The sequence below is a fragment of the Pseudomonas sp. MLB6B genome (genome assembly GCF_054508135.1).
In genome coordinates, this window is sequence record NZ_CP199313.1 from 3,240,667 (window position 1) to 3,298,337 (window position 57,671).

47 protein-coding genes (2 of these 47 only partly in view) are annotated in these 57,671 nt (G+C 65.2%); 23 read left to right on the forward strand and 24 right to left on the reverse strand.

Translation table 11 applies throughout. The features are described from left to right. Both cysS and ACSMEV_RS14295 read right to left on the reverse strand, forming a co-directional pair. Positions 1–506, reverse strand: the beginning of a protein-coding gene (gene cysS, locus ACSMEV_RS14290; protein ID WP_459205737.1) for a cysteine--tRNA ligase. 877 nt of this gene lie to the left of the window's left edge; the window shows 506 of its 1,383 coding nt (coding positions 1–506); its start codon is at positions 504–506; its stop codon lies off the left edge, out of view. Between the two features lie 9 nt (positions 507–515). After that, a complete protein-coding gene (locus ACSMEV_RS14295; protein WP_459205738.1) occupies positions 516–2,219 on the reverse strand; it encodes a glutamine--tRNA ligase/YqeY domain fusion protein in 1,704 nt (567 codons plus the stop codon). A 232-nt stretch (positions 2,220–2,451) separates the two neighbouring features. Here ACSMEV_RS14295 and ACSMEV_RS14300 point away from each other — a divergent pair, with 232 nt between their 5' ends. Then, entirely contained in the window at positions 2,452–2,952 is a 501-nt protein-coding gene (locus tag ACSMEV_RS14300) for a peptidylprolyl isomerase (protein WP_459205739.1), read from the forward strand. Continuing rightward, positions 2,949–3,692: a UDP-2,3-diacylglucosamine diphosphatase gene (lpxH, locus tag ACSMEV_RS14305; RefSeq protein ID WP_459205740.1), complete on the forward strand. Its 744-nt coding sequence runs from the start codon at positions 2,949–2,951 to the stop codon at positions 3,690–3,692. Before ACSMEV_RS14300 ends, lpxH begins: the two co-directional genes overlap by 4 nt. On the opposite strand, the gene pvdQ is transcribed toward lpxH, so the two are convergent. Beyond that, positions 3,689–5,995, reverse strand: coding sequence for a bifunctional acylase PvdQ (gene pvdQ, locus ACSMEV_RS14310; protein ID WP_459205741.1), 2,307 nt, complete (start codon positions 5,993–5,995; stop codon positions 3,689–3,691). The two genes, lpxH and pvdQ, sit on opposite strands and share 4 nt — an antisense overlap. Positions 5,996–6,203: 208 nt before the next feature. Between pvdQ and ACSMEV_RS14315 the strand changes: the two genes are divergently transcribed. Beyond that, on the forward strand, positions 6,204–6,569 hold the full coding sequence (locus ACSMEV_RS14315) for a fe2+ zn2+ uptake regulation protein (protein ID WP_459205742.1): 366 nt from the start codon (positions 6,204–6,206) through the stop codon (positions 6,567–6,569). A 36-nt stretch (positions 6,570–6,605) separates the two neighbouring features. Here the strand turns inward: ACSMEV_RS14315 and ACSMEV_RS14320 are convergent, their stop codons facing one another. Next, complete coding sequence (locus ACSMEV_RS14320) at positions 6,606–6,797, reverse strand: hypothetical protein (RefSeq protein WP_313741115.1); 192 nt, start codon at positions 6,795–6,797, stop codon at positions 6,606–6,608. A 368-nt stretch (positions 6,798–7,165) separates the two neighbouring features. Here ACSMEV_RS14320 and ACSMEV_RS14325 point away from each other — a divergent pair, with 368 nt between their 5' ends. Then, on the forward strand, positions 7,166–7,534 hold the full coding sequence (locus ACSMEV_RS14325; protein ID WP_459205743.1) for a transcriptional regulator: 369 nt from the start codon (positions 7,166–7,168) through the stop codon (positions 7,532–7,534). A 129-nt stretch (positions 7,535–7,663) separates the two neighbouring features. Here ACSMEV_RS14325 and ACSMEV_RS14330 read toward each other — a convergent pair whose 3' ends face one another. From ACSMEV_RS14330 to ACSMEV_RS14340, 3 genes are read right to left on the reverse strand one after another with little or no spacing between them, the layout of a single operon-like run. Continuing rightward, positions 7,664–11,320 carry a translocation/assembly module TamB domain-containing protein gene (locus ACSMEV_RS14330; protein ID WP_459208353.1) on the reverse strand — a complete coding sequence of 1,219 codons (3,657 nt, stop codon included), beginning with the start codon at positions 11,318–11,320 and terminating at the stop codon, positions 7,664–7,666. 26 nt (positions 11,321–11,346) lie between these two features. Beyond that, entirely contained in the window at positions 11,347–13,089 is a 1,743-nt protein-coding gene (locus tag ACSMEV_RS14335) for an autotransporter assembly complex protein TamA (protein WP_459205744.1), read from the reverse strand. Between the two features lie 51 nt (positions 13,090–13,140). Continuing rightward, positions 13,141–13,785, reverse strand: a complete 645-nt coding sequence (locus tag ACSMEV_RS14340) for an N-acetyltransferase (RefSeq protein WP_459205745.1) — start codon at positions 13,783–13,785, stop codon at positions 13,141–13,143. Positions 13,786–13,923: 138 nt separating this feature from the next. On the opposite strand from ACSMEV_RS14340, the gene xthA reads away from it, so the two are divergent. Then, positions 13,924–14,739: an exodeoxyribonuclease III gene (xthA, locus tag ACSMEV_RS14345; protein WP_459205746.1), complete on the forward strand. Its 816-nt coding sequence runs from the start codon at positions 13,924–13,926 to the stop codon at positions 14,737–14,739. 103 nt (positions 14,740–14,842) lie between these two features. On the opposite strand, the gene sodC is transcribed toward xthA, so the two are convergent. From sodC to ACSMEV_RS14360, 3 genes are all read right to left on the reverse strand, one after another. Next, a complete protein-coding gene (sodC, locus tag ACSMEV_RS14350) occupies positions 14,843–15,364 on the reverse strand; it encodes a superoxide dismutase [Cu-Zn] SodC (RefSeq protein ID WP_459205747.1) in 522 nt (173 codons plus the stop codon). A 153-nt stretch (positions 15,365–15,517) separates the two neighbouring features. Next, positions 15,518–16,465, reverse strand: coding sequence for a FecR domain-containing protein (locus ACSMEV_RS14355; RefSeq protein ID WP_459205748.1), 948 nt, complete (start codon positions 16,463–16,465; stop codon positions 15,518–15,520). Continuing rightward, positions 16,462–16,977: a sigma-70 family RNA polymerase sigma factor gene (locus ACSMEV_RS14360; protein ID WP_459205749.1), complete on the reverse strand. Its 516-nt coding sequence runs from the start codon at positions 16,975–16,977 to the stop codon at positions 16,462–16,464. Before ACSMEV_RS14360 ends, ACSMEV_RS14355 begins: the two co-directional genes overlap by 4 nt. A gap of 330 nt (positions 16,978–17,307) precedes the next feature. Here ACSMEV_RS14360 and ACSMEV_RS14365 point away from each other — a divergent pair, with 330 nt between their 5' ends. The 3 genes from ACSMEV_RS14365 to ACSMEV_RS14375 all read left to right on the forward strand — a co-directional run bounded on the left by ACSMEV_RS14365 (position 17,308) and on the right by ACSMEV_RS14375 (position 20,342). After that, on the forward strand, positions 17,308–18,885 hold the full coding sequence (locus ACSMEV_RS14365) for an ABC-F family ATP-binding cassette domain-containing protein (RefSeq protein WP_459205750.1): 1,578 nt from the start codon (positions 17,308–17,310) through the stop codon (positions 18,883–18,885). A 159-nt stretch (positions 18,886–19,044) separates the two neighbouring features. After that, on the forward strand, positions 19,045–19,494 hold the full coding sequence (gene aroQ, locus ACSMEV_RS14370) for a type II 3-dehydroquinate dehydratase (protein ID WP_459205751.1): 450 nt from the start codon (positions 19,045–19,047) through the stop codon (positions 19,492–19,494). Positions 19,495–19,499: 5 nt separating this feature from the next. Further along, positions 19,500–20,342, forward strand: a complete 843-nt coding sequence (locus ACSMEV_RS14375) for a shikimate dehydrogenase (protein WP_459208354.1) — start codon at positions 19,500–19,502, stop codon at positions 20,340–20,342. Positions 20,343–20,383: 41 nt separating this feature from the next. Here the strand turns inward: ACSMEV_RS14375 and ACSMEV_RS14380 are convergent, their stop codons facing one another. Both ACSMEV_RS14380 and quiC read right to left on the reverse strand, forming a co-directional pair. After that, positions 20,384–21,055, reverse strand: a complete 672-nt coding sequence (locus tag ACSMEV_RS14380; RefSeq protein ID WP_459205752.1) for a TetR/AcrR family transcriptional regulator — start codon at positions 21,053–21,055, stop codon at positions 20,384–20,386. A 109-nt stretch (positions 21,056–21,164) separates the two neighbouring features. Beyond that, positions 21,165–23,072 (reverse strand): 3-dehydroshikimate dehydratase QuiC, encoded by a 1,908-nt coding sequence (quiC, locus tag ACSMEV_RS14385; protein WP_459205753.1) that lies wholly within the window; start codon positions 23,070–23,072, stop codon positions 21,165–21,167. Between the two features lie 508 nt (positions 23,073–23,580). On the opposite strand from quiC, the gene ACSMEV_RS14390 reads away from it, so the two are divergent. Further along, positions 23,581–24,954 carry an MFS transporter gene (locus ACSMEV_RS14390; RefSeq protein ID WP_459205754.1) on the forward strand — a complete coding sequence of 458 codons (1,374 nt, stop codon included), beginning with the start codon at positions 23,581–23,583 and terminating at the stop codon, positions 24,952–24,954. Between the two features lie 76 nt (positions 24,955–25,030). On the opposite strand, the gene ACSMEV_RS14395 is transcribed toward ACSMEV_RS14390, so the two are convergent. From ACSMEV_RS14395 to ACSMEV_RS14415, 5 genes are all read right to left on the reverse strand, one after another. Beyond that, positions 25,031–25,909, reverse strand: a complete 879-nt coding sequence (locus tag ACSMEV_RS14395) for a DMT family transporter (RefSeq protein ID WP_459205755.1) — start codon at positions 25,907–25,909, stop codon at positions 25,031–25,033. A 454-nt stretch (positions 25,910–26,363) separates the two neighbouring features. Continuing rightward, positions 26,364–28,850, reverse strand: a complete 2,487-nt coding sequence (locus ACSMEV_RS14400) for a sensor domain-containing protein (RefSeq protein ID WP_459205756.1) — start codon at positions 28,848–28,850, stop codon at positions 26,364–26,366. 127 nt (positions 28,851–28,977) lie between these two features. Then, positions 28,978–29,451 carry a GNAT family N-acetyltransferase gene (locus tag ACSMEV_RS14405; protein WP_459205757.1) on the reverse strand — a complete coding sequence of 158 codons (474 nt, stop codon included), beginning with the start codon at positions 29,449–29,451 and terminating at the stop codon, positions 28,978–28,980. A 99-nt stretch (positions 29,452–29,550) separates the two neighbouring features. Next, positions 29,551–30,303, reverse strand: coding sequence for an anti-sigma factor family protein (locus tag ACSMEV_RS14410; RefSeq protein WP_459205758.1), 753 nt, complete (start codon positions 30,301–30,303; stop codon positions 29,551–29,553). Continuing rightward, positions 30,300–30,821 carry a sigma-70 family RNA polymerase sigma factor gene (locus ACSMEV_RS14415; RefSeq protein ID WP_459205759.1) on the reverse strand — a complete coding sequence of 174 codons (522 nt, stop codon included), beginning with the start codon at positions 30,819–30,821 and terminating at the stop codon, positions 30,300–30,302. The genes ACSMEV_RS14410 and ACSMEV_RS14415 overlap by 4 nt, the downstream gene beginning before the upstream one ends. Before the next feature lie 126 nt (positions 30,822–30,947). Between ACSMEV_RS14415 and ACSMEV_RS14420 the strand changes: the two genes are divergently transcribed. The 7 genes from ACSMEV_RS14420 to ACSMEV_RS14450 all read left to right on the forward strand — a co-directional run bounded on the left by ACSMEV_RS14420 (position 30,948) and on the right by ACSMEV_RS14450 (position 41,498). Next, a complete protein-coding gene (locus tag ACSMEV_RS14420; protein WP_459205760.1) occupies positions 30,948–31,994 on the forward strand; it encodes a catalase family peroxidase in 1,047 nt (348 codons plus the stop codon). Next, entirely contained in the window at positions 31,991–32,524 is a 534-nt protein-coding gene (locus ACSMEV_RS14425; protein ID WP_459205761.1) for a cytochrome b, read from the forward strand. Before ACSMEV_RS14420 ends, ACSMEV_RS14425 begins: the two co-directional genes overlap by 4 nt. Before the next feature lie 145 nt (positions 32,525–32,669). Further along, the gene (locus tag ACSMEV_RS14430) at positions 32,670–33,215 is read left to right on the forward strand and encodes a cupin domain-containing protein (protein WP_296268180.1); all 546 of its coding nucleotides are present in this window, start codon (positions 32,670–32,672) and stop codon (positions 33,213–33,215) included. Further along, complete coding sequence (locus ACSMEV_RS14435) at positions 33,190–33,510, forward strand: DUF7693 family protein (RefSeq protein WP_459205762.1); 321 nt, start codon at positions 33,190–33,192, stop codon at positions 33,508–33,510. The genes ACSMEV_RS14430 and ACSMEV_RS14435 overlap by 26 nt, the downstream gene beginning before the upstream one ends. A 151-nt stretch (positions 33,511–33,661) precedes the next feature. Beyond that, positions 33,662–38,527, forward strand: a complete 4,866-nt coding sequence (locus tag ACSMEV_RS14440; protein ID WP_459205763.1) for an NEL-type E3 ubiquitin ligase domain-containing protein — start codon at positions 33,662–33,664, stop codon at positions 38,525–38,527. Positions 38,528–38,808: 281 nt separating this feature from the next. Then, on the forward strand, positions 38,809–40,518 hold the full coding sequence (locus tag ACSMEV_RS14445; RefSeq protein WP_459205764.1) for an amidase: 1,710 nt from the start codon (positions 38,809–38,811) through the stop codon (positions 40,516–40,518). 56 nt (positions 40,519–40,574) lie between these two features. After that, positions 40,575–41,498: a pyridoxal-phosphate dependent enzyme gene (locus tag ACSMEV_RS14450; protein WP_459205765.1), complete on the forward strand. Its 924-nt coding sequence runs from the start codon at positions 40,575–40,577 to the stop codon at positions 41,496–41,498. An 8-nt stretch (positions 41,499–41,506) separates the two neighbouring features. Here ACSMEV_RS14450 and ACSMEV_RS14455 read toward each other — a convergent pair whose 3' ends face one another. Beyond that, positions 41,507–42,025, reverse strand: a complete 519-nt coding sequence (locus ACSMEV_RS14455; RefSeq protein WP_459205766.1) for a GNAT family N-acetyltransferase — start codon at positions 42,023–42,025, stop codon at positions 41,507–41,509. Between the two features lie 118 nt (positions 42,026–42,143). Between ACSMEV_RS14455 and ACSMEV_RS14460 the strand changes: the two genes are divergently transcribed. Next, positions 42,144–42,635, forward strand: coding sequence for a hypothetical protein (locus ACSMEV_RS14460; protein ID WP_459205767.1), 492 nt, complete (start codon positions 42,144–42,146; stop codon positions 42,633–42,635). 131 nt (positions 42,636–42,766) lie between these two features. Here the strand turns inward: ACSMEV_RS14460 and ACSMEV_RS14465 are convergent, their stop codons facing one another. Continuing rightward, positions 42,767–43,222: an NUDIX hydrolase gene (locus ACSMEV_RS14465; RefSeq protein WP_459205768.1), complete on the reverse strand. Its 456-nt coding sequence runs from the start codon at positions 43,220–43,222 to the stop codon at positions 42,767–42,769. 166 nt (positions 43,223–43,388) lie between these two features. Between ACSMEV_RS14465 and ACSMEV_RS14470 the strand changes: the two genes are divergently transcribed. Then, positions 43,389–44,414 (forward strand): apurinic/apyrimidinic endonuclease family protein, encoded by a 1,026-nt coding sequence (locus ACSMEV_RS14470; protein ID WP_459205769.1) that lies wholly within the window; start codon positions 43,389–43,391, stop codon positions 44,412–44,414. Between the two features lie 41 nt (positions 44,415–44,455). After that, positions 44,456–44,923, forward strand: a complete 468-nt coding sequence (locus tag ACSMEV_RS14475; protein WP_459205770.1) for a hypothetical protein — start codon at positions 44,456–44,458, stop codon at positions 44,921–44,923. A gap of 54 nt (positions 44,924–44,977) precedes the next feature. Here ACSMEV_RS14475 and ACSMEV_RS14480 read toward each other — a convergent pair whose 3' ends face one another. Both ACSMEV_RS14480 and ACSMEV_RS14485 read right to left on the reverse strand, forming a co-directional pair. Beyond that, positions 44,978–46,297: an LLM class flavin-dependent oxidoreductase gene (locus tag ACSMEV_RS14480; protein ID WP_459205771.1), complete on the reverse strand. Its 1,320-nt coding sequence runs from the start codon at positions 46,295–46,297 to the stop codon at positions 44,978–44,980. Then, positions 46,294–47,277 (reverse strand): ABC transporter substrate-binding protein, encoded by a 984-nt coding sequence (locus ACSMEV_RS14485; protein WP_459205772.1) that lies wholly within the window; start codon positions 47,275–47,277, stop codon positions 46,294–46,296. The genes ACSMEV_RS14480 and ACSMEV_RS14485 overlap by 4 nt, the downstream gene beginning before the upstream one ends. A gap of 288 nt (positions 47,278–47,565) precedes the next feature. On the opposite strand from ACSMEV_RS14485, the gene ACSMEV_RS14490 reads away from it, so the two are divergent. Continuing rightward, positions 47,566–48,174: a cysteine dioxygenase family protein gene (locus ACSMEV_RS14490; protein WP_459205773.1), complete on the forward strand. Its 609-nt coding sequence runs from the start codon at positions 47,566–47,568 to the stop codon at positions 48,172–48,174. Next, positions 48,171–49,754, forward strand: a complete 1,584-nt coding sequence (locus tag ACSMEV_RS14495; protein WP_459205774.1) for a rhodanese homology domain-containing protein — start codon at positions 48,171–48,173, stop codon at positions 49,752–49,754. Before ACSMEV_RS14490 ends, ACSMEV_RS14495 begins: the two co-directional genes overlap by 4 nt. A 421-nt stretch (positions 49,755–50,175) precedes the next feature. Here ACSMEV_RS14495 and pgm read toward each other — a convergent pair whose 3' ends face one another. From pgm to ACSMEV_RS14510, 3 genes are all read right to left on the reverse strand, one after another. Continuing rightward, positions 50,176–51,813, reverse strand: a complete 1,638-nt coding sequence (pgm, locus tag ACSMEV_RS14500) for a phosphoglucomutase (alpha-D-glucose-1,6-bisphosphate-dependent) (protein ID WP_459205775.1) — start codon at positions 51,811–51,813, stop codon at positions 50,176–50,178. Positions 51,814–51,896: 83 nt separating this feature from the next. Further along, entirely contained in the window at positions 51,897–54,158 is a 2,262-nt protein-coding gene (locus ACSMEV_RS14505; protein WP_459205776.1) for a helicase C-terminal domain-containing protein, read from the reverse strand. Beyond that, positions 54,155–55,807 carry a VRR-NUC domain-containing protein gene (locus ACSMEV_RS14510; RefSeq protein WP_459205777.1) on the reverse strand — a complete coding sequence of 551 codons (1,653 nt, stop codon included), beginning with the start codon at positions 55,805–55,807 and terminating at the stop codon, positions 54,155–54,157. Before ACSMEV_RS14510 ends, ACSMEV_RS14505 begins: the two co-directional genes overlap by 4 nt. A gap of 356 nt (positions 55,808–56,163) precedes the next feature. On the opposite strand from ACSMEV_RS14510, the gene ACSMEV_RS14515 reads away from it, so the two are divergent. Next, positions 56,164–56,721: a DUF1523 family protein gene (locus ACSMEV_RS14515; protein ID WP_459205778.1), complete on the forward strand. Its 558-nt coding sequence runs from the start codon at positions 56,164–56,166 to the stop codon at positions 56,719–56,721. A gap of 88 nt (positions 56,722–56,809) precedes the next feature. Continuing rightward, positions 56,810–57,671, forward strand: the 5' portion of a protein-coding gene (locus tag ACSMEV_RS14520; RefSeq protein WP_459205779.1) for a VWA domain-containing protein. The gene runs 395 nt beyond the window's last position; 862 of the gene's 1,257 nt are visible here — the first part of the coding sequence; the start codon lies at positions 56,810–56,812; the stop codon falls past the right edge of the window.

Here is a 57,671-nt window from a genome sequence, read left to right on the forward strand (position 1 = left end):
ATGCGTGCGCCGATGCGCAGGTCCTCGACCTTGCGCCGCGACAGCTTGCCGTAGCCGACGAACTTGCCGACGCGGTAGTACACGTCACCGTTGCCCGGTGCATAGGCATAGCCCTTGTCGATCAGGGTCTGGATCATCGCGTGCATGCCGGGGATATGGTCGGTGGCACGCGGCTCCTGGTCCGGCGGCAGGATGTTGAGACGGCGTTCGTCCTCGTGCATGGCGTCGATCATGCGCGCGGTCAGCTCATCGAAACGCTCGCCGTTCTGGTTGGCGCGGTTGATGATCTTGTCGTCGATGTCGGTGATGTTGCGCACGTAGGTCAGCGCGTAGCCGCTCTTGCGCAGCCAGCGCGTGACCAGGTCGAAGGCCACCATGCTGCGGCCGTGGCCCAGGTGGCAGTAGTCGTACACGGTCATGCCGCACACGTACATGCGCACATTGTTGCCGTCGAGCGGTTTGAAGACTTCTTTCTGCTTGCTCAGGGTGTTGTAGACGGTAAGCACGACGGTTCCTCAGCTGCCCCAGGAGTCACGCAGGGTGACGGTGCGGTTGAACACGGGACGGCCCTGCTGGCTGTCCTTGAGGTCGGCGCAGAAATAACCTTCGCGCTCGAACTGGAAGCGATCTTCGGGCTGGGCCTGGGCCAGCGACGGCTCGGCACGGCAACCGCTGAGCACTTGCAGCGAGTCGGGGTTGATGTTGTCGAGGAAGGTGCCGCCGTCTTCGGTCTTTTCAGGATTGGCCGAGCGGAACAGGCGGTCGTACAGGCGCACTTCGCACTCGACGCTGGCCGCGGCCGGCACCCAATGGATCACGCCCTTGACCTTGCGCCCTTCGGGGTTCTTGCCGAGGGTGTCCGGGTCGTACGAGCAGCGCAGCTCGACGATGTTGCCGTCGGCATCCTTGATCGCTTCGTCGGCGCGGATCACGTAGCTGCCGCGCAGACGCACTTCACCGGCCGGTTCCAGGCGCTTGTAGCCCTTGGGCGGGGTTTCCATGTAGTCGTCCCGATCGATGTACAGCTCGCGGGCGAATGGCAGCGTGCGCACGCCCATGTCTTCCTTGGGGTGGCGCGCCAGCTCCAGTTGCTCGACCTGGCCCTCGGGGTAGTTGGTGATGACCACCTTCAGCGGGCGCAGCACGCACATGGCGCGCGGTGCGGTGCGGTCGAGGTCGTCGCGGATGCTGAACTCGAGCATCGACATGTCGACCACGCCATCGGAGCGGTTGGTGCCGATCATGTCGCAGAAGTTGCGGATCGACGCCGGGGTGAAGCCGCGGCGGCGGTAGCCCGACAGCGTCGACATGCGCGGGTCGTCCCAGCCCTCGACGTGCTTTTCGTCGACCAGCTGCTTGAGCTTGCGCTTGGAGGTGATGGTGTAGTTCAGGTTCAGGCGGCTGAACTCGTACTGGCGCGGGCGCGCCGGCACCGGCAGGTTCTCCAGGAACCAATCGTACAGCGGGCGATGGCCTTCGAACTCCAGGGTGCAGATGGAGTGTGTGATGCCTTCGATGGCATCGGACTGGCCATGGGTGAAGTCGTAGTTAGGGTAGATGCACCAGGCGTCGCCCGTCTGGTGATGGTGCGCATGGCGAATGCGATAGAGGATCGGGTCGCGCAGGTTCATGTTCGGCGAGGCCATGTCGATCTTGGCGCGCAGCACGCGCTCGCCATCCTTGAACTCACCGGCCTTCATGCGCGCGAACAGGTCGAGGTTCTCCTCGACGCTGCGCTCGCGGAACGGGCTGTTCTTGCCCGGCTCGACCAGGTTGCCGCGGTACTCCTTGGCTTGTTCGGGGGTCAAGTCGCAGACATAGGCCTTGCCACGCTTGATCAGTTCGACTGCCCACTCGTGCAGCTGGCCGAAGTAGTCGGAGGCATAGCGCACCTTGCCGGCCCATTCGAAGCCCAGCCACTTGACGTCGCGCTGGATGGCGTCGATGTATTCCTGGTCTTCCTTGGCCGGGTTGGTATCGTCGAAGCGCAGGTGGCACGCGCCGCCGAACTCCTCGGCCAGGCCGAAGTTGACGCAGATCGACTTGGCGTGGCCGATGTGCAGGTAACCGTTGGGCTCTGGCGGGAAACGGGTGACGATGCTGGCGTGCTTGCCGGCGTCCAGATCGGCCTGGACGATGGGCCGCAGGAAGTTCGCTGGGGCTACGGGAGCGCCTTTGGCGGCAGCGTTGGGCGCGTGGTCGGCGGTGGGCTTGCTCATAGGATCCTTGAATGCACGTGTCGGGCCGGGTAGGCCGATCGAATCAAAACGCCTATCATAGCCGATGCAGTCAAGGGGCTGACAGCCGAACACGGCAATCCCGTGTGATTTGTCTCGGTCAGGCCCAGGCGCGGCACCTTCGATGTGTCGCGCAGGTCCCATCCCTCGTCAGGTAAGCGCATGCGCCTGGCGCAGCGCCCATTTCCACATGCCTCAAAAAGCGAGTTCCCGCATGTCCAAAGTCAAACTGAGCACCAACCACGGCGACATCGTCCTGCAACTGAACGCCGAGAAAGCCCCGCAGACCGTCGAGAACTTCGTGCAGTACGTCAAGGAAGGCCACTTCGACGGCACCATCTTCCACCGCGTGATCAAAGGTTTCATGATCCAGGGCGGCGGCTTCTCGGCTGACATGAGCCAGAAGAAAACCCGCGCCAGCATCCAGAACGAAGCCGACAACGGCTTGAAGAACCAGAAGTACAGCATCGCCATGGCCCGCACCATGGACCCGCACTCGGCCTCCGCGCAGTTCTTCATCAACGCCTCCGACAACGACTTCCTCAACCACAGCGGCAAGAACACCCAAGGCTGGGGTTACGCAGTGTTCGGCGAAGTGATCGAAGGCCGTGAAGTGGTAGACGCCATCGAGAAGGTTGCCACCGGTTCCGCCGCTGGCCACCAGGACGTACCGAAAGACGCGGTCGTGATCGAGAAAGCCGAGATCGTTGAGTGATACTGCTGATCTCCGATCTGCACTTGCAAGAACAACGCCCGGACATCACTCGGGCGTTTCTCGATCTGCTCTCGGGCCGTGCGCGGCAGGCCGAGGCGCTGTACATCCTGGGCGACTTCTTCGAAGCCTGGATCGGCGACGACGCCATGACGCCTTTCCAGCGCTCGATCTGTCTAGCCCTGCGCCAACTGAGCGACAGCGGCACCCAGGTGCTGCTGATGCACGGCAACCGCGACTTCCTCATCGGCAAGGCTTTCTGCAAGGCCGCCGGCTGCACCCTGTTGCCCGATCCATGCGTGGTGGAACTGGGCGGCGAACCGGTGCTGCTGATGCACGGCGATACCCTGTGCACGCAAGACGTGGCCTACATGAAACTGCGCCGCTACCTGCGCAACCCGCTGACGCTCTGGCTGTTGCGTCACCTGCCGCTGTCCACCCGGCACAAGCTGGCGCGCAAGCTGCGCAGCGAAAGCCGTGCGCAAACGCGCATGAAAGCCAGCGACATCGTCGACGTCACCCTCGACGAAGTACCGCGGCAGATGGCGGCCCATGGCGTGCGTACGCTGATCCATGGCCACACCCATCGCCCGGCGGTCCATGAGCTGCTGGTCGAAGGCCAGCCGGCACGGCGCATCGTGCTGGGCGACTGGGACCGCAGCGGCTGGGTGCTGCAAGCCGACGAACACGGCCTGCAGCTGGACAGCTTCCCTATCGAGCAGCCGCCTGCGGACCGCGCCTAGCGCGTCCGTTGGGCCTCGTCGGCCTCACTGATGCTATAGACCCGGTACTGGGGATCGGCTTCGATCTGCGCTTGGCTGAACGGCAGTGGCGCCAACTGGCGCGCGGCGAAGGCGCGGGTCTGGTCGTCGTAATGCGGCGAAGCCGATTCGCTGGACAACGAGAACGCCAGCAACCCCTGGGCCTGCGGCCCTTGCGCGGTGAAGCTCACCACCTGCAAGTAGCTCGTGCCGCTCACCACCCGCCGCTTACCCGGCGCCACCGGCACGCTGACCATCGAGTTGTACACCCCAAGGGCCTGCGGCCCTCCCGCCACCGGGGTGCCCGCGGCAGACTGCTGGATTTGCCCCCACTGCGCGTTGTCGGCGATACCCGCCTCGCGAACCTTTTGCAACGATGCCAACGCCGCCTCGCGCAAATGGGTGCGTACCGCCGCCTGCTCGACTGCCAGACCGCGCGGCGTGTGCTGCGGATCGGCAGGGTCGAATGGCACCCGCCACAGTTCAGGATGGTTGGTGAGATCGGCGAACAGGTTCTGGAAGTGGATCCAGCCCAACCCGCTGTCAAGGTCGGCCTTGCCGTCCCAGGCTTGCAGGCTGGCACACAGGGCCGCTAAATCGCTCTGCACGGTGGCGCACCACTGTTGCAGATCGGGGCGCAGCAATTGCGCCAGGTACACCTCGTCGTCCAGGACCAGGTCGCGCAACGCAGCGGCGTCGAGCTTGCCCTGCCCTTTCAGGCGTTCGAGCGCAAAGCGGCTGCGCAGGCCCAGCGGATGTTCGGCGCGGCTGACCACAGGCGAGAAGCCAGTCAGCGGTTGCGCGGGATTGGCCATCCAGGCCGAATCGTTCGAGTGCTGCACGAAATCGCGCCGTTGCAGGCTGGGCAGTTGCTGGGCCGGGAAAATGCCCGGCTGTGCTGCCTGCGCGTCGATCTTCCATGCGCAGGCCTGGCGCGAGCCGTCGAGCACCACCAGTGGCTGACCGGCCGCCGCCGGGTCGCTGCACGTGGCCAGCAGCGCTTGGTCGACATAGGGCACCACCGACTGATTCAGGTACAACGCCTCGCCGCCAGCGTCCACCGCCAGGGTGTTGACCCATGGGATGCCTTGGGTTTCACCGATAGAGCGTTTCAGCGCGCCCAAGCTGTCGGCACGGTTGATCTGGTACCACTGTTGCAGCACTCGCGTATTGGCCAGGTTGGCATCGCGCAGGCTATAGGCGTGCTGGCCGTCCCAGTCCAGGCGCCCAGGCCATTGCACGATGGGCCCGAAGACGGAGCTGTAGACTTCGCGGCGTACTGGGTTGAGCCGGCCCTGCTCGTCTTTGACGGCGACGGTCAACGTCTGGCGCTGCAAAGGTCGAGACACACCGTCGAGCAGGTAACGGGTCGGGTCCTTGGGGTCGAGCTGCAAGCGGTAGAGGGTGAAGTGTTTGGAGCTGTCGACGGTGTGCGTCCAGGCCAGGTGTGGGTTGAAGCCGATGTTGATCAGCGGCAGTCCGGGCAATGCAGCGCCCATGACGTCGAGCTGGCCGGCGATGGTCAGGTGCATCTGATAGAAACGCAACCCGCCTATCCAGGGGAAGTGCGGATTGGCCAGCAGCAACCCGCGACCGTTCGCCGAGCGCTGCGCGCCGACCGCGATGGCGTTGCTGCCACGCTCGCTGGCGAAGCGTTGCTGGCGCGCCAGGGCGCTGGCGAAATGCGAAGCGGCGGGCGCCTTGGCCAGGCCGGGGGGCGTGGCGCCGGCCAGCGCTTCGGCGAACTGCCCGACACCGCCTTCGGCGAGCAGGCGGCGGGTCAGCTTTATCAGGTCGCGACTGGTGATAGGCCGCACGCTCGCGCCGTCGCCACATTCACTAGGCAGGCCTTGGACGCGGCGTTCGGCGAGCACACGGTTGTAACCACTGGCGTAGCCTTCGAGCAAGGCGCGCACGGCTGCGGGTTGCGCCTGCAGGAACTCGTCGACCGCGGCTGGCGTATTGAGCCAAGTGAAAAACAGATCGCTGTCGAGGTTGTTACGCCGATCGACGGTCGTGCCTTGGCTGCCGTGATAGCGCGACCGCTCGCCGCTCACGGTCAGCACCTCGTCGGCCAGAAGGCACAGGTTGTCCTGACCATAGGCGTAACCGATGCCATAGCCCAGGCCCCGCTCGTCCTTGGCCAGGATATGCGGCACGTCGAATGTGGTGCGACGAATCTGCGCGCTGGCCTCGAGAGGCGCGGCATGGGCTTGGGCAGCGACGGCGGCGAGGACGACGGCTGACAGACTGAGGCACGCCAGCGGGCGCGAACGTGTGGTCACAAGTGCTCCTGATCGATTCGAGGGTCATCACGATCAAACGAAGCGAAGGACGCAGAAATTTACTTGGGGAAGGTGCAGGCGTGAAGACGGTATCGCACCGCTCCGGCACATTTTTTTTTACCTTGGGTGCAGTTTTTGCGTTCTCGTTCGTCTTACTTCATTGAGGCGCACACATTTGGGATCGAAAACGAAAGGGAGCATTCTGCACATGTACAACCCGATACCGCGTGCTGGACAAAACAAGCCGGTGAGCATAGGCCCAGCCGGCACGGCGCAGGCCGCCCAGGATCGCCTGGGCAACGAACAGATCCGCGAATTGCTGCGCGTCTATGGCTTGCGTACCAGCCTGATCCGGCTGAAGGTGATCGACGCCTTGCATATGGCCGACAAGCAAAGCCGCCGTATCGGTGTGCGTGGCGTACATGCACAGTTGGAGCAACTGGACATTCCGTTGTCGTTCCTGAGTGTGCGTGAGGTGCTCAAGCGCTTGTGTGTGGAAGGCGTGCTCACCTTGGGCGACGACAAGTGCTACAGCCTCAACCCACCCGCATTGGCGGTACTCGAAAAGCGATAACGGTCGTTATGGCCGGGCGCAATGACCGGCCTTGAATCAGCGCTGCCTGACTTTGCGGCGCAGAATCCCGTTGATCACCACGACCACGACTGCAATGGCGATAGCCAGGTATTGGAAGGTTTGCTCGCTGATGGTGCCCTGCTTCTGCAAGTGGGACAGGCCCAGCATCAGGCACAACATGACCACAAGAATCAGGATCGAGTATTTCAGGCGCTGCATGTGTGTCATCGAAAAAATTCCAGGTGCATCGAGTGAAAGGGAGATTGGACGTGGCGCGCATCATACCGCGCCGGCGCGGACGCTGCCTTGTCGAATGGATTCGTTCCGTCGCTCGAGGGTGGCATCAGGCATTTGAATTTGAACTGACATCCCACCCCGACAAATCGGGCTTAGCGGGCCTGCTAAGCGAATCTTCTTACGTCTGCGCACTATGATGCCTGCGAACTTGGCCCCTTAATGACTACGAGAGGCGGCCCGATTGTCGCCTAGCGACCCCTCAGATGCTGTTCGACAATTCGCCCAGGTTCCGGGGTATTTCAGCGCGTCGCCACGTGCCGAATGCCTACCGCGCCCACCCCAATCTGAGGATCTCACCCATGGATATGCCCGATCTGTCCCACATCGATACCCATCAACTTCCCGAGTCACTGCAGTCGCTCATCGAGTGCATCGGCATCGAAAATGCCTACAAACTGACCCAAGCCTATGGCGGTCGGCCCAAGTACATCCCCAAACACCGCGAACGTACCCGCCTGATCGACGTACTGCCCGTCGATGCGCTGGATTCGCTGATCAAGCGCTTCTCCGGAATGGCCCTGGAAATCCCCAAGGTGGATCATTTCCAGCGACAGATTCGCAACCTGCAAATCCTGCAAGAAAGTGCCAATGGCTGTTCGCGTAGCTTGTTGGCTGACAAATACGGCCTGAGTCTGCGACAGATCGGCAACATTCGCCGTCAGCACTGATCCCTTCCCTACTGGATATGCTCCAGCCATGAGCCAGACCTACAGCCAGGATGCCGCAGGCCCTGCCCACAGCACCCTGGCCCTAGCGAGCCGCTCGAAACGCTTTACAGTCGCAACGCTCCGGCAACCTCAGAAATCCCTCTTGTAAAAGATGTCCAGCGAACTGGCCACGCCACTTGCGGCCTCCACGTATACCTTCTTGCTCAGCTTGTAACGCAGCGCGATGGTATTGGCCGGCTCGAACACGCCTACTCCATAACGTAGGCTCAAACGCTCGCTGAGATTGCCACTGGCCACCACGCTGGTGGTGTTGCCGCTGCCTTCGGTATCGAGCTGGAAGTCCTCGATGCCCAACCGCGTGGCCAAGTCGCCGGTCACGCCTGCGCTGCCGGCCAGACCCAGCCCCAGCGCGGCCTGGGCGAGCATGTTGTTGTCTTCGCCGGTATTGCCCAATGGCCGCCCAAGCACCAGATACGAGAGCGCTTGCTCCTGGCTCATGGCCGGCTCGGCGAACACCGTAGCGGTCGGCTGTTCGGCGTTGCCGGTCAGACGGATTCCTGCGGTGACGTCGTCGACCTGGCGGATCGCTTCGATGTCCAGATAGGGCTGGGCGATGGGCCCGGCGAACAACAGCCGCGCGCGGCGTATGGTCAGGCGTTGGCCATAGGCGCGATAGCGTCCGTCGGCCAGGTTGAGTTCGCCGCGTGTATCCATGTTGTCGCCGATGTGCACCCGCCCCTTGAGGTTGGCGGTGAGGCCGAAGCCGCTGAACGCCAGCTTTTCCTGACCCACCTCGACGTCGATGTCCATCGCCATCGCCATGGGCGGTTTGCCTTCGGCCGTCTGCTCGCCCACGATCACCGTGTCATCCGACACCTTGACCGTCGAGGGCGGCAATTGGCGGATGGTGATGTCACCTTTGGGAACCTGGACCTTGCCAACGATCGCCAGTTTGTCGTCGATCAGGCGGATGTTCAGATCGGGCGCCACGTCCAAGGTGGCATAGGGCTCGACGGTGACCGGCAACTGCTGGCCCTGCACGCGCACATCGACGCCCAGCGCCTGGCCCCAGGTGATCTGCCCACCGATCTGGCCACGCCCCGTTTCGCCACTGCGCCAACGGCCATCGAGCTGTACCTGCTCACCGGCGATCGCAGCCTGGATCGACAAGTCCTGCAAGCTCAGAGGCAATTCCGGGCCGCTGACTTCGCCGCCGCTGAGCGTGACGTTACCGTTCACCAGGGGCGCGAGCAGCGTACCGGAGATCCGGCCACTGCCATTGAGTTGCCCGGCCAGGCGCTCGACCATCGGTGCGAAGGGTCTGGCCACGGCCACATCCAGCCCGCGCAAATCGAAATCGCCAGACAACGGCTTGCTCGTGGCGACCGGATCGATACGAGCGTTGAGGGTCAGCGCGCCCAGGCGGTTGCCTTGGAACGTCAGCCGGGTATCGACCTGCCGCGGGGCCAAGGTGCTGTCCACACGCAGGGTTTGGTAGGGGAAATCGATCCAGCGGTCGTTGTCGCGCAGACTCAAGGTACCGCCGCTGGCGTCCACGCGCACGGTGCCCTTGGGACCGCCGGTCGGCACGTCGAGATTGACGTCGGCATTGAGCAAGCCCTTCCAGGCGAAGTCCTTGGGTAGCCACTGCGCCAGGCTTTCCAATGGGAATTGCTTGAGGTGGTAGCGAATGCGCGGATCGGGCGCCAGGCGCTGATCGTCGCCACACAAGCTGGCCTGCCCGGAGCGCCAGCAGTGGGCGCCCAGGTCCAGTTGCCCGCTGGCGAGCCGTTTCACGCTGGCCGGCCCTTGCAGGCGCCAGTCCTGGCCACCGGCCTGTACCCGACCACTGGCCAGGCGGCCACGCCAGTCGCCTTTGGCCAGCGCGCCGTCGAGCGCCAGGTCGAGTTTGAGCTGCGGGCCATCGAGTCCCAGGGTGACGGCCTGCTGGGTGCTGGTGCCCTTGCCATTGGCGACCAGGTTGCCCAGCGCCGTGTCGCCGGCCTGGATCTGCGTGGCCTTGAGGTCGATTACGGCGCGCTGGTTCTTGTCCAGATTGGCGGCCAGGTCCAGGCGTTGGACGCGGTTGGCGTCCTGCGCCAACCCCATGCCCAGCAGCTTCAACGACCCCTGCGGGGCGTCGAGGGTGCCGGCCACATCCAGTCGTCCGTTGGCCTGGCCTTGCAGACCAGGCCAGAGCTGGCCCAAGCGCGGCAGGTCGAGGTCGATGCGGCCGGCCAGACGCCGTTCCAGGCTACCGCTGCCTTTGATCGAGTTTGCGCCCAACTGGATGGCCAGCGCACCCAGCGTCCAGCGCTCGCCAGCCCCTTGGGCATCGACCTTGAGCATGGCCGGCTGCCCGCGCAGGCGCCCTTCGAGGTCCAGTTGCGCGTCGAGATCGAGGTGCTGGTCTTTCATCTGTCCTTTGCTGCGCAGGGGGCCGGCCAGGGTGCCGGGCAGTTCCGCGACCCAGTAGGCCGGATCGAGCGCCGACAGTTGCAGGTCGACATCCCAGGCCAGCACATCGGCGAAGCGCAGCGCGACGCTGCCCGCCGCCTTGCCTTGCCCAGCCTTGAGGGCCAGCTTGGGGAGGCGCACCTGGGTCAGATCGCCCTCGAACGGGCTGGCCAGGCTGAAGGCGCCGGCCGGCCCGTCCAGATCGCCATCGAACCGGCCGCTGTAGTTGCCATCGACGTAGTTCACTTGCGCCTTGAAGCGTTTGAGCGTGACCTGTGGCGCCTGTTCGAGCGGGTACAGGCGCAGCCAAGGGAAGTCTAGCCAGTCCAATCGAACATCGGCTTTGAGGCCGTCCTGCCAGTCGGCGTTGGCTTGCAGGTTGAGGCGTTGCTGCTCGCTGGCGGTCAGGTCGAGGGCTTTGAGCTGGGCGCCCTTGGCATCGGCCCGGCCTGTGAGCGCCAAAGCGATGGGGCCCTTGTCCGCTGGCAGGCTGGCTGAACCGCTAAGCGCGAAACCATCTTCCAAGTCTCCATGAGCATCTATCTGCAACTCATTGAATTGCAAGGTATCTGGTAACGCTTGACTAGGTTTGAACGTCTTCGAACGGACCTGCACTGTTGCAGGCAAATGCTCTGCCAGCGCTTGCACTTGGCCGGTCAGTGTCGCGTCGATGTAACCCTGGGTGACAGCCTCAATCGCCAAGGTCTTCTGCAGCTCGCCCTTGACGTCCAGTTGCAGGTGCAACGGTTTGCCGTCAACCGGCGGCAACTGCACGATGCCGCTCAACTGCAAGGGCCAGTCGCCATTGGGCGTCACCAGGCCTTGCAGCTCGGCGTGCAAGTCCTCGCGCTGCACCTGCAGGCGGTCGATGCGCAGGCCTTGGGCAGTCCAGTGTGCGGCCAGTTGCAGATCGCCCAACAGGTCGTTGCCGTCAAGGCGCAACTGGCCCACCTGCAACTCACCCAGCTCGATGGACAACGGCAGGTCCAAGGTCGGTAGCTGGAGCGGGCCGCTGTCCGGATCGGGCTCGCTGGGGGCGAAGGCCATGTCGATGCGCTGCGCTTGCAGACGGTCGATGCACAGCGCCGAGCGCAATAGACAGGCCGGCGTCCAGTCCAGCTGGGGCGCTTGGACGGCGACGCGGTTCTTGCCGTCGTCCCACACCAGTTCGCGCGCCTGCCAATGGCCGCCGAGATGGCCTTGGAAATCGCTCACCTGCAAGCCAGGCACTTGGTTCAATGCCCAGCGGCTGCCGCTTTGGCTGCCGAGCACCACAGCCAGGATGACGATCACCACCAGCAGCAGCGCGACGATCACCAGTGCGCCGATCTGCAAACCTCTCTTCACCCCTGCCCTCACAGTTCCGGCCCCATCGAGAAGTGCAGGCGGATGCCGCCGTCGTCGTCCAGCGCTTTGGCCAGGTCGAGGCGCAGTGGCCCGATCGGCGACACCCAGCGCACGCCGAAACCGACACCGGTCTTGAGATTGGGCAGGTCCAGGGTGTTGAAGGCATTGCCCTGATCGATGAAGGTCGCCACGCGCCATTTCTCCGTCAGCGAATATTGATACTCGGCGCTGGCCGCGACCATATAGCGCCCGCCGATACGATCGCCGTCGCTGTTTTTCGGCGACAGCGTCTGGTAGTCATAACCGCGCACGCTCTGATCGCCACCGGCGAAGAAGCGCAAAGAAGGCGGCACGTTGTTGCTGTAGCTGTTGGTAGCGCTGCCGCCGAACTGCACGCGACCGAGCAGACGGTGGTTCTGCGCCACCGTGGTCAGGCCCTTGAGGGTAACGTTGCCGTACAGCAGATTTGTGTCCGAACCCAGCCCTTCCTTGGCCACCTTGGTGTCGAATTGGACGCGGTAGCCGTTGTGCGGATCGATACGGTTGTCGCTGCGCAGATAGGCATAGCTGATGCCTGGCATCAGCAGGTTGCTCAGGCCCGAGTCGTCGCCGAGCTTGTATTCCTCGCGCTGGTACTTGAGCGAGATGACCCGCTGCCATCCGCTGGGCAGCTTGCTGTGCCATTCGGGGCCGACGGTGAGCAGCTTGCTGACAGTGTCGGTACCGGCGATTTCTTCGTTCTGGTAACCGCCGGCGAAACGCAGCTTGTCGGTGAGCGGCGGGTCGAGCGGCACGTCGTACCACAGGCCGACGTTCTGCCGTGGCGCCGACAACTCGGTCTCCCAGCCGTAGCTGTGCCCTTGCGGGTTGACCCAGTGGCGTGTCCAGTTGGCCTTGCCTCGCGGCCCGACGTCGGTGGAATAGCCCAGACCCAGGCCCAGGGTACGCGGCTTGCGGGTTTCCAGATTGACCGCCACCGGCACTTGTTCGCCGACGGCCGCCGTCGGCGCAGCATCCACGCGTACACCTTCGAAATAGCCGCTGGACTGCAAATCGTTGGTGAGTTCGGCGATCAGCGCAGAGTCGTAGGGCGTACCGGGTTTGAAGCCGACCATGCGCTGCAGCAGATCGTCGTCCAGCGGCGTGTCGCCGTCGAACGTCACCGCGCCCAGGCGGTAGCGTGGCCCACTCTGGTACACCAGGTCGATGTCGGCAATGCCGGCACGCGGGTCCACGGCCAGGCGCTGCTGGGTGAAGTGGCCGCTGAAGAAGCCATAGCGCGACGCCTGGTTCTCGATCAACTGCTTGGCGCTTTCGTAGTCGCCATGGTTGAGCGGTTGGCCCGCCTGCAGCAGCTTGCCGTCGGGCACGCGGAAGGCTGTCATCTGGCTGGCCGGACCTTCGACGCGCAGATTGACGTTGCGCAGCCGCACCGGTTCGCCGGGCACGATCGACAGCACCAGACGCGGCGCTTGCCCGGCCGTGGCCGGCGGCTGCACCTCGGAGGCGATTTGCGCCTGGTAGTAGCCCAGAGCCTGGGCGGCCTTGCGCGCCTGCTCCTCGGCACCGCGACTGAAACGCAGCAAGGCGTCTTCGTCCCGGTCGCCCAGGCTGCCGACATAGCCCTCGACATTGGCTTTGAGCGCCTTGTTGGCCGGCTTGACCCGCACCACCAATTCGCTCTGGCCCCATGCGCTAAAACTGGCGACCCAGATGATCAGGCCCCAGGTAACTCTTCCTGAATACGTCATGCGCGGCATGCTACCAGAGGGAGGTGTCGATGAAAGCGCTTTGCTGTGGATTCATGTCGGTAAAACGTGCGACGAAGTCGGTGCCGGGTGGAAGAACACCTGCTCGCTGACCGGCCCCACCGCCACTTCGCCCAGCATCTGATAGCCCTGACCTTGCAGGAACAGCATCGCATGAGGGTTGCTGGTGTTGAGCACCACGCCTTCGGTGTTGGGGTCTTCGGCGCACCAGTCGTGCACCACCTGCAACAACGTGTGGGCGTAGTGCTCGCCCTGGAATTGCGGATGGATGCCCAGCAGCGGCAAGACGTGCACCTGGTCGGTGGGCAGCCAGGTCGAAAGCGCACCCTGGTAGTCCAGGTAGCGTCGCGTACTGCGCAGCCCCGCGCCAAGGATCATGCGCAGGCGCCAGGCCCAGCTGTCGGCCACGCCAAGACGGCGCTGCGGCGGGACGATCAGCGCGACGGCCACTAGGCGATCCTGCTCGAGCAGGCCGATGGCGGGCAGGTTGAAGTTGAAGTGCTGACGCACCCACTCCTTGATCACCACGCGCAGCCTGCGCTCGTAACCGGCGCGTTTCGCGTCGAACAGGTAGGTGTAGGTGGGTTCGGGCGCATAGGCCTGGAACAGCAGCGCGCGCACCTCGCGGGCAAAGCCGCTGTCGAGCATGCAAACCTGCGTGGCAGACGGTGTCGTCATGGGCGGTGGAACTCCTGGGATGGGCGTTTAGCCTTGGAGGGGCGCCGCTTCGCTTCGTTCACCGCTGGCCGTGCACGCTGGTAGTCGAAGGCGCAGTCCGCTAGCATCCGGCTTTTGACCAGGGCCAGCGTTTCCCCCATGAAGATCGTCTGTTTCAACATCAATGGCCTGCGCGCCCGTCCCCATCAATTGGCCGCGCTGATCGAAAAGCACCAGCCCGACGTCATCGGCCTGCAGGAAACCAAGGTCAGCGACGAGCAGTTTCCCCTGGCCGAGGTGCAGGCGCTGGGCTACCACGTGCACTACCACGGGCAGAAAGGCCACTATGGCGTCGCCCTGCTCTCGCGCCAGGCGCCGCTGGCGCTGTTCAAAGGCTTCGCGGGCGACGAAGAGGATGCGCAGCGGCGCTTCATCTGGGGCACCTTCGCCGATGCCAACGGCACGCCGATCACCATCATGAACGGCTATTTCCCACAAGGGGAAAGCCGCGACCACCCCACCAAGTTTCCAGCCAAGCAGCGCTTCTACAGCGATCTGCAAGCCCTGCTCGAAGGCCAGTTCGACAACGAGCAACCGCTGATCCTCATGGGCGACCTGAACATCTCGCCGCAGGATTGCGACATCGGCATCGGCCCGGACAGCGTCAAGCGTTGGCTCAAGGCCGGTAAATGCAGCTTCCTGCCTGAAGAGCGCGAATGGCTGGGGCGCTTGAAGAGCTGGGGCCTGACCGACAGCTTCCGTCACCTGCACCCCGAGGTGGACGATCGCTTCAGCTGGTTCGACTACCGCAGCCGTGGCTTCGAGGACACGCCCAAGCGCGGCCTGCGCATCGACTTGATCATGGCGTCCAATGGCTTGCTGCCAAGGGTCAAGGATGCCGGGGTGGATTACGAGCTGCGCGCGATGGAAAAACCTTCGGACCATGCGCCGATCTGGTTGGAGTTGGCCGACTGAACCCGATCGCCAGAACCCCACGGATGCGGCAGAGGCGATCCTGAGCTCGCCCCTGTCCTCCAGCCGATCGACGCCGATCGGCTGGAGCGGCCTTGCACTCCTCTTACTTGACGACACCGCACGCCATGCGCGCACCGCCACCGCCGAGTTTTTCCGGGTGGTCGCTGTGGCTGTCGCCGCCGGCGTGAACCATCAGCGCGTGGCCCTTGAAATCCTCGGCCTTCAAGCGTGGCGCCAGTACCGGGTAGGTGGCCTTGCCGTCGGCGCCGACGTACAGCGCCGGCAGGTCGCCGCGATGGCCGGTGTCGTCGTAAGGGCCTTTGTGCGCGTTGGTGGTGTCCGGGTCCCAGTGACCGCCTGCGGCGCCGGCGGGAACGGTCTTGCCGTTGTCCTGAGACGGATCGCAGGAAGCGTTCTGGTGCAGGTGGAAGCCGTGTATGCCGGGTGGCAGATCTTTCAGATCCGGGGTCAGCAACGCGCCGTACTTGTTCTGTTCGATGCTGACGGTGCCGATCGACTTGCCTGCGCCATCGGGGCCGGCGAGCTTGAGCTCGACCGTCTGGGCGGCCTGGGCCAGGCCGGCGCTGGCCAGCAGGGCGGTCATCAGCAGTGCTTTGGCTTTCATCTAGGTGTCTCCTTGGCATCGAAAAAAAGGGGTGTCGTTCCTTGTACGGCAGGCCTCTGCAACGCCTGCGTGTCAGTTGGGACTGCATCGGCGCGCTGCGATTCCATCGTGCCACAGCTTGTAATACTTAAGCCGTGGAGCGCGACCGGCACCTCAGGCGGGCTGCTCACGCGCACTCAACGTCACCCAGTAGCGTGTGCGGTATTGCACCCGCAGCGGCAGGCTGGCGGCCAGCAACGCCAGGATGCGGTCGGTGTCGTCGAGCACGAAGGTGCCGGTCACCGCCAACCGCTCAAGGCTGGCCGGCCAGCGCAGCAGGCCCGGGCGATAACGCTGCACCTCGCGCAGGAATTGGCCTAATGGTTGGTCTTCGACGATCAGCACGCCCTGCTGCCAACCAAGCAGTCGAGTGTCGAAGGCTTGTACGCCCTCTGCGCCCGCCGCGCCCAACCAGGCACGCTCACCGGCGACCAGACGCCGCTCGCGCCCCTGCCGCGGCTGCACGCGCAGTTCGCCGCGTTGCACCGACACCAGACAGCGCTCGGCACCATCGCGCACGCACAGGCTGGCGCCGTCGGCATCGAGATGGCCGTGACGGGTGCGTATGCGCAAAGGCCCGCGACCGTCGAGTGCGATTTCGCCCTGGAGCAGGTCCACGTCGAGCAGGTTCGCGCCGTAGCGGATGTTCACCGCACTGGCCGTGTTGAGCTGCAAGCGGCTGCCATCGGCGAGCGCCAACCCACGACGCTCGCCCGTTGCAGTGGCGAAGTCCGCGCGCCAGCGTTCGACGGGCAGTTCGCGGTAGCTCAGCCAGGCCAATGGGGCACAGGCCGCAAGGGTCAGTGCCTGGCCCAGCAGCTTGCGCCGCTGCGGGTCGGGGCGATCGAGGCAACTCAGGCCGACCGGCGCCGGCACTTGAGCGAAGCGCTGGCGCAGCTGCTCGGCCCGCTGCCACAGCGCCTCGTGGGCGGCGCTGCGCGCGCGCCAGCCTTGCAGCCGGCGTTCGGCATCGGAATCCATCTCCCCGGCATCCTGTAACGCCAGCCATTGCGCCGCCTCGCGGGCCAGTCGCCGGGCGTGGCGGTCGACGCCTGCGCTCACAGGTCCGCCAGCAAGCAATGCTCGTAGGCCTGGGCCATGTAGCGTTTGACGGTGCGGGCAGACACCTGCAAGCGCTCGGCGATGCTGGCGTAGTCGAGCCCTTCGAGTTGCGCCCAGAGAAACGCCCGTCGCACCGCCACGGGCAGGCCGTCGAGCAACTCGTCCAGCGCTTGCAGGGCCTCGAACACCAGCCAGCGCTGTTCGGCCGAAGGTGCCAGTGCTTCGGGCAGATGTTGCAGGGCCTCAAGGTAAGCCCGCTCCAGGCTGCGCCGCTGGTAATGGTTGACCAGCAGGCGCTTGCCCACGGTGAGCAGGTAGGCACGCGGTTCGCGCAGGCTCGGCAGACGGTTGCTGCGCTCGGCGGCCAGCACGCGCACGAAAGTGTCCTGGGTGAGGTCGGCCGCCGCCCAGCGGTCGCCGAGCCGCTGACGCAGCCAGCTTTCCAGCCAACGGCTGTGGTCGCGGTAGAGCGTGCTCAGGCAAGGGGAAGGCGCCGCAACGGAGTCGGTCATACAGAGGCACGCCAGGCAAAGGGAGGATGTAAATGCGAGTGATTCTAATTGCTTCATGGCAGGCCGCCAAGCCTGAACTCGGTATCGGCGCTTCGTACTTGGCAGGGCTGCGCTTTGCGCCCGACATCGCAGGCCCTTGCCCCCCTTTCATTGCATAGACCAAACGGACCGGTTGATCTTTACCCCAATCGCCCGGTCCATTACCCTGGCGATCTTTTCCCCCTACCGAGGTGTTCGTCCGATGCGCCATTGATGCCGCCGTCTCCCAGACGGCCAGCCTTCACCCCCCAGCCTTGCCTTGGGGATGTCGCGGCATGAATGGACTGTTCCATGACGAATCCTTCGATCCTGACGCTCGACCGCGTCACCTATGCCCTGCCCAACGGCCGGGTCCTGTTCGACGAGCTTGACGCCACCCTCGACCGACGCCCCACTGGCCTGGTCGGCGCCAATGGCGTAGGCAAGAGCCTGCTCGGCCAAGTGCTGGCCGGTGACCTGGCACCCACGGCAGGACGCTGCTTGCGACATGGGCAGGTGCATCGCCTCGACCAGCACGTTCTCCGGCGTAGCAGCAGCGTCGCCGACCTGGCGCAGCTCGGACCGGTGCTCTATGCCCTGCGCCGCATTGCCCAGGGCAGTGCCGATCCGGCCGATTTCGACACGGTGGGCGAGCGCTGGACGCTGGCCGAACAGCTACGCGCGCTGCTCGACCGCCAAGGGCTCGGCGGCCTGGACCTGTACGCCAGCGCCCGCGACCTGAGCCCTGGGCAGGCGATGCGTGTAGCCATCAGCGGGGCTTTTCTTGCGCAACCCGATTACCTGATTCTCGATGAACCGAGCAACCACCTGGATCGGGAGGGCCGCGCCTACTTGCAAGCGCTGATCGAGCAATGGCCGCGCGGCCTGCTGCTGATAAGCCATGACCGCGCGCTGCTCGAACCACTGCAGCGCACGCTGGAACTGAGCGCACTGGGCCTGCGCAGCTATGGCGGTGGCTATGGCGCCTATCGCCAGGCCAAGACCGGCGAACAGGTCAGTGCGCAGCACGACCTGGACCGGCTCAAACGGCAACGCCAGCGTGACGCGCTCGACGCGCAGAAACAGTGTGAACGCCAAGCGCAGCAGCAGTCACGAGGCCGCAGTGATGCCCGGCAGGCCAACCAAGCGCAGATCCTGATCGATCGCCAGCAGCAACGCAGCCAGGCCACAGCGGGCAAACAACAGCGTTCGCAGCTGAAGGCTTGCCAAACCCTGCACGCGCAGATCGGCGAAGCCGCCCGCCTCGTCGAATACACAACGCCGATCAGCGTGCAGCCGCCCACCGCGCAGCGTCCTCTCGGCCGCATCCTACTCAGCCTGGAGCATGTGCAACTGCCCTACGGCCACGCCAAGCCCCTGAACCTGCGCTTGCTGGCCGGCGAACGCCTGGCGGTCACCGGCGCGAATGGCAGTGGCAAGTCCACCCTGCTCAAACTCATCCATGGCGATCTATCGCCACGCGCCGGCTGCGTGCGCCTGCACGGCACCGTGGCCCTGCTCGACCAGCAGGCCAGTGCGCTGCCACCTGGCCGCAGTGCCTTCGAACATCTGCGCGAGGCCAATGCCCGGCTCGATTCCGGCGCCCTGCGCACGCGCCTCGCCCAGGCAGGACTGGACGCTGCGCGGGTCGATCTGCCCAGTCAGTTGCTCAGCGGGGGTGAGCGGATGAAAGCGACGCTGGTCGCACTGCTGCACCGCCAGCAGCCGATCGACCTGCTGCTGCTCGACGAGCCCGGCAACCACTTGGATCTGGCCACACTGGAGGCTTTGGAACGGATGCTGGCGCAGTTCTGCGGCAGCGTGCTGGTGGTGTCCCACGATGAGGTGCTGTTGGATCGGCTGGCGCTGATGAGTCGGTTGGCGCTGTGAATCCGACCAAGGCTGCTTTGCAAAGCTGCGACGCGCGCCCTGCAGCGCTCCGGTGCGATTACCGCCCACTTTCCATGCTCATTGGCATTGCCCTGTTGACGAATTAACTGCCTGGTACAAAGATCGGCAATATTCAACAACAACAAAGCGATAGCCCCCATGAACCCTCGAATCCTGGTGCTCAACGGCCCCAACCTCAACCTGCTGGGCGCCCGCGAGCCCGACCAGTACGGCAGTGAGACCCTGGCCGACATCGCCAACCTGTGTGCCGCGAGCGCCGACGTGCATGGCCTGACCCTTGAGTTTCGGCAAACCAACCACGAAGGCGAATTGCTCGACTGGATTCACGCCGCCCGCGGCCGCTGCCATGGCATTCTCATCAACCCGGCCGCCTGGACCCACACGTCGGTGGCCATCCGCGATGCGCTGATCGCCAGCGACCTGCCGGTGATCGAGGTGCACCTGTCCAACGTGCACAAGCGCGAGCCCTTCCGCCACCGTTCGTTCGTCTCGTCGGTCGCCGTCGGCGTGATCTGCGGTCTGGGCAGCCACAGCTATGCCCTGGCGCTCAGCCATTTCGCCCAACTGCTCAAGGAGCGCGCCCAGTGAGCGACCTGCACGAATCGATTCTCGCCGGCCTGATCGGCCGAGGCATCCAGGCTTCGCGCACGCCTGCCCTGCACGAACGCGAAGGCGACGCGCAATCGTTGCGCTATCTCTACCGCCTGATCGACGTCGACCGCCTGCAGCTCGAAGACAGCGCCCTCGAAAGCCTGTTGCAAGCGGCCGAACGCACCGGTTTCACCGGCCTCAACATCACCTTTCCATTCAAACAGGCGATCGTGCCGCTGCTCGACGAACTGTCGAGCGAAGCCCGCGGCATCGGTGCGGTCAACACCGTAGTGCTGCGCGATGGCAAACGCGTGGGCCACAATACCGACTGCCTGGGTTTTGCCGAAGGGTTTCGGCGCGGCTTGCCTGCGGTGCGCAGGCGCCAGGTGGTGCAGTTGGGCGCAGGCGGCGCCGGGTGCGCTGTGGCCCACGCGCTGCTAGCCGAAGGCGTCGAACAACTGCTGCTGTTCGAGGTCGACGCGTCGCGCGCGCAAGCCCTGGTGGCCAACCTCAGCGAACGCTTCGGCGCCGGCCGCGCCGTGCTCGGCCAGGACTTGGCCCGCGCCGTGGCCACTGCCGACGGCCTGGTCAACACCACCCCCGTGGGCATGGCCAAACTGCCCGGCACGCCCCTGCCGCCAGCGCTGCTGCATCCGCAGCTGTGGGTCGCCGAGATCATCTACTTTCCGCTGGAAACCCAACTGCTGCGGCATGCCCGCGCGCTCGGCTGCCAGACCCTGGACGGCAGCACCATGGCTGTGTTCCAGGCGGTCAAGGCGTTCGAACTGTTCAGTGGCCGCGCGGCGAACGCCGAGCGCATGCAGGCGCATTTCGCCAGCCTCTGACACCAGCGGGCACAGGCGGTAGCGCCTGCCCGCGCACAGCCTCAGGCTTGCATGTAGCGCATGACCACGTCGCAGATCATGTCTTTCTGCCGCTGCTTGACCTGCTCGTTCGACAACTCGATCTGGAACAGCTCGCCGAAGGTGTGGCGATTGGAAATACGGTAGAAGCAGAACGAACTCATCAGCATGTGTAGGTCGATGACCTCGATGCCGGGACGGAACACCCCCTCCTCCACCCCACGGGTCACAGCCCGGCCGAGGATTTCCAGGACCATGCTGCTCATCTCGCGGATGTGTGGGGTCTGCTTGACGTACTCGCCGTAGTGGATGTTCTCGGTACTGACCATGCGCACGAAATCGACGTTGCGGTCATGGTGGTCGAAGGTGAACTCCACCAAGCGGCGGATTGCCTGCACCGGCGGCAGCGACTCGAGGTCGAGATCGTGTTCGGTCTTGCGGATGTCGCCGTAGAGCTTGCGCAGACACTCGACGTACAGCTGCTCCTTGCTGCCGAAGTAGTAGTAGATCATGCGCTTGGAGGTGGCCATGCGCTCGGCGATGGCGTCCACCCGTGCACCGGCCAGCCCCTGTTGGACGAACTCTTGGATGGCGGCCTTCAGGATGTCTTCGCGGGTCTTCTCAGGGTTATTTTTGCGCGGCTTGCGGCCCCGCGTGGCGCTAGGCTCGCGAGGGTTGACTTGCACATCACTCATACCGGCTCACAGGTTATTGTTGGCGTCGGCCGATTATCCGTGAGGGCGGCAGCCCAGGGAAGCACGATGGACCGCCGGTGGCGCCAGGGGCGCCACGGCATGCCTTGGCTCAGCGTAGCGACTTGTGTGCAGCGCCGCTGCGCGCCTTGGCCATGGCGGTCAGGCGCACCGTCACATTAGCCGCGCCGTAACCGGCGTAGCCGCCTTTGCGCTGGAGGATTTCGAAGAAGAAACGGTCTTCGAAGGCTTCGGTATACACATGGAACAGCTCGCCACCTTGCGCGTCGCGGTCGTACAGCACGTTGTAGTAGGCCAACTCGCTGAGGAACTCGTCGTCGAAGTCGAAGCGCGCGGCCAGATCGTCGTAGTAGTTGAGGGGGATTTCCAGCAGCGGCACCCCGGCGTCCTTGGCCCGCGCCACTTCGCGGAAGATGTCTTGGCACTCGAAGGCGATGTGGTGCACCCCCGAGCCTCGATAGCTGGACAAGGCATGGGCGATGGCGGTATTGCGGTTTTCGGAAATGTTCAGCGGCAGGCGCAAAGTGCCGCACTGGCTGCGCAGGGCGCGGCTCTTGACCAGGCCGTAGGGGTCAGGGAGCACCACCTCGTCGTCGGCGGTAAAATCGAACAGGCTCTTGTAGAACAGCACCCAGGTATCGAGCATCTCCGCCGGCAGGGCCAGGGCCATGTGGTCGATGCGCAGCAGGCCGCCTTCCCCACCTACTGGCATACCCAGTTTGAAGTCAGTGTCGTAGAGGCTCTGACCGCTGCCCGCAGGCTCCACCAGGTAGATCAGGCTGCCGTCGGGTGCGCGCACGGCGGGCACTTCGCGCTCGTTGGGCCCGACCAGGCCGCGGTAAGGCTGGCCACCGTAGGCGGTGGCGCGCTGCAAGGCCGGCGCGGCCTGGTCGACGCGCAGCGCCGTGGCGCACAACGACGGGCCATGGGCTTCGAAGAAATTGTGGGCGAACGAATAGGGCTCGGCGTTGAGCACCAAGTTGATGTCGCCTTGGCGCAGCAGGCGCACGTCCTTGCTGCGGTGCTCGCCGGCCTCGCTGAAGCCCAGACGCTTGAGCCAACCTGCCAGGCGCGCGCCAATGGCTTCGTCCACGGCGAACTCGAGAAACTCCACGCCTTGGTATTGGCTGGCCGGTGCGGGCGCGAACAGCACGCCTGGCTCCAGTTCGGTGCCTTCGGCAGCCAGGCGCAGGCGGGTCTTCTCTTCCAGATACAGCAGCGAGCGCAGGCCATCGACGGCGTTCTGCCGCGGTGGCGCGGCGCGGAAGCCGTCGTTGAACACTTCCAGCGACAACGGCCCGCGGTAGCCGCTGGCCAGAATCGGCGCGAGAAAACCGGCCATGTCCATTTCGCCCTGGCCGGGGAAGCAACGGAAATGCCGGCTCCACTCCAGTACGTCCATAGCCAGGATCGGCGCGTCGGCCATTTGCACGAAGAAGATCTTGTCCCCCGGTATGTCGCGGATCGCGTTGGGGTCGCCCTTGAGCGACAGCGTATGGAAACTGTCGAGGATGACGCCGAGCGAGGGGTGGTCGGCCTGGCGCACTACATTCCACACCTGCTGGTAGGTATTGACGTGACGGCCCCAGGCCAGGCCTTCATAGCCGATGCGCAGCCCACGCCGGCCGGCATGCTCGGCCAGCAGGCGCAAGTCGTCGACCAGGACGCTTTCGTCACCCAAGGCGTCGGCCTGGGTGTTGCTGCACACCAGCACCAGGTCCGTGCCCAGCTCCTGCATCAGGTCGAACTTGCGCTCGGCGCGGTCGAGGTTGCGCTGCAGGCGGTCGCGGCGGCAGCCCTCGAAGTCGCGAAACGGCTGGAACAAGGTGATAGCGATGCCCAAGTCAGCGCACATTTGCCGCACTTCGCGCGGGCTGCCCGCGTAGTACAGCAGGTCGTTCTCGAAGATTTCGACGCCGTCGAACCCGGCTGCGGCGATGGCTTCGAGCTTTTCCGGCAGGGTGCCGCTCAAGGACACGGTGGCAATCGAACGTTTCATGCAGCAATTCCTTGTAAAGTAGCGCGCGGCTCAGTGGGCGCGAGCACCGGGCGCGCAACGGGTTTCTTGGCAGGATCGATTATTGGCAGGTAAAGTCGCGCCCACAACGGGATTTGTACGGAATGGTTAGTTTTGCGTTCGATTACCGAACAGAACCGAATCACACGAATTGATTCACTTCATGGCACTGGACAACCATTGCGCTGCGCCTACCCCTCACCTTCGGATCGCACTGCCTTGTCGACCGAGGGTTGGACACTGCGAGGGCGCACGTTGCGTCACCAAACAATAATTTCAATAAATCGGGTAACCCCCTATGCACAGCCCTGCCGTCCTTGCCCGCTCCCGCACGCCTCGCGCACGTTACCGTCCTTGCGCCTTTCGCCCTGCTCGACCGCCGCTGCCGGCACTCATTGCGGGCCTGCCGACGCCCGCCTGAATCCGCGTACCCCCGATGCGTTGCCGACACCGCCGCGCGCGGTGACTAACAAGAACAACGGAGAACACCATGGCTAAATCCAGCTCCCAAGCCAAGAAAGCGACCGCCAGCGGGTGGATCGGCTCGGCCTTGGAATACTACGACTTCTTCATCTACGCCCAGGCTGCGGCGCTGATCTTCCCGCAGATCTTCTTCCCGTCGATGGACCCGAAGATGGCCATCATCGCCTCGCTGGCGACCTATGGCGTCGGCTACCTGGCCCGGCCACTGGGTGCCGTCGTGCTCGGCCACTGGGGCGATACCCGTGGGCGCAAGCACGTGCTGCTGCTATGCATGTTCCTCATGGGTCTGTCGACCATGGCCGTTGGGCTGCTGCCGACCTACCACGACATCGGCATCGCCGCGCCGCTGATCCTGGTGCTGCTGCGACTGGTGCAGGGCTTTGCGGTGGCCGGGGAGATTTCCGGGGCCAGCTCGATGATCATGGAACACGCCCCCTTGGGCCGCCGCGGCTACTACGCAAGCTTCGCCCTGCAAGGCGTGCAAGCCGGCCAGGTGCTGGCCGCTGCAGTGTTTCTGCCGCTGGCCTATTTCATGCCCAGCGAAGCGTTCAACGACTGGGGCTGGCGTATCCCGTTCCTGCTCAGCGTTCTGGTATTGGTCGCGGGGTTCATCATCCGCAAGGAAGTCCACGAGACGCCGGCCTTCGTCAACGAAGAAAAACAGGCCGCGGTGGCCAAGTCGCCGCTGCGCGACGCCTTCCGCTACAGCTGGAAGCACATCGTATTGGTGATGTTCATGGCGCTGATGAACGTGATTCCAGTGGTGGCCACCGTCTTCGGCGCCGCCTACGCAGTGCAGCCAGCCTACGGCATCGGTTTCGACAAGAGCGTGTACCTGTGGATTCCGGTGATCGGCAACATCGTCGCCGTGCTAGTGATTCCTTTCGTTGGCAACCTGTCGGACCGCATCGGCCGGCGCCCGACCATGATCGCCGGGTGCCTGGGCTCGGGCCTGCTGGCGTTCGTTTACCTGTACGCGATCAGCATCCATAACGTGCCGATGGCGGTGGTCACCTCGATCCTGATGTGGGGCCTGGTGTACCAGGGCTACAACGCCGTGTTCCCAAGCTTCTACCCCGAGCTGTTCCAGACCCGCTACCGCGTCTCGGCCATGGCCATCGCGCAGAACATCGGCACCATGCTAACCGCCATGCTGCCGGCGCTGTTCGCTGCCGTGGCGCCGCCCGGCTCGGACAACATCCCGCTGGTGGTCGGTGGTTTGGCCTTCTTCATCACCTGCATCTGCGCACTGGCCGCCTACCTGGCGCCGGAAACCCACCGCCTGGCGATGGAAGACCTGGGCAAGGCCGATGCCCTGCCCATGGCCAAGGAGACGTACGAGGCCAACCGGCAGAACAGCCTGCGCGCCATGAGCCACTGATTCATCCGCCGTCATGCAAAGGGGGCACGTCGCCAGCGACGTGCCCCCTTTGCCGTTCAAGCCCTGCGGTCAGTGGTTACTTACGGCGTTGCATCAAGGCCGCACCCAAGCCGCTGAGGCAGATGATGGCGATGCCGATCAAGCTGATGCTGTCGGGCATGTGGCCGAAGATGACCCACCCCAGCAAACCGGCGAAGACGATCTGGCAGTAGCTGAACGGTGCCAGCAAGGCGGGGGCTGCGAAGCGGAAGGCCTGGGTCAGCAGCAGATGCGCACTCATGCCGAATCCGCCCAGCGCCAGCATCAGCAGGGCATGGTCCCAGCGCGGTGTGGCCCAGAAGAACGGCACCAGCACGCTCATGACCAGGGTGTTGCACAACCCCGCGTAGAAATTGCTGGTGGTCGGGCTGTCGATGGTCGAGAGCTTGCGGGTCAGCAACTGGTAGAAGCAGAAGCCCAAGGCCGAGCCTAGCGGAAACAGGATCGCCGGGGTGAACATCGCACCGCCCGGGTGCACCATCACCACGACCCCAACGAAGCCCAGCACCACCGCCAGCCATTGACTACGGGTCACATGCTCCTTGAGCAGCGGCACCGACAGCGCCGTCACCAGCACTGGCGCCAGAAAGTTCACGGCCGTGGCTTCGGCCAGCGGCAGATAATGCAGACCGGTGGTGAATAACAGGCTGGTGCTGAGCAGACTCAGGGCGCGCAAGGTCTGCAACAAGGGGCGACGGGTGCGCAGCACGGCCATGCCGGATTTGGGCAGGAAGATGCCGGCCATCAGCAGCGTGTGCACCACGTAGCGCGCCCACACCACCATCACGATCGGATAGATGCCGCCGAGAAACTTCGACAAGGCGTCGTGGCTGGCGAACAGGAAAGTGGCGATCACCAACAGGGCCATGCCTTGCAAGGGTTGGTTGACGCCGGACAGTGGGGTACTGGAACTCATGCAGGTCTCGCGCAGAGACGCCATGGGGCACGGCGTCGAGGGGGCAAAGGGTGTTGCGTGCTGCGATTATGGGCGTAGGCGACCGACAAGGCCATGCCGGGCAGGCGGCCGGCCGGCCATAAGGGTGCGACCGCACTGAACGACTGTCAGGCTGCCCATTTCGATCGTCGCAGGTGACGACAGTTCAGGCGCCCAGGGGCACGGTCAGCGTCTGGCGAAGTCAGCGGGCCAGTCGACTCGTCGCGGACCGTTTACGCGCAAGCGGAGTCTAGAAGAAAGCATGCAGAAAACCTCGCACCCTGTTCGGTAATCGACCAGTTTCTTGCGCTGGATGACGTGCCTGGCTCGCCCTACAAGATGCAGCCCTGGCATTCGATGTCCGTGGTCTTGCAGGTCCACTCGCCCCGGTGGCTTCACACGGCCGCCCGGCGGCGTCGCGCTGGTACGGCGCACCCTACTCTTGCGCAGGCTGCAAACGCATCAAGCGCTCGCTGGCCGGCACCGGCCGACCGTACAGATAGCCCTGCAGGTGCGAGCAGCCTTCTGCCTTGAGGCGGCGCATCTGTTCGGTGGACTCCACGCCCTCGGCGGTGGTCTTGATGCGCAGGCTGTTGGACAACTCGGTGATGGCACGGATGATCGACATGGCTTCGCGGCTCTCGCACATGTCGTGCACGAACGACTTGTCGATCTTGATCCGGTCGAAGGGGAACGAGCGCAGGTAGCCCAACGAGGAGTAACCGGTACCGAAATCGTCCAGCGAAATCGACACACCCAACGCCTTGAGCGCGCGCAGGGTCTGCAAGTTTTCCTCGCTGTTGCCCAGCAGCACCGATTCGGTGATTTCCAGCTCCAGGCGTGCGGCCGCCAAGCCCGAGTCGGCCAGAGCCAGGGCCACGACGTTGGGCAGGTTGACGTCTCGGAACTGCACCGGTGACAGATTGACCGCCACGGTCTGCTCGCCGGGCCAGCTTGCCGCCTCCTGACAGGCAAGGTTCAAGGCGCGGATACCGATGTCGTGGATCAGCCCGGTCTCCTCGGCGATGGGGATGAAATCCATGGGCATGATCATGCCGCGTACCGGGTGCTGCCAGCGCAGCAGCGCTTCGTAGCCGCTGACGCGGTCGTTGCGGTGGTCGATCACCGGTTGGTAGTGCAACTGCAATTGCCCCAAGTGCAACGCGGTGCGCAGGTCGGTCTCCACCAGGCGGCGCTGGCGCGCGGCGACGTCGAGTTCGACGTGGAAGCTTTCGAAGCGGTTGCGCCCGTTGCGTTTGGCCTCGTACAGAGCCATGTCGGCGTAGCGCAGCAGTTGCTCGGCCTGGGTATGGTCATCGGGCGAGACGGCGATGCCGATGCTCACACCGATGCTCAACTGGTGGCCTTCGATGCGAAACGCCGGGCCGATCGCGGCGATCAGACGTCGGGCGGTCTGGTAGGCGGCCTCGCGGTTGTCGAGCCGGGTCAGGACCACGGCGAACTCGTCGCCGCCCAAGCGCGCCAGGGTGTCGTGCTCGCGCAGCTCCCCGCGCAGGCGCTTGCCCAGGGCCCGCAGCAGCTTGTCACCGAAGGCATGGCCGAGGCTGTCGTTGATGTTCTTGAAGTTGTCCAGGTCCAGGCAAAGCGCCGCGACCAGCTTGCCCTGTTCTTCGCCACGCGCCAGCGCCTGCTTGAGCCGCTCGCTGAACAACGTGCGGTTGGGTAGGCCGGTCAGGGCGTCGTGGTGTGCCATGTAGTGAATCTGGGCATGGGCGGCCAATTGCTCGGTGGCATCCTCGGCGACGAACAGCACGTAGTCGGCCTGGCCCTCGGAGCGCTCGCAGCGCAGCACGCGGCTGCGCAAGGTGCGCATGCCGAGTGCGGTTTCCACACGGGTTTCGTCGGCGAAGGGACGGCCATTGAGCGCGCCGCGCTGCAACTGCTGCGCCAGGTAACTGGCCGTGACGTCGGGCAGGCACTGCTCAGGCAACTGGCCGATCATGCTCGCCGCCTGGCCGCCGAACAGGCGCTCGGCCTGCTGGTTGGCCAGCAGGATCTGGCGACTGCTGGCGTCCTGCACGATCACACTGGCCGGAATGTTGGCGATCACCGAATCGAGGAACTGCGAGAGCCCGGCCATTTCATGGCTGTGCTGCTCCGCCGCTTCCTTGGCCCGCAACAGGGCCTGTTCGTAGCCGCGCTGTTCGGTCATGTCGCGGGTCACTTTGGAAAAACCGAGCAACTCGCCGCTGTCTTCATCGTGGATGGCTTCGATCACCACACTGGTCCAGAAATGCGAGCCGTCCTTGCGCTGGCGCAAGCCCTCGGCCTGGAACCTGCCCAGGCGCAGGGCGGTTTCCAGCCCGGCCTGGGGTAGCCCATCGAGGCGGTCCTGCTCGGTGTAGAAGACCGAGAAGTGCTGGCCGACGATCTCCTCGGCGCGGTAGCCCTTGGTGCGTTCGGCACCGGCATTCCAACTGGCGACATGGCCACGGGTATCGAGCAGGTAGATGGCGTAGTCGCTGACGCCCTGCACCAGCAGGCGGAAGTTGCGCTCCTGCTCGCGCTGGGCCATGTGCGCCCGGTACTGCTCGGTGCAGTCGCGGGTGATCTTGGCGAATCCGACCAGTTGTCGATCGTCGTCGTACACCGCATCGATCACCACGTGGGCGCGAAACACCGTACCGTCTTTACGCAGACGCCAGCCTTGCTCTTCGAAGCGCCCCGTCTGCCGCGCCTGGGCCAAGTTGAGGTCGGGACAGCCGGCCAAGCGCTCGGCTTCGGTGTAGAACAGCGAGTAATGCCGCCCCACCACTTCTTCGGCGCTGTAGCCCTTGGCGCGCTGGGCACCGGCGTTCCAGTTGGCGACGATACCCTCGGGTGTGAGCAGATAGATGGCGTAGTCCACCACGCTCTGGATGAGCAAGCGGTACATGGCATCGGGGCTGGCAACTAGCGACATGGAAACGAACCTGTGGCATCGGCGAAGAAGGCGCTTGCCCCTGTATCGGGGAGACCCTGGATTTCAGAATGGTGGCATTATGCCTTCTTCGGCTCGTTTTGTGTGTATCCCAGCCATTGACGACCGGTCATGCCGGTTGCAGCGCCTTGTGCATCGGGACGCAGCGCAAGCTGACCCCCGAGGGCGAGTGGTACACCGCCTCGGTATCGCCGACGAAGCCGCAGCGGCGATAGAAGGCGGCGGCATTGAGCGTGGCCTCCAGGCTCAGGTGGCTCCATCCGGCGGCGCGCGCCAAGTCTTCGAGGTGCTCCACCAAGCGTCGGCCGATGCCTTGGCCCATGGCGTGGGGCGCGACGAACAGTGCGCCCAGCTCGCCCACCTGGGGACCGAGCATGATGGTCGCCACCACCTCGCCGCGTAGGCAGGCTAGGTGGAAGTGACGCTCCACCAGATCGGCGTACCAGGGTTCAGGCTCGCCCTGGGTCCACGTCAGCATGTCTTCGCGCGAATAGACACCCATGCACTGGGCGTGGATCGCTGCGCGGCGGATGTCGAAGGTGGCCTGGGTGTCGGCGCGGGTGGCGGGGCGAATCTCGATCATGGCAGTTCCTTGCGAGCGATCGGAGCGGTTTGACGGGCCGCGACGTTTCTCGTCGCCCTGTGAACCCTAACCGAGCGGGATCGGGATTTCACCCCAGCGCTACAAGCTGAGGTCCAGCGCCTGACGTAGTGGCTCACCGCGCACGTCGTCGGCAGCGCTGACCAGAGCGAAGCTGTAGGCGCCATGGGACCAATAGCGGGCCGCCAGTTGCCCCTCGGTACGCTCGCCGCTGGGCATGCGCGCATAGCGCTCGCCGGGCGAGCGCAGGAACAGGCTGACACGCTGGCCCTTGCCGTCTTCGAACACCAGCAACGCGGCGGCGCCCTGCTCGTTGCTCAACAACCGTGCGCCCACAGGCAGCAGACCGTAGCCACTCAGGTCGGGGAGTTGGCCGACTCGGGCGAAGTGCTGGTCGAGCCAGGCCTGCAAGCGCTGCGGCTCGCGCGCCTGGATGTCGAGCGAGGCGCTGCTGGCGAACAGCCGGTGGGCCTGCAAGGCGTCGGCCATCGGCAACGCCTGCCCAGGCCCGCTGATGCTGCGCGCCTGCCAGCCGCCGACGCCGCCCAAGCCCAAGGCCAGCACCAGCACCGCCGCGCTGGCCAGGCGCCGTTGCCGGCGTTGGCGCAGACGGCGTTGCAACTGCGCCAGTTGCAGCGGCTCGCCCTGGGGCTGTCCGGACATCCCGGCCAAGGCGGCGCGCAGGCGCCGGGCATCGTCCTGCCAGGCCTGAATGCGCATGGCCTGCTCTGGATTGGCGTTGAGCCAGACCTGCACCTCGGCGCGTCGAGCGGCGTCGAGGCGCTCGTCGACGAAGGCATGCAGTTCGGCTTCGGTAGGGGTCAGACGGGTCATTTCAGTCTCCGCAAGGCCGGGGGGCGCGGTGTGTCTTCGGTCAGGTCGCGCAAGGCCGCGCGGGCACGCGACAAGCGCGACATCACCGTGCCAATGGGAATGTCCAGAGCCTGGGCGGCCTCTTTGTAGCTCAAACCTTCGACACTGACCAACAGCAACAACGCGCGCTGCTCGCTGGGCAAACGGGCGAACGCGCGCAGATCGGCCTGGGCCAGCACACTGGCCTGCGGCTCGTCGGCGGGGCCGTCGTGTTCCGCTTCGCTGCGTCCGAACCAGGCCAGCCACCGCGCATGCAGACGCTCGCGGCGTTTGCCGTCGAGGAACAGCCGGTACTCGATGGTGAACAGCCACGCGCGCAGTTGCTCGGGGTCGCGCTGCTGACCGCGGCGGCTCAAGGCGCGCTCGACAGTGGCCTGCACCAGGTCGTCGGCGCTGGCGGCGTGGCGGGTCAGGCCCAGGGCGAAGCGCCGCAGCCGCAGCAGCAGGTCGCGCCATTGGTGTTCGTCGAGTTCGTGCATAGCCGGTGTGCGCCGCAATGGGGTATGTGCAGCAGACGCTTTGCCGGGAAATCTATTCCCAGCCGGCGGAATAAAATTTCACCTGCTGCGTCGTACTCGCTCATCGACTGCTTCGGACCCTCTCCCATGAACACCCCCCTGCACGGTTCGGCCAAATGGCTGCGCCTGGTCGCCATCGGCGGCGCCCTGGCGACACTGGCCGGTACCTTCGCCTATGCCAGCGGCTGGCTCGGCGACTCGGCGTTGACCCCGCAACGCATCATCGACACCTTCGAAGCCCAGGCCGGGCACCATCCGGGCTACCGCAAGAACCACGCCAAAGGGCTGTGCGTGGCGGGTCGTTTCCTGAGCAGCGGCCAGGCGGCCTCGTTGTCGACGGCGCGCGTGTTCAGCCAAGCCGAAGTGCCAGTGATCGGCCGCTTCGCCATCGGCGGCGCCAACCCGTTCGCCCCGGACACCGCCGTGCCCACGCGCAGCCTGGCCCTGGACCTGCGCAGCGACGACGGCCAAACCTGGCGCACGGGCATGAACAATCCGCCGGTGCTGGCCGTGAGTACCGCGCAGGGCTTCTACGACCAAGTGCTGGCCAGCACACCGGACCCCGCCACCGGCAAACCCGATCCGGCACGTCAGCAGGCGTTTTTCGCCGCACACCCGGAAACCGCCGCCTGGCGCCGCTGGGCGGCGAGCTACAAGCCCAGCGACAGCTTCGCCAGCACCGCCTACCACAGCATCAACGCGTTCGTGCTGGTCGATGCCCGTGGCAACGCCCAGCCGGTGCGCTGGCAGCTGGTGCCACAGACACCTTTCCAACCCTTGCCCGGCCAAGTGGACGACAAACAGTTCCTGCAACACGACCTGCAGCGCCGCCTGGCCCAAGGCCCGCTGCGCTGGACCTTGCGCCTGACCCTGGCCGAAGCCGGCGACGCGGTGGACGATCCGGCCCAGCCGTGGCCTGCCGAGCGGCGCAGCATCGACGCCGGCACCTTGCTGATCGAACGTGTAGATGGCCCGGAACAAGGCGCCTGCCGCGACCTCAACTTCGACCCGTTGATCTTGCCCAGCGGCATCAAGGCCTCGGCCGACCCGATTCTGGCCGCCCGTTCGGCTGCCTATGCCGTGTCGTTCGACCGACGCAGCCGCGAAACCCTCAGCCCAGGAGCCAAGCCATGAGCGCGCCTACCACCTTCCACCCTTTGGCGCGGCTATTGCACTGGCTGATGGCGGTGCTGATCCTGGCCATGCTGTTCATCGGTGTGAGCATGGTCAGCGACCTGTCGCTGCGCCACCCGCTGCTACTGCAACTGCACAAGGCCACGGGCCTGGCCTTGCTCGCCCTGGTCGTGCTGCGCATCGGTGTGCGTCTGAGCGTGCCGCACCCGCCGCTGCCGAGCGATCTGCCGCGCTTGCAGCGCTGGGCCGCCGGGGCCTCGCATCTGGTGCTCTATGCGCTGATGCTGGGCATGCCGCTGCTGGGCTGGGCGATGCTGTCGGCCGGCGGCTACCCGCGCCCGCTGCAACTGCCGGCCATCGCGCCCCACGACCTGCAGCTGTACGCCGTGCTGCGCCTGGCCCATGGTTGGGCCGGCTACGCGCTGTTCGGCGTGGTGCTGCTGCACCTGGGCGCCGCCTTGATGCATGCGCTGGTCAGGCGCGACGGCGTGCTGGCGAGCATGTGGCCGGGTCGCCGTCGTCCCGAGTGAACGGATGCCGTCCCCGCACTTGAGCACGCCGTTCCGCCCGGAGGCGCGCTAGGCCCTCATACACGGAGGGCGCAGCGCGCCTCCGGGCGGAGTGTGTTTTAATGTTTCGCCCATTTTTATCGACACCTCTGACAACAAGGCGGCTATGGACACCGGGACTCGACTCAAGCTGGTGCGTGAACGCAACAACCTCTCCCAACGTGAACTGGCCCGCCGTAGCGGCCTGACCAACTCCACCATCTCGCAGATCGAACAGAACCGCGTCAGCCCCTCGGTCAGCTCGCTGAAAAAGCTGCTCGAAGGCATTCCCATGTCCCTCGCCGAATTCTTCAGCTTCGACGAACCGGCCCGCGAGGAGCGCTACGTGTTCCGCGCAGGCGACCAGCCCGACCTGGGCCGCAACGGTCTGCGCATGCTGCTGGTCGGCGCCAGCGTCGAAGGCCGCCAGATGCGCATGCTGCGCGAGCTGTACGCGCCGGGGGCCGATTCGGGCGAGCCGATCGTGCATGCCGAAGGCGAAGAATGCGGGTTGGTCACCCGTGGCACCGTCGAGCTGTGGATCGACGGCCAGGTCAGCGTGCTCAACGCCGGGGACGGCTATTACATCCCCACCACCCTGCCCCATGCGTTCAAGAACCTTGGTCAGGACGAGGCCGAAATCATCAGTGCCAACACCCCCGCGAACTTCTGAAGCCGCCGCACCCAGCGCCCGCGAGATCTACCAACGCCTGCGCGAGGCTGCGCTGGGGGTGCGGGACCTGCGCATCGTGGCCCGCAGCGGCGAAGGCGAGGTTCGCGTCGACATCGATGGCTGGGCCTTGACCTTGCTGATCGACGCCGAGGGCCTGGCCCGCTGCCTGGATTGCCGCACGGCTACGGGCGGGTGTGCAAGCCTGGACGACTGGCCTCGTTACGGCACCAACCCTGTTGACCTGCTCAGCCTATGGGAGCGGCAGCGCGTGGAGCGAGCAGTGAGCGGCGACTGACGTTCGCTTACCAGCATCCAGCCCGGCGCTGGACCGAGCGCGAGCGGGCACCTCTTAGCGAACCAAGACCTTGCGCAGGTGGTGTCAACATACTACCTGCACCCGCCGTTCCTTTCGTTTCATCGGCGCTCCTATCCCTGAGGAGTACGTCGTGACTCAAGCCACCCCACTGCACTACGCCCAAATACTGCGCACCTTGCCGCAATGGAGCCGCCAACTGCCGGCCAGCACCATTCGCGACGTTATAGCGCGAGCCCGTCCTGTCTATCTGGACGCCGATGGCAAACCCTACCCCTGGTACGCCGATGCCGGGATATTGGATCGCGAAGCACTGTTGCGCGCGCTCGACCGGCGTCGAACCAGCGCCAAGGCGTTGCAGGCGCAATTGAAAGGCCTTCGAGGCGTCAGCGAATTCTGTGCGCCCTTGCTGCAACAGCGGCTGGGCTTGTCGATGTCGGTGCTCGATGCGCAGTACCGCTACCAACCCGTCGAGATCGCGCAGCCCGCACCGCCCAGTGGCCCGAACGTGCCCACCGAGCTGCTGCCGGTGATCGCCAAGGGCAAGCCACAGCTACGTAGCCTGCTGGAAGCTGCGCTGCACAACTTCGAAGGCCTCCACGACACCACGCGCCTGAGCCAGTTGCAGCACAGCGCTGACGACTTCTCGCCCATCCCGGGCCTGCACGTAGCTGACTTCATCGACCACTGCCGTGCTCTGGACCTGGGTCAACGCTACCAAGAGCACCTGAGCGAGGTGTACGACGGTGCTTCGGCCACTGCCATCCGTGCTGCTGCCGTCGCTGCGCGCCAAGACGAGTTCCGTGTCCAGGTACGTATCGCTGCGATGAAAGGTGCAGTCACCCCCATGTGGTCGGGCGCCTTGCAAGCGCTCTGCAGCGATGGGCCACTGACCCGCCCGCTACGCTGTTGGCAGATCGCCTTGTTCGGCGTGCCGATCCACGAACTGCTGTTGATCGCCGACAAGGATCCGCAGAGCGATGCCACAGTGGTCATGTACTGGCCAGACAGCCCCACCCCGATACGCGCTTTCGAATCGTTACAAGCAGCCTTCACCGACATGCGCACGCGTCTGGCCGAGCCCGACGTTCTGCGCCGGTTGGTGGCACTAGCGCCACACCGCTTGCAGCCTGAACTGAACGTGAGACTCAAGCGCGCGCTGTTCGAAGACCCCGACGCTGAGCCACTGACCCGGCGCAACACGGTGCACCTGGACACGTCCGAACACCCGCTGACCCACCCGCTGTGGAACCCGCTCGAAGAAGAGCATGTTCGCCGCCTCAAGGGCGATGCGCGCAGCATCGCTGTGCCCACGGCCGATGTCGATCGAGCGGTGCGCCTGAAACAGCTGGCCTACTGGTTCGATGTCGGGCTGACGGTGCTCAACGTAGCGGCAATGTGCGTGCCCATGCTCAATCCGCTGTTGCTGACCATCGCCGCCGCGCAGATCACTGGCAACGTGTTCGAGGGCATCGCTGCCTGGGAGGACGGCGACAACATCGAGGCCATGGCGCAGCTCGAGTCGGTATTGCTCAACGTCGCCGTGTCGGCCGCCGTGGTCGGCGGCGGCGTAGCGTTGCAGGCTTCGGGCTTCGTGGATGCCATGCACAGCATCACCGTCGAAGGGGCCGAGCGGTTGTGGAGCCCCAGCCTGCGTGGTTATGCCAGCGAAACCGAGCTGCCTTTGCTACCGGCGGCCAATGCCGCAGGCCAGTACCGCGTCGCAGGGCGCGACTTCGTGCGCATCGACGGCGCCCTGTACGAACAGTTCGAAGACGGCGAAGGCACCTGGCGAGTGCGTCATCCCAGCGACAGCACGGCTTATGCGCCGGCGTTGGCACACAACGGTGAAGGGGCTTGGCGGCTGGCCCTCGAGCGCCCCTTGCAATGGGACCTGGACAGGTTACTCGCGCGTCTTGGCCAGCAGAATCGATACCTGGACCTGGACGATGTGCGCGGGGCCTGGCTGAGCACCGGGATCGTGCCGGAAGCGCTACAGGCCCTGCACCTCGATGGGCAACCGTTGCCAGCGCTGTTCAAGGACGCCATGGCTTGGCTCAAGGCCGACCAGCGTGTCACACAGGCGATCGCCCAAATCCGTACCGGTGGGCCGCTCAAGGCCTCGGACAACTTCGCCCTACCGAGCCTGGTGCACCTCGAAGGCTGGCCCGAGAACCACTTGATCGAGGTTTTCGATGAGCCGCAAGGCGCCCAAACTTCGACCCTGTACGGTCGCCTGCCGACCCAGCCTGACGATGCGGTCATACGGGTCAGTCGCACTGAATTGGAAGCAGGAGGACTGGTACGCACCTCACTCGATCAGATGGCCGACCCTTCGGTACTGGACGATCCGTCGCAGCCTGGCGATTCGCTTGCCGACAGGGTTCAGGCGCGCTTGGCCGAACATTTGTCGGAGCAGCGAGGTGCGATCACGCAGCGCTTCTACCAGCTTCTGGCATCCACGTTATCGGATACGGGGGCGCGCTTGGCGGGACAGTTCCCCGGGGTGCCCGTGGTCGCAATCGATGCCATCGTCGGTAAGGCCAGTGAAGCGGAACGCCAGGCCATGCTCGCGCCGGGAGGCCGCATTCCCTTGCGAATGCTGGAAGAAGCCCGTGTGATGCAGGCAAACGCTCGTTTGAACCGGGCTCTGCTCGGGCTGTACCGCCCCACGTTGGCCAATCACGACTCCAGCCTACTGACCCAGGGATGGCAGGCCGAAGATGCGCAATTACAGGGTATGTCGCTTTGGCAACGGGCGATCGACGATCGTACGCGCAGTGCCGAGCTGATCGGGCAGCAACCGATCCGGCCGGGTTACCGCTCGCCGCTGGCACTCAGCCATGGGCGCATCGGCTATCCCTTGAGCGGGCGCGGTGTGCCACGACGGATGAATATTGTTGCGCTGCACGAACTGGGATCGATCTACCCTGGGTTGAGCGAGAACGAACTGATGACGCTGAGCACCGAGCTGCAAACCGGCGCTGGTTTGAGCGGAGCGATCGTGGCACTCAGAGCCGAATTGGAGGTGCTGCAACTCGATCTACGCGACTGGGCGCGAGCGGCTACCGACAACCTGCAGCGCGACGATCGCCTGCGCTTCGGTGAGCGACTGACCGCAGCTTGGCGCAGAATGGGCAACACCCCTAACACCACCCTCGCCCTGGAACATCTGCAAATCGGCGAGCTGCCCACCATCACGGCGCGGTTCCCCCATATCCGCAGCTTGCGCCTGGAAGATCTGGGCCTGCAACGGCTCGATACCACGTTCCTCGAACGCTTTCCCGCCGTCGAACGGCTGGGCGTCATCCAGCACCCGCTGATGGACACCCAGTCGCTGTTCCAAGCGTTGAGAGCCACGCCCAACCTCGAAGTGCTGGACCTTGCCGACAACGGCATCGCCCAACTGGGCAGCGACGCCGAGCAGGCCTTAATCGCCATGCGCCGTCTGCGCGGTATATCGTTCAGGCGCAACCGGCTGATCCTGGACGAGCCTGCGCAATCGCTGCTCGCGCGCCTGCCCCTGGATGTGTTGAACCTGTCCAGCAACGGCATCGTGCTGACCGAAGCGCAAGCCCTGCGCTTCCAGGACCTGGTGCATCCCGAGCAGTTGTCGCTGAGCTTCAATCCACTGGGCATCGCGCCGGACCTGCGCTATATGGCCCGTCTGCGCACGTTGCTCATGGTCGACTGCGGGCTCGACGCCTGGCCCGACGGTCTGACCGTGCTCATGAGCCAACCCCAGTACCGACTGCGGCGCGTCGAACTGTCGATGAACCGTATCCATGCCCTGCCCCAGATCGAGACCCTGCTCGCCACACCCTACGCGCGGGACCTGGCGGCAGGGTTGCCAGAGCGCCGCTGGAACATGGACTTCAACGGCATGGACCCCGCCACGCGCACCCGCCTGCGGCAAGCGCGCGCAAGCGTCGAGGAAAACGCGGTCGAAGTGCCTGCGTGGCAGGTGCGCTGGCGTACCGGCATCACCCCGGAGCAGGATGCCTTGTGGGACGCCTTGTTCGCCCAAGGCGAGAACCAACCCCTAGCCGGTGTGCTGGAGCGTTTGAGCGGCTCCGCCGAAGCGCGCAGCCACGAAGACGGCTTGCGCGAGCGGGTGTGGGACATGCTCGAACGTGCCAGCCGGGACGACGCCCTGCGCCAGGCGCTGAACGAGGAAGCCGACCTGTTCCCGCCCACTTGCGGCGACGCCGGTGCCGACGCTTTCAGCGCGCTGGAGGTACGCCTGTTGATCCAGCAGGCGGGCCTGGGCGCCGATCCGCTGCTCGATCAGTATCAGGTGCTGCGCCAGGTCTTCCGTCGCGAGCAGGTCAACGCCCTTGCGCAGCGCATCGCCTGGCATCGCAGCGTGCGCAGGGCCGCTGTGCTGGAAGCTCAGACCACGGGCGACGAAAGCCACTTACCGCCGCTGGATGAATTGGACGACGTCGCCGTCAGTTCAGACCGAATACTGCTGGATGTGCCGGTCGATGAAATCGAAATACGGCTGGCGCTACGGCAGATATTGGCCGACCCACTGGATTACCCCGAATCGAGCTCGGGGATGCTCTACGCGCAACTGGCCAACATCAACGCACGCATCGTGCAGAACGTCACCTCCGAAGTGGGCAGGCTCGATCAGGATGTTGCGTTGCGGCGCCAGTGGCTGGTGGACCAACCACAGTGGCAGCATACCCTGCGCACGCAGCATGCCCAGCAGTTCGAAGCCCTGACCGATTTCTGGCGTGCGGGCCTGGAGTACCTTGAGTACAGCCAGGACGAGCACGCCGAACCGATCACGCAGTTGCCGCCCTCGGTGCGTACGCTGTTGGAAGACGTGCTGGGCCAGCCCCTGCTCGACGCTGCAGGCGATCTGCAGCGTGTGCCGATCAGCGAGGGGCAGTACCTCGAGGCCGTCAGGCGTATCGGCCAGCAGCGCGAGGAAACCGAACGGGGCCTGATCGACAGCTTGACGCGGGCGATCGAACGACGCGCGCACTGATCCATCCTTTCAATCGAAGGCGCTCACGGCACGCCAGGCCCACCACCTGGCGTGCCGCCTTGCAAAGGCCCATTGCCGGGCCGCATGCCTGCTTCGCGCCTACGCTTCTTGTACACTGCCACGATGCCACAGCGTGAAGCGTTTCCCCCGTGCCGCTGGCGAGTGGTTCCGACGCCCTGCCCGGTGCCTTCCCGTTTCACCGCCTACGCGTCGCGGCCAACGCGACCCAAGCGCTGCACTCCACAGCGGCGGACCAATCCTTATTTTCTCCAGGTGACTGCATGATCGAGGTAACCGAGCTTTCCATCGCCGACCTGCGCGAGGCGCTTGCCGCTGGCCGCACCACTGCGGTCGAGCTGGTCGAAGCCTACTTGGCGCGCATCGCGGCCTACGATGGTCCTGCGACTGCCACTGCCCTCAATGCGGTGGTGGTACATAACTCCGAGGCGCTGCGCGAAGCGCAGGCCTCCGATGCCCGGCGCGCCCGAGGGGAGCTGCTGGGACCGCTCGACGGCATTCCCTACACCGCCAAGGACAGCTACCTGGTCAAAGGCCTGACCGCCGCCTCCGGCAGCCCGGCGTTCCAGCATCTGGTCGCCCAGCGCGACGCTTTCACCGTTGAGCGCTTGCGCGCCGCCGGCGCCATCTGCCTGGGCAAGACCAACATGCCGCCCATGGCTAACGGCGGCATGCAGCGCGGCGTTTATGGCCGTGCCGAAAGCCCGTACAACGCCGCCTACCTGACCGCGCCCTTCGCCTCCGGCTCGTCCAACGGCGCGGGTACCGCCACGGCGGCCAGCTTCAGCGCCTTCGGCCTGGCCGAGGAAACCTGGTCGAGCGGTCGTGGCCCTGCTTCGAACAACGGTCTATGCGCCTACACCCCTTCGCGCGGGGTGATTTCGGTACGCGGCAACTGGCCGCTCACCCCGACCATGGACGTGGTGGTGCCCTACGCGCGGACCATGGCCGACCTGCTGGAAGTGCTGGATGTCGTGGTGGCCGACGATCCCAACCCGCGCGGCGACCTGTGGCGGCTGCAACCCTGGGTGCCGATCCCGGCGGCCAGCAGCGTGCGCCCCGCGTCCTACCCTGCCCTGGCCGCGGACGCCAATGCCCTGCGCGGCAAGCGCTTGGGCGTACCGCGCATGTACATCAACGCCGACGACGCGGCCGGCACCTCGGAAAAACCCGGCATCGGCGGGCCGACCGGCCAGCGCATCCACACCCGCGCCAGCGTCATCGACCTGTGGCAAGCCGCGCGCCAGGCGCTGGAAGCGGCCGGCGCCGAGGTGGTCGAAGTGGACTTCCCACTGGTGTCCAACTGCGAGGGCGACCGCCCCGGCGCACCCACGGTGTACAACCGCGGGATCGTCAGCCGCGAATTCCTGCACGATGAGCTGTGGGCCTTGTCAGGCTGGGCCTTCGACGACTTCCTGCGGGCCAACGACGACCCGGCGCTCAACCGCCTGGCCGATGTCGACGGCCCGCAGATTTTCCCCCACGACCCCGGCACCCTGCCCAACCGCGAAGACGACCTCGCCGCCGGCATGGACGAGTACGTCAACATGGCCAAGCGCGGCCTGAAAACCTGGGACCAGATCGACACCTTGCCCGACGGCCTGCGCGGCCTGGAGCAGACCCGTAAGCAGGACCTGGAAGACTGGATGGCGCAACTCGGCCTCGACGCCGTGCTGTTCCCGACGGTCGCCGATGTGGCGCCGGCCGACGCCGACGTCAACCCGGCCTCGGCCGACATCGCCTGGAGCAACGGTGTGTGGGTGGCCAATGGCAACCTGGCGATCCGCCACCTGGGCGTTCCCACGGTGACGGTGCCCATGGGCGTGATGGCCGACATCGGCATGCCGGTGGGCCTGACCTTCGCCGGCAAGGCCTACGACGACTCGGCGCTGCTGCGCTATGCCGGCGCCTTCGAAGCCACCGGCCAACGCCGCCAAGTGCCGCCGCGCACTCCGCCGTTGGGCGCGCGTTGATTTGCCGGCCGGGCACCGCTATGGTGCTCGGCCGACCTCATTTGCGGAGTTGCCCGATGGCGCTGCACTTCAATACCCCCCTGCTCGAATCGCGCCCACTGTCGTTGGCGGCGCAGCGCAGCGTCTGGATCAAGCTCGATGCCTTGCAGCCGTGTGGCTCGTTCAAGCTGCGCGGCGTGGGCCATGCCTGCGAGGTGCACCACGCCCGCGGTGCACGGCACTTCGTGTCGTCTTCGGGCGGCAACGCCGGCCTGGCGGTGGCCTACGCCGGGCGCCGTCTGGGCGTACCGGTGACGGTGGTGGTGCCGGAAACCACCAGCGCCCATGCCAGGGCACTGCTGGCCCTGGAAGAGGCCAAGGTGATCGTGCACGGCAGCGCCTGGCACGAAGCCAATGCACTGGCGCAGACCCTGGTCGGCGAACACGACGCCTTCATCCATCCTTTCGACGACCCACTGCTGTGGGAGGGCCACGCCAGCCTGATCGACGAAGTCGCCAATACGGGGCTGCGGCCCGATGCAGTGGTGCTGTCGGTGGGCGGCGGCGGTCTGCTCAGCGGTGTGGTGCAGGGCCTCAAGCGCAACGGCTGGAACGACGTACCGGTGCTGGCGGTGGAAACCGAAGGTGCCGCCTCGTTCAACGCGGCCGTGCAGGCCGATGCGCTGGTGGAGCTGGAGCGGCTCGACTCGATCGCCACCAGCCTGGGCGCCAAGCGCGTGGCCGAACAGGCCTTAATCTGCCATCGCACGCACCCGGTGCAGAGCCATCGGGTGACCGACCTGCAAGCCGTGCAAGCCTGCGAGCGCTTCCTGCACGATCATCGTGTGCTGGTCGAGCCGGCCTGCGGCGCGGCGCTGGCCCTGGCCTACGCGGCCGAGGGGTTGGACGAGTACCGCAATGTGCTGGTGGTGGTGTGCGGCGGCGCGACGGCGACGCTCGAGCAACTGCGCACATGGCGCGAGGCGCTGTCACCGGCCTGAAGACCGCCTCAGGTCGGTAGTTGCCCAGGGGCGATCAAGGGCAGCGCCATGTGCGTGGTCTGCCACACCGGGTCGCTCTCGATGTGCTCGATGACGAAACCCTGACGCTGCCAGAACGTGATGGCGCCTTGCAGGAACGGATGGGTGTGCAGGTACAGGCATTCCACGCCGGCGGCGACCGCTTCGTCGCGCAAGGCCTGGAACAGCGCCGCCGCCAGGCCCACGCGGCGATACTCGGGCAGCACGAACAGGCGTACCACCTCCACCACGTCCACACCGCGATAATCGAGTTGGACGAAGCGGTGGTCATAGGGCACGTAACCGATCACTGCGATCAGTCGGCCCTGATCGCGGGCGGTGAGAAAACGCCCCTGTCCATTCACGTAGGTGCGTTCGAAATGCAGCAAGTCCTTGGGCGTGGGCGTGTCGGCGAGCTTGGGAAATAGGCTGGCGCGGGCGCTGTCGACGAAGCGTACGATCTCGTCGGCGTCAGTGGCGCTGGCGCGCTGCAAGGTCCAGGTGGGCATGGGTGTCCAATGTCGAGTGGCGAAGACGCGCGTTCTACCGCAGTCGGCGCTTGCCCGCAACCTGGCCGCGCTGCCATGCAGTACACTGGCGCCCCGCCTTGGCCCAGGTCGTACGCGCATGTCCCGCCCCTTTCTTGCCTTGCTGACGCTGCTGGCCACGCTCGCCGGTTGCGACCAGCCCGCCGACCCTCCGACCCGCGAACAGAAGATTCTCGCCCAGTTGCCGTGGCAAGAGGCCTACACGCACAACATCGAGCGCATGGCCCAGCTACTCGCGCCGCGCTTTCCGGCATTGTCCGAAGCGCAGGTCGACCAGGTGCTGCGTGAGCACCTGACCACCGAGGACCAGCGCCACGACCTGCTGCGGCTGTACAGCGAGCAGCACTTCAGTGACGCCGAATTCGACTTGGTGCTGGCCGCCACGGCCGACCCGGCCAAGGCCAAAGCCTTGGGCCAGAGCCTGGAAGGCCGGCAACTCAGCGAAAAGCTCACCCGCCTGATGCGTGAAAGCGCCAACGACCCGGATGCCAAGGCACGCGCCGCGCAACGTATGCAGGAGATCGAACGGGCGTTGGGCAGGATGCAGCGGCAGGCGGTGGAAGCGGATTGACGTGTGCCCTGCTTCCAGCCTGGTCAGTGTCGATCTTATGGGAGGTGAGGCACTTGAAGTGTGGGCGACCTTCGCTACGGTCGTCGATTACGGTCAAGACGCGTCCGACACACCGCACATGCCACCATGGCTCACCCACGCGGGCGGCCAACCCGGGCCAACAAAGCCACCAAATCGTCGGGCCAGACAATGTCCTGTGTCTCCAACAACTCCTGACGGGTCCACCAGCGGTGCTCGGCAAGCACCTCTACCTCAAGCGCCGTCCAGTTGACCTCGGATACCGTAGCCTCGGCCACCCGCACCACGAAAAACTGCTCGACGGCCTTCACTGCCTCGCCACAGGGCAACGTCATGTCGAAGCGTCGCTCGGCCACTGCCTCGCCCACCTCGCTGACCTCGATGCCGGTTTCCTCCCACAGCTCACGCCGCGCCGCCTGGGCGAAGCTTTCCCCGGCCTCGACCCCTCCGCCAGGCGTGGCCCAGCACGAGGTGCCGGCCAGGGCCCCCTGATGGTGGACGAAATGGAACAGCAGGACCCGCTGCTGCGAATCGAGCACCAGCAACCGGGCCGAAGGGCGTTCTCGCATGCTGCACATCCTGAAAAGTGGGTGTCGGGTGCCCGGCACGGGCGCCTTGATGGTGAGACCGGCCGACGCCGCGCACGGTTCACCCCCGGCACCGTGGCGGGCAATGGATCGTTCTGCCTCGGGCCATGGTCCACTGCCTGCCTGTCGCCGAACCTTGGAGCCAACGATGCCCCGCTTGGGCTTTGCCTGTATGTACCGCCACCCGCACCGCAGCCATTCAATCAAGGAACTGGAAGCCATCGAGCGGGCCTTCAACACCCGCACCACGACCTTGCGCTGGCTGTCATCGGCCAGCCTGGAGGCGGCCCGCGACAAGCTGATCGATCTGATCCAGCACAACCTCGAAGCGCAGCTGCGCCTGGTCGACTACGTTGCCGGCCTGCCGCCGGCACTGCACATGCTGCGCCTGTCCAGCGATCTGCTGCCGCTCTACAGCCACCGGGACGTCGCCAGCTTCTACCAGGCCCCCGACATCCAGGCCTTGCTGGCGCCGCGCTTCGCCGCCATCGGCGCGCGGGCGCGCGAAGCCGGCGTGCGCCTGTCGTTCCACCCTGGGCAGTACTGCGTGCTGGGCTCGGACCGTCCGGAGGTGGTGGAAGCCAGCCTGGCCGAATTCGAGTACCACGCCGACATGATCCGCATGATGGGCTACGGCAAGCAGTTTCAGGACTTCAAGTGCAACGTGCACATCGCTGGCCGCCTGGGGGCGGCCGGCATGCGCGCGGTGTGGCCGCGCCTGTCGGAGGTGGCACGCAACGTCATCACCCTGGAAAACGACGAGAAGACCTATGGCGTGGACGACTGCCTGGGCCTTGCCGACTTGGCGCCAGTCGTGCTCGACATCCATCACGCCTGGATCCACGAGAACGACTATGTGGCCCGCGACGATCCACGCCTGCCGCGCATCATCGACAGTTGGCGCGGCGTGCGCCCGGTGATGCACTACTCGCAGCCGCCCGAGCGGTTGCAGGACTTGGGTTTCAGCGCCGAACGCAAACTAGAGATCCCCGCGTTGCTCGAAGCGGTGAACAAACGCGATCTGTATGGTCATAGCGAACTGATGTGGAACGACTGGACCAATCGCTACGCGCTGCAATTCGTCGACGCCTTCGACATCATGTTCGAGGCCAAGCACAAGAACCTGGCGACGCTCGACTTCTACCATCGTTACCTGCTCGGTGCGGCCGTCTAGCCGTGCCTGGCGCTCATTTCACTCAAGCAAAGGTCAACCCCATGCTGCGTTCACCTCGATTCATCCTGCCCCTGCTGCTGGTCGGCGCCTTGGCCGCGTGCGGCAAAAACGACCGCGAGGCGCAGATCGACGCGCAATTCCCGCTGCAACAGAACTACCAGGGCACCATCGACAGCATCGTGCCGCCCTTTGCGTCGGCACATCCCAACCTGCCCGTGGAGAAGATCAAAGAGGTAGTGCGCGACCACTTCACCTTCGACGAATACCGCGACGACATCCACAAGCTGTACAGCGAAGAACACTTCAGCGATGCCGAATTCGCGCAGGTCACGGCCATGCTCAAGGACCCGGCCAAGGCTCAGCAATTGGGCAAGACGCCAGAAACCAAAGTCATCGGCGAGAAGCTCAATAACTACATGATGCAGACCGCCACCGATCCCAAGCTGCGCGAGCAGGCCACCGAGCGGGTCAAGGACATCAGCGATGAGCTGGAGAAGATGGACAAGTAATCCCCTCAGGCGCGTCGGGGGCATTCCCCCGTTGCGCCTATCCGGGTCGCGCCATTAGCGCCGGTTGGCGGGAATCGCCAGGCCCAAGCTGTCGCGCAACGTGGTGCCTTCGTAGGCGGTGCGATACAGACCCCGCGCCTGCAGCAACGGAATCACTTCCTGGGTGAAACGCCTGAACTGCTCCGGGTGGCCGATATACAGATTGAAGCCATCCAACGCCCGCGCCTCGAACCATTCGCTCATGGTTGCCGCCACGGTCTCGGCCGAGCCTACGAAAGCACCGGGACGCATCTGCCTGCCGAACTCCACGGCCTGGCGCAGGCTCAAGCCGTTATCGGCAGCATGCCTGGCGATGCGCTGGGCGTTGGTGAAGAAACTGCTGCGCGCGTACTCCAGGCTTTGCTGGGGGAATGGCGCGTCGAGGTCGTACTGGCTGAAGTCGTGCCAGCCGAAATTGCGGCCGAACTCCTTGAGCGCCAGCTCGAAGCTGTGGTCGGTCTCGTGGTAATGCCGCTCGATCTCGCGGGCATGGGCATCGGTATCGCCCACATAGATCTCGGCGCCCGGCAGCACCAGCAACTGCTCGGGGTCTCGCCCCAGTTGGGCCGCGCGGCCTTTCACATCGCGATAGAACGCCTGTCCCTGCGCGATGCTGGCGGCGTGGGTGAAAATCACGTCCGCCGTGGCCGCGCCCAGGGCCCGCCCCTGCTCCGAGTCGCCAGCCTGGAAGATCACCGGCTGGCCTTGCGGCGAGCGTTGGATGTTTAGCGGGCCGACCACCTGAAAGTGCTCGCCGCGGTGGTGCAGTGCGTGCAGTTTGGTGGGGTCGAGAAACTGTCCGGTGTCGCGGTCGCGGACCAGGGCGCCGTCCTCGTAGGAGTGCCACAGCCCTTGCACCACCTCCACGTGTTCCTTGGCGCGGGCGTAACGGGTGTCGTAGTCGTAGTGCTCGTCGCGTCCGTAGTTGCCGGCCGTGCCGGCGTCGCCACTGGTGACCACGTTCCAGCCCGCACGGCCCTTGCTGATCAGGTCGAGGGACGCCAACCGGCGCGCGACGTTGAAGGGTGCGTTGTAGGAGGTGGTCAAGGTGCCGACCAAGCCCAGCCGTTGGGTGCTCACCGCCAGCGCCGAAAGCAGCGTCAAGGGCTCCAGACGGTTGAGGTAGTGCGGCGGCGAGCCCTCGGTGATGAACTGGCTGTCGACGATGAAGATCAGGTCGAACAGCGCCGCTTCGGCCTGACGGGCGATGTCGATGTACCAGTCGATGTTGACGCTGGCGTCGCTCGGCAGCGCCGGGTCGCGCCACAGGTTGTGCCGGCCGGGGCCGCCGCAACCCATGGTCAGGGCACCGAGTTTGATCTGACGCTGGCTCATGGTTGGGTCGCTCCTGCCTGACGGTTGTCAGCGGTGCCACTGGCCACGGGCTGCAAGGCGGCAGCGAAGGAGTCATCGAACAAGGTCGCCGCCGAGTAGGACTTGATCAGGCCCAAGTCGGCGAAGAACGCTACGGTTTTCTGCGCTTCCTGGACCACCTGCGCATTCAGCGGCCCCACGTCGGTACGTGCGCGGGCGAACCAGGCACGGGCGATGTCGCGGTCGGCACGCGTGCGCTTGGACCAGGCATCGGCGTAGGCCTCGGTGTGCGCTGGGTCGCTCAGGGTCCAGGCCCGAGCCTGCTTCAATCGGCGCAGGAAGTCTTCGATCTGCGTGCGTTTGCCGTCCACGGCCTGAGCATTGGCGACCACGAAGCTTTGCGCTGGAATCAGTCCCTCGGCCGTGGCGATCACCCGCGCCCCGTTGCGTTCGAGTTGCGTCACATAGGGCTCCCAAGTGGCGATCACATCGACCGAACCACCGTCCAGCGCATGGGAAGCATCCAAGGCACCGAGATAGCTCAATGACACGCTGTCGCGCGGCACGCCGGCCTTGTCCAAGGCACTGAGCAGCAGTTGCTGGCTCCACGAGCCTTTCCACACCGCCGCGCGTTTGCCGCGCAGGTCTTGCAGGCTATGGATGTCGGAGTCCTTGCGCACGACGATGGCCACGCCGGCGAGGTTCTGCCGAGTTACGGCGATGACCTTGATCGGCGCACCTAGAGCGCCCAGGAACAGGGGCGGCGCATCGCCCAACAGGCCCAAATCGAGGCTGCCGACGTTGAGTGCCTCGGCCACCGGCGAACCTGCGGTGAATTGTTTCCACTCCAAGGTATAAGGCAGATCGTCGAGCACGCCCGCCGCTTCCATCACGGCGCGGGTGTTGAAGCTTTGATCGCCGACCACCAGGGTTTGGGCGGCCGCGCTCAGGCTGAGGGTCGAGGCCAGCGCGAAGGCGGCCCAGCGTTTGAGATAGCGCACGTTCGTTCTCCATGTGCCATTTAGGCAAGTTGGGCCGATCCGCGCGTGCGGTCTCGAATCGCTCCTGAGAGCTGGTGTCCGGGTAGGTGTTTTAATCATAAGCGACGCTTTTTTTATAATCTAAACGTCTTTATACGGGGCTGTGAAATTCGCTTTCGACATAACCTAATGCCTTTTTGGCACTGCGCATGAAAATTATTTTGCATATTAGCTTATGTCTATTTTGCATTTTAATAATAATTTTAAGCTTGTTAGGGTGCAGTCAATCCGACAGCAAGAGCCGTTTCCATGAGCCATGACATTCACCCTGAACGTCTTCGCCAGTTTCTCGCCGAACTGACCGAGCTGCTTGACCAGCAGCCTGCGGAAGCCGCCCTGCTCGAACGGGGCGAAGCCCTTTTGGCACGGCTGGTCGCCCACGACGACTGGCTGCCTACGGAACTCGCCGAGCCGCACCCGGAGCACTACCAGCAATACCTGCTGCATTGCGATGCGCGTCAGCGCTTCAGCGTGGTCAGCTTCGTCTGGGGGCCGGGCCAGCGCACGCCGGTGCACGACCACCGGGTTTGGGGGCTGATCGGCATGCTGCGTGGCGCCGAGGACGCCCAGGCGTATGCGCGTGACAGCGCAGGCACCCTGGTGGCGCACGGCGCTCCGGTGCGCTTGCGCCCCGGGCAGGTCGAGGCGGTGTCGCCGCGTATCGGCGACGTGCATCAGGTCAGCAACGCGTTTTCCGACCAGGTCTCGATCAGTATCCACGTCTATGGCGGCAACATCGGCGCCGTCAAGCGTGCCGTCTACCTTGCCGACGGTAGCGAAAAACCTTTCATCTCCGGTTATTCCAACCGCCACCTGCCCAATCTCTGGGACTTGTCCAAGGAGCGCCCCGCGCCATGACTGCACGCCCTACCCGCCATTTCCAAGCCATCCAGCGCGCGTTGCTCGCCGGCGAGGAACTGGCCTTGATCGATGTCCGCGAGGAACACCCGTTCGCCCAAGCCCATCCCTTGTTCGCCAGCAACATCGCCTTGTCGCGCCTGGAACTGGAGGCGTATGCGCGCATTCCACGGCGCGACACGGCCATCACGGTCTATGACGATGGCGAAGGCCTGGCCGAGATCGCCGTCGATCGTTTGCACGCATTGGGCTATGTGGATGTGGCGCTGCTCGACGGCGGTCTGGCCGGCTGGCGCGAGGCCGGCGGCGAGCTGTTCCGCGACGTCAATGTGCCGAGCAAAGCGTTCGGCGAACTGGTCGAGCACGAACGGCAAACGCCTTCACTGTCGGCCGAGGCCGTGCAAGCGCTGCTGGATGAAAAAGCCGACGTGGTGGTGCTCGACGCACGTCGTTTCGACGAGTACCAAACCATGGGCATTCCCGGTGGCATCAGCGTGCCGGGGGCGGAATTGGTATTGCGCGTGGCGGACATCGCGCCAGATCCCAAGACCCAGGTGATCGTCAACTGCGCCGGGCGCACGCGTAGCATCATCGGCACCCAGTCGCTGCTCAATGCCGGCATCGCCAACCCGGTGGCAGCACTACGCAACGGCACCATCGGCTGGACCTTGGCCGGTCAGGCACTGGCCCATGGTCAAGCCCATGCGTTTCCCGAGGCCAGTGCCGCACACCGTGAGGCTGCGGCCGACAAAGCCCGTACCGTCGCCGACCGCGCTGGCGTGCTGCGCGTGACCGGCGACCAGTTGGCGCAATGGCAGGCCGATGTCGCACGCACCACCTACGTGTTCGACGTGCGCACGCCGCAGGCCTACAGCGCCGGACATCTGCCGGGCAGTCGCTCGGTACCGGGCGGGCAACTGGTGCAGGAAACCGATCACGTGGCCAGCGTGCGCGGCGCGCGCATCGTCCTGGTGGACGACGATGGCGTACGCGCCAACATGACGGCCTCGTGGCTGGCGCAAATGGGCTGGCAGGTGGCGGTACTCGACGGCTTGAGTGCCGAGGACTTCAGCGAAGTCGGCGAAGGCCGGACGCCTCTGCCGACGCCACCGGCGGTGGACACGATCAGCCCGGCGCAACTGGCGCAATGGCAGGAACAGCCCGGTACGGTGCTGCTGGACTTCACTACCAGCGCCAACTACGTGCAACGCCACATTCCTGGCGCGCACTGGGCGATCCGTGCGCAGCTGCCGCAGGCGCTGGAACGCTTGCCAACGGCCGAACGCTACGTGTTGACCTGCGGCAGCAGCCTCTTGGCACGCTTCGCCAGCCGGGATTTGCAAGCGCTGACGCAGGTGCCGGTGTTTGTGCTCGAAGGCGGCACGGCGCGTTGGATCGCCGAGGAGCGGGCCTTGGACAGCGGCGAACGACACTTGGCGGTGCCGCGTACCGACCGCTACCGGCGCCCTTACGAGGGCACCGATAATCCGCGCGAGGCAATGCAGGGATATCTGGATTGGGAGTTCGGGTTGGTCGCGCAACTGGAGCGCGACGGCACGCATGGTTTCAGGGTGCTGTGAGAAATACAGGCAGTGTTATGCCTGAAAGGGGCAAAGACCGCAGAGCGGTCTCGTGCCCAATGTCGCTCGGTTGGCGAAGGGATGTTGATTGGGGCTGCTCCGCAGCCCATCGCGGCTAATCGGTGCGCCGAACCGGCCGCGCTCCTACAGGACAGGCGTGACTCTAGAGAAGCAGCCGATTCGGCGCCCTGACCGGTCGTACTGGCCGGCAACGCCGGCCTGACGGCTACCTTCTAAACCCCGCGGCCCCTGCAGGAGCGGCCGGTTCGGCGCTCCGATCAGCCGCGATGGCCAGCAATGCCGACCTGATGGATCCGACTTCCGCCCATAAAGGGTAAACAGCGCCTGGTGCCAGAGCGGCGCTGCCGACCAGTGGACCGGAGCGCCGCCCGTTACTCCTCATGTCAACCGCCAAGCGCGATCAAGCGATGGCGGTATCCACCAGCACTTGCGCCTCGGCCACCAGACGCTGCAGATGCGCTTCATCGACGAAGCTCTCCGCATAGATCTTGTAGATGTCTTCGGTTCCCGAGGGGCGTGCGGCGAACCAGCCGTTGGCCGTCATGACCTTCAAACCGCCGATGGCCTGGCCGTTGCCCGGCGCGTGGCTGAGGATCTGCTCGATGGGCTCGCCGGCCAGCTCCTTGGAAGTCACCTGCTCGGGTGCCAACTTGCTCAGCAGGCCCTTCTGCCGTGCGTCGGCCTTGGCCTCGACGCGGGTGGCGTAAGGCTTGCCCAGGGTAGCGGTCAGGTCGGCATAGGCCTGGCTCGGCGTACGGCCGGTACGCGCAGTCATTTCGGCGGCCAACAAGGCCGGGATCAGGCCGTCTTTGTCGGTGCACCAGACCGAACCGTCCAGACGCAGGAACGATGCACCCGCGCTTTCTTCGCCGCCAAAGCCCAAGGAACCGTCGAACAGGCCCTGTGCGAAGAACTTGAAGCCCACCGGCACTTCGAACAACTCACGGCCCAGGCGCTGGGTGACGCGGTCGATCATGCCGCTGGAGACCACGGTCTTGCCGACCTTGGCCTGTGGGCTCCAGTGCGGGCGGTGGCGGTACAGGTAGTCGATGGCCACGGCCAGGTAGTTGTTCGGTTGCTGCAGGCCATCGGCGGTGACGATGCCGTGGCGGTCGTGGTCCGGGTCGCAGGCGAAGGCCACGTCGAAGCGCTCGCGCAGGCCGATCAGGCCTTGCATGGCGTGGGGCGAAGATGGGTCCATGCGGATCTGGCCGTCCCAGTCGACGCACATGAAGCGGAAGGTCGGATCGACTTCGCTGTTCACCACTTCCAGGTTCAACTGGTAGCGCTCGGCGATGGCGGCCCAATAGCGCACACCAGCCCCGCCCAACGGATCGACGCCCAGGCGCAGGTTGGCCTGGCGGATCACGTCGAAGTCGATGACGTTTTCCAGGTCCGCCACGTAGTGGCTGACATAGTCGTGACGGTGCGTGGTCGGCGCCTGCAGAGCCTGCTCATGACTGATGCGCTTGACCCCCGCCAGACTCGTGGCGAGCAGTTCGTTGGCTTTGGCTTCGATCCACTTGGTGATGTCGCTGTCGGCCGGGCCGCCATTGGTGGGGTTGTATTTGAAGCCGCCGCTTTGCGGTGGGTTGTGCGATGGGGTGATGACCACGCCGTCGGCCAGCCCTTCGGTGCGCCCGCGGTTGTAGCAGAGGATAGCGTGGGACACCGCGGGGGTGGGCGTGTATTCGTCGTCCTTGGACAGCATCACCTGCACGCCGTTGGCCGCCAGCACTTGCAGCGCGGTGGCCGCGGCTGGGGCCGACAACGCATGGGTATCGGCACCGATGAACAGCGGCCCGGTGATGCCATTGGCTTCACGGTACAGGCAGATGGCCTGGGAAATGGCCAGTACGTGGTCTTCGTTGAAGCTCAGTTCCAGAGAGGTACCGCGGTGGCCCGAGGTGCCGAAAGCCACGCGCTGAGCGGCGATGGCCGCGTCCGGGTGGCCGGTGTAGTAAGCGGTCAACAGGCGGGGAATATCGACCAACACGCTGGCCGGAGCTGGCTTGCCTGCCAATGGACTGAGCGTCATGCAAAAACCTCGAGATCACGGAATGTAGGGGTAAGAGCGCACAGTGTACGAAGAGTTGCAGCATCGGGCGACGAGTACGGCGATTATTCCGTGGCGTACCGCCACCAACCGGGAAACATCTGTTGCACCCGTGGCTCGGCGAAGCGTTCGTCGATCAGCATCAACACGCCACGGTCCTGGTCGCCGCGGATCACCCGCCCGGCCGCCTGGATCACCTTGCGCACGCCCGGATACAGATAGGCGTAGTCGAAGCCGGCGCCGTACTGGCGGTGCAGGCGCTGCTTGAACTGCTCGTTGACCGGGTTGACCTGCGGCAGCCCCAAGGTCGCGACGAACGCGCCGATCAGGCGTGTGCCGGCCAAGTCGACGCCCTCGGCGAAGGCTCCACCCAATACCGCGAAGCCCACCCCTCGCCCATCGACCACGAAGCGCTCGAGGAAGGCTTCACGCGCGGCCTCGTCCATGCCAGCGGCCTGGGCCCAGGTGGGAATCTGCGGATGGCGCTCGGCCAGGTGCCCGGCCACTTGCTGCAAGTACTCGAAGCTGCTGAAGAACGCCAGATAGTTGCCAGGCTGGCGTTGGTATTGTTCGGCGATCAGCTCGACGATGGGCGCCACCGAGGCCTGGCGCTGCTGGTAGCGGGTCGACACCTGGCTGACGATGCGCACCTCCAGTTGTTCGGCCTGGAACGGCGCCTGCACCTCCAGCCAGGCGGTGTCGTCGGGCATGCCCAGCAGATCGCGGTAGAAGCGTTGCGGGCCCAAGGTGGCGGAAAACAGCGTGACGCTGCGCGCGGCGCGCATGCGCGGGTTCAACAAGCGCGCCGGCACCACATTGCGCAGGCACAGGGTCGCCAACTTGCGCTTGCGCGGGCCGTTGCGCAGGGTGATGTCGAACAGGTAGTGCTCGTCGAACAGCTCCGCCACCCGGCTGAATTGCAAGGCATTGAAGTAGAACTGCAGCAGCGCCGGGTCGATCTGCGTCGGGGTTTGCTCCAGGCGTTCCTGCACCTGGCCGAGGAACTGCTGCAACACCCGCAGGAACGCCTCGGGCAGCCGCTCGCTGGCCTGGTACGGCGCGCCCTGGTCCTTGAACAGGGCGTTCCACTGGCGGTTGAGCTTGTCGAGGGTCTTGTCCAGGCCGGCAGGCGGATTCTGCCGCAAGGCCAGCAGCTGCCCCTGGTCGAAGCTGGCGCTGTACATCTGCCGGCCGCGTTCGACCAGGTTGTGCGCCTCGTCCACCAGCACCGCCACGCGCCACTGGTTGGCTTGGCTCAAGCCGAACAGCAAGGCGTGGGCGTCGAAGTAATAGTTGTAGTCGGCGACGACCACATCGACCCAGCGCGCCATCTCCTGGCCCAGGTAATAGGGGCAGACCCGATGCGCCTGGGCCACCTCGCGCAGGCTGGCCTGGTCCAGCACCGGTCGCAGCCCTGCGGCCTCGCGGGCAGCGGGCAGCCGATCGTAGAAGCCTTGGGCCAGGGGGCAGGATTCGCCGTGGCAGGCGCTGCCCGGATGCTCGCAGGCCTTGTCGCGGGCAATCAGCTCCAGGGTGCGCAGCGCCGGTTGGGTGCTGGCACGCTCGATCTGCTGCAAGGCGTCCAGGGCCAACTTGCGTCCGGGGGTCTTGGCCGTGAGAAAAAACACCTTGTCCAGCTGTTGCGGCACCACGGCCTTGAGCAGCGGGAACAGCGTGCCAAGGGTCTTGCCGATACCGGTACTGGCCTGGGCCAGCAGGCAACGACCGGTGCTGACCGCCTTGTACAGGGTTTCGGCCAACTGGCGTTGGCCCTGACGAAACTGCGGATAGGGAAAAGCCAGGGTTTGCAGGCCTTGATCGCGTTCGGCCAGGCGGCGTTCCTGGGTTTGCGCCCACACCAGGAACCGTTGGCACTGCAGGTCGAAGAACGCCTCGAGCTCCGTGGCGCTGCAGGTCTGGTCGATCAGGGTCTGGCGATCGCTGTCGACGTCCAGGTATAACAGCGCGACTTCGATCGCGTCCAGCCCACGGCTCTGGCACAGCAGCCAGGCGTAGACCTTGGCCTGGGCCCAGTGCAGTTGCCGATGGTTGTCAGGCTGGCGGGACAGGTCGCCGCGGTGGGTCTTCACCTCTTCCAGACGATTGCGCACCGGGTCGTAGCCATCGGCCCGACCGCGCACCTTCAAGCCCGGGTATTCACCGCTGAGGGGCACCTCGACCTCGTAGTCAGCGCCCCGGCTCGCCGCCACGCGGCGGTGGCCCTCGATGCCCTCCTGCGCCGTGGGCGACGGCGTGAAGCGCAGATCCAGATCGCCCACCTTGGCACTGAACTCGCACAGCGCCCGCACGGCCACACTGTAGGTCATGCCGCCTCGCGCCAACGCACGTGACACACCTCCACGGGAAGCCCGTGCTGTTCGCAGAAGGCCAGCCAACGCAACTGGTTGTCTTGCAGGCGGTCGCCGGGCCCTTTGACTTCGATCATCCGATAGCGGTTCTGGTCGGGCCAGAACTGGATCAGATCGGGCATGCCGGTGCGGTTGTTGCGGATGTCCTGCAACAGGCGCAGGAAGCAGGCTTGCAGATGCGCCGGTGGCAGGCAGTGTAGCGCCTGCTCGAGCAGCGCCGGGGTCAGCACCTGCCAGATGACGAAGGGCGACTGCAAACCGTACTTGGCGGTGAAGCGCTCGACGATCACCTGGCGATAGCTGCCGTCGGCCAATTGCTCGATGCAACGGTCGAAGTGGGCTTGGCGGCGCAGTTGGAAATCGACGTCGTGCAGGTCTTGCGGCGCGCTTTGGAACGGGTGGAAAAAAGCCCCTGGAATGGGCGCGAACACTGCATCCCAACACAGCAAGCCGAACAAGCTGTTGAACAGCGTGTTCTCCACGTAATGCACCTCGCCGCCCGCGTCTTCCAGCAGATGCTGACGCACCGCACGCTCGACGCCGAGCGCGGCCATCTCACGTGGTAGTTCCAGTTCCAGCGTGCGTACCGCGCGGGCGCGGCGGCGCGGCTGCGGCGGGCCGCCGAGCTTGCGCAACAGGCGCGGCAGCATGCGCTCGCAGGCCTGAGCCTCCAAAGCGTTGGCAGGCGCCGCCGCCATCTGCGTCGCCAGCTCGAACGCCGCCTGCCACTGCTCGCTGCGCTCATGCACGCGGACCTGGCGAATGCGTGCCTCGGCGTGGCTGCAATCGCGATACACCGCCAGCGCCAGCGGCCAGTCGGCCAGCCGCTCGCACTGCTGGCCGACCTGGAACAGCAAACGCGAGCGGCGCCGCTCCAGCCAGGGGTTGTCGGCATGCAGGCCCTGCACGGCCGCATGCAGCTCGGCGGGCGAGGCGCCCGCGTCCAGGCGTTCGGCGCATTGATGCAAGGCCATGGCGAGGATGATTTCACTGCGCTGGCGCAAGGCGCGGGAATCAGCGCAGAAGGCCACCCGTTCGAAGCGCAACACGCCCATGTCGGCCAAGACGAATTCCGACCAATCCTGGTAGAGATTGCCGAAGAACAGCAGCCTCAGGCGATCGCACAGCGGTTGCAGCTGCCAGTGCAGAATGCGCACAGGCAACTGCGGAAGCCACTCGGCCAGCGGCCGGGCCGGCAGTTGCAGCTCGGCAAGCTGCAACAGCAGTTGGGACTTGGCAGCCCGTGGCCGCGCCAGCAGATGGCCGAAGCCTTGGGCCAGCTCGTCCTTGAGCAGCACGGCGCCCAACTGTTCCAGGCTCAACGGCGCGTCGTCACGGACCCAGCCTTGCTCCAGCAGGGGTCGCAAGGCCAGGTGAGTGTCGCCGATCTCTGCGTAGTCGAGCCGATCGTCACGGAATAGCTCGCCTTTGCGCATCACCATGCGCACCAGCAAGGCCTGGGACGTTTCGGGCAGTTCGACGAATCGCCGGACGAATGCCTGCTCGTCGTCGTCGAGCAGATCGGCATAGCGCATCCCGACCCAGGCCAGCACCTGGCGGAAGTTATACAGGTAGTAGAGCGGGTCTTCGACGGAGTGGGCGATCACAGTGCAAGGGCCGGGCAGCGTAAAAGGGGCACTGTTTATACATACAGACCCGCTCCAGTGACAAGCGCCATGGATCGGATGGCTACCGCGCGCTTGCTGCTCTCTTTTTCAATCGCCCGTGAATGCTTGGCTAGGTGGCGATACTCGACATTTCGCTTGTGTGGCTTGACTGACGAGCGGCATTGTTCTGTCTCATCCAAGGGCGGCTACATGGGGCTGTTTCGGCCTAGGTTCGGCTCTGCGTCTACATACCTAGACGCAGGTTCGGAAAGGCGAAGGATTTTGCAACATTTAAGCGTTACACCCGCTATCGTTTCCCCTGCATATTCGCCCATTTCCAGCAGAGTGAACCCCGTATGCCTTGGTTGAAACGTTTGATCGCGGTGCTGTGCCTGCTCGTGTTCGCAGCCCTGGCGCTGAGCCTGCATTACTACCTGCCGCGCCATGAAGTGGTGCGCGTCACCGGGGTCGAGGTCAAGCGCATGGACGCCGATGGCGTGATCAACGCCGAGAACCCGGCCGACGGGCCGACCCGCGACGTCTACTTCATCAACACCGTCACCAACGACGCCACCCGCGACGTGACCGTGTACCGCAACGAAGACACCGGCTGGGGCTTCCCCTGGTACTTCAAGTTCGACAGCGCCGACCTGCAGGCCAAGGCCCAGGACTATTCGCGCGACGCCAACCAACTGGCGGTGATCCGCTACTACGGCTGGCGCTTCCAGATGTTCTCGATGTTCCCGAACGTCACCGACATCAAGGCCACCCATACCGCAAGCACGCCGTTCCCAGTGTTCAACACCCTGTTCTTCGCGGTGTTGCTGCTCATCGTGTTGGGCGTCGTGCTGGCGGTACGTAACCGCCTGCGTCGCCGCCACCGGCCGATGGCGCCGGACATGCCGCCGCGCTGAAAGCGATTGCCGACATTGCCGCTGCGCCAAGGTCTCATGATGCGCAGCGGCCTCCCTGCCCTGCTTAGCATTTGAACAAGGAGATCCCATGCAACTTACTCAGGGTCAGCGCCTCCCTTTGAGCAGCCTCGGCCTCGGTACGCGCGTCAGCGTGGCGGTCAGCATCGAATGTCGGCATGAAATCGACTTCGCCTGCTTCGGCCTCGACAGTCAAGGCAAGCTCTCGGACGACCGCTTCATGGTGTTCTTCAATCAACCCAGCGCCCCTGCAGAAGCCATTCGCTTGCGTGGCCCAGGCCAATTCGATATCGATCTGGCCGCGCTGCCGGCCAGCATCGAACGGCTGGTGTTCACCGCAGCCATCGATGGCGACGGGGCGATGAACGCGATCGGGAGTGGCCGCTTCACGGTCGCAGGCACCGGTCAGGCCACCGCAGCCACTTGCGCGTTCGGGCCGAGTATCTTCAATGCCGAAAAAGCCATCATGGTGCTCGACGTTTATCGTAAAGGCGGCGAATGGCGCGTGCTGGCCAACCTGCAAGGCTTCAGCGAAGGTCTGGCTGCATTGGTTCGACACTTCGGCGGTGAGGTGTTGGACGAGCCGGCACCCGTGCCCGCTGCCGCTACCGTGCAGGCCACCTTCTCGCTAGAGAAGAAAGTCGCCGCGGCGGCACCGGCGCTGGTCAACCTGGCCAAGAAGGCGCAAATCAGCCTGGAAAAGAACAAGCTCACTCAGGTGAAGGCCAAGGTGGCGGTGGTGCTGGATGCCTCGGGCTCGATGAATGGCCAATACAGCCGTGGCCGTGTCCAGGAAGTGCTCGATCGTCTACTGCCGCTGGCGGTGGCCTTCGATGACGACGGCGAGCTGGACGTATTCGCTTTTGGCGCCAAACCGGTGCAACTCTCCCCTGCCACGCTGCACAATTACCAGCACTACGTGACCAGCGATC

Coding starts and splice junctions, on each gene's coding strand:
- ACSMEV_RS14295 (WP_459205738.1), bottom strand. CDS start 2,219: ATGAGCAAGCCCACCGCCGACCACGCGCCCAACGCTGCCGCCAAAGGC.
- ACSMEV_RS14300 (WP_459205739.1), top strand. CDS start 2,452: ATGTCCAAAGTCAAACTGAGCACCAACCACGGCGACATCGTCCTGCAA.
- ACSMEV_RS14315 (WP_459205742.1), top strand. CDS start 6,204: ATGTACAACCCGATACCGCGTGCTGGACAAAACAAGCCGGTGAGCATA.
- ACSMEV_RS14320 (WP_313741115.1), bottom strand. CDS start 6,797: ATGACACACATGCAGCGCCTGAAATACTCGATCCTGATTCTTGTGGTC.
- ACSMEV_RS14325 (WP_459205743.1), top strand. CDS start 7,166: ATGGATATGCCCGATCTGTCCCACATCGATACCCATCAACTTCCCGAG.
- ACSMEV_RS14335 (WP_459205744.1), bottom strand. CDS start 13,089: ATGACGTATTCAGGAAGAGTTACCTGGGGCCTGATCATCTGGGTCGCC.
- ACSMEV_RS14340 (WP_459205745.1), bottom strand. CDS start 13,785: ATGACGACACCGTCTGCCACGCAGGTTTGCATGCTCGACAGCGGCTTT.
- xthA (WP_459205746.1), top strand. CDS start 13,924: ATGAAGATCGTCTGTTTCAACATCAATGGCCTGCGCGCCCGTCCCCAT.
- sodC (WP_459205747.1), bottom strand. CDS start 15,364: ATGAAAGCCAAAGCACTGCTGATGACCGCCCTGCTGGCCAGCGCCGGC.
- ACSMEV_RS14360 (WP_459205749.1), bottom strand. CDS start 16,977: ATGACCGACTCCGTTGCGGCGCCTTCCCCTTGCCTGAGCACGCTCTAC.
- ACSMEV_RS14365 (WP_459205750.1), top strand. CDS start 17,308: ATGACGAATCCTTCGATCCTGACGCTCGACCGCGTCACCTATGCCCTG.
- aroQ (WP_459205751.1), top strand. CDS start 19,045: ATGAACCCTCGAATCCTGGTGCTCAACGGCCCCAACCTCAACCTGCTG.
- ACSMEV_RS14380 (WP_459205752.1), bottom strand. CDS start 21,055: ATGAGTGATGTGCAAGTCAACCCTCGCGAGCCTAGCGCCACGCGGGGC.
- quiC (WP_459205753.1), bottom strand. CDS start 23,072: ATGAAACGTTCGATTGCCACCGTGTCCTTGAGCGGCACCCTGCCGGAA.
- ACSMEV_RS14390 (WP_459205754.1), top strand. CDS start 23,581: ATGGCTAAATCCAGCTCCCAAGCCAAGAAAGCGACCGCCAGCGGGTGG.
- ACSMEV_RS14395 (WP_459205755.1), bottom strand. CDS start 25,909: ATGAGTTCCAGTACCCCACTGTCCGGCGTCAACCAACCCTTGCAAGGC.
- ACSMEV_RS14400 (WP_459205756.1), bottom strand. CDS start 28,850: ATGTCGCTAGTTGCCAGCCCCGATGCCATGTACCGCTTGCTCATCCAG.
- ACSMEV_RS14405 (WP_459205757.1), bottom strand. CDS start 29,451: ATGATCGAGATTCGCCCCGCCACCCGCGCCGACACCCAGGCCACCTTC.
- ACSMEV_RS14410 (WP_459205758.1), bottom strand. CDS start 30,303: ATGACCCGTCTGACCCCTACCGAAGCCGAACTGCATGCCTTCGTCGAC.
- ACSMEV_RS14415 (WP_459205759.1), bottom strand. CDS start 30,821: ATGCACGAACTCGACGAACACCAATGGCGCGACCTGCTGCTGCGGCTG.
- ACSMEV_RS14420 (WP_459205760.1), top strand. CDS start 30,948: ATGAACACCCCCCTGCACGGTTCGGCCAAATGGCTGCGCCTGGTCGCC.
- ACSMEV_RS14425 (WP_459205761.1), top strand. CDS start 31,991: ATGAGCGCGCCTACCACCTTCCACCCTTTGGCGCGGCTATTGCACTGG.
- ACSMEV_RS14430 (WP_296268180.1), top strand. CDS start 32,670: ATGGACACCGGGACTCGACTCAAGCTGGTGCGTGAACGCAACAACCTC.
- ACSMEV_RS14445 (WP_459205764.1), top strand. CDS start 38,809: ATGATCGAGGTAACCGAGCTTTCCATCGCCGACCTGCGCGAGGCGCTT.
- ACSMEV_RS14450 (WP_459205765.1), top strand. CDS start 40,575: ATGGCGCTGCACTTCAATACCCCCCTGCTCGAATCGCGCCCACTGTCG.
- ACSMEV_RS14455 (WP_459205766.1), bottom strand. CDS start 42,025: ATGCCCACCTGGACCTTGCAGCGCGCCAGCGCCACTGACGCCGACGAG.
- ACSMEV_RS14460 (WP_459205767.1), top strand. CDS start 42,144: ATGTCCCGCCCCTTTCTTGCCTTGCTGACGCTGCTGGCCACGCTCGCC.
- ACSMEV_RS14465 (WP_459205768.1), bottom strand. CDS start 43,222: ATGCGAGAACGCCCTTCGGCCCGGTTGCTGGTGCTCGATTCGCAGCAG.
- ACSMEV_RS14470 (WP_459205769.1), top strand. CDS start 43,389: ATGCCCCGCTTGGGCTTTGCCTGTATGTACCGCCACCCGCACCGCAGC.
- ACSMEV_RS14475 (WP_459205770.1), top strand. CDS start 44,456: ATGCTGCGTTCACCTCGATTCATCCTGCCCCTGCTGCTGGTCGGCGCC.
- ACSMEV_RS14480 (WP_459205771.1), bottom strand. CDS start 46,297: ATGAGCCAGCGTCAGATCAAACTCGGTGCCCTGACCATGGGTTGCGGC.
- ACSMEV_RS14490 (WP_459205773.1), top strand. CDS start 47,566: ATGAGCCATGACATTCACCCTGAACGTCTTCGCCAGTTTCTCGCCGAA.
- ACSMEV_RS14495 (WP_459205774.1), top strand. CDS start 48,171: ATGACTGCACGCCCTACCCGCCATTTCCAAGCCATCCAGCGCGCGTTG.
- pgm (WP_459205775.1), bottom strand. CDS start 51,813: ATGACGCTCAGTCCATTGGCAGGCAAGCCAGCTCCGGCCAGCGTGTTG.
- ACSMEV_RS14505 (WP_459205776.1), bottom strand. CDS start 54,158: ATGACCTACAGTGTGGCCGTGCGGGCGCTGTGCGAGTTCAGTGCCAAG.
- ACSMEV_RS14515 (WP_459205778.1), top strand. CDS start 56,164: ATGCCTTGGTTGAAACGTTTGATCGCGGTGCTGTGCCTGCTCGTGTTC.